The organism is Flavobacterium crocinum (assembly GCF_003122385.1).
GTDB lineage: Bacteria > Bacteroidota > Bacteroidia > Flavobacteriales > Flavobacteriaceae > Flavobacterium > Flavobacterium crocinum.
On record NZ_CP029255.1, the window covers coordinates 5,190,429 to 5,248,099 of the forward strand.

Below are 57,671 nucleotides of genomic sequence, written 5' to 3' on the forward strand. Positions count from 1 at the left end.
AAAAAATTGCGACTTTGCCTTTAATTGTTTAAAGTTGTACAATATTTCACTCTTGTTAACAAAAACCAAAAATCCAACCGAAATAAGCCAATTGAAAGAAATTCGAAAAGTTAAGTTTAACATAAAGCTGCAAAATCACTTTTGGTTTTGGGGCGTGTATTTTACATTAAATTTTTTACGATGGGGAGCTTACTTTAATGATTATCCCTACGCATTCAAATCGAACTTAATTGAGTTCTCTTTGGTTATTCCTTTGGTATATCTGAATTTATTTGTTTTAGTTCCTAAATATGTACTAAAGCAGAAGTATATTATGTATACTTTTTTATTACTGTTGAGTTTATTTGCGATTTATTTACTTAAAACAGCACTTACCTATTACATTATCTCCGAAAATATCTGGCCGGAAGCGAATCGAGAATACCATCCGTTCGAAATCAATCACATTGTTGCTGTTTGTATTGGAGAACTCTATGTTTTGGCAATGGCATCGTCAGTATATCTTACTTTAACTTGGCTCAAAGAACGAGAAAGAAACAGATCGCTGAGAGAAAATCAGTTTAAAATCAAATTAAAATATCTCGAAAACCAAATTCAGCCACATTTTTTCTTTAATACCTTAAACAACTTATACGCATTATCCTTAGAATCTTCTAAAAAAGTTCCGGATGTAATTATTAAACTTTCCAACTTAATGGAATATGTACTCTATGATGTAAAAGGTACTAAGTTTGTTCCTTTAATAAAAGAGATTGACTACATTCAGAATTATATCGAAATTGAAAAACTTCGTTTCGAAAATGTAGAAGTAACTATGAATCTGGAATCGGATATTGAAGATGTTGTTGTTCCACCGCTGATTTTTATTTCATTAGTTGAAAATGCGTTTAAACATGGCGGTTTAAATAATAAAAACTTAAAAATCAAAATCAATTGCAAGGTTATCGATAATAAAATTCTTGATTTTGAAATCTTAAATAATTTTGTAATTTCACAAAATCAGAAAGCCAAACGTGGAATTGGGTTAGTAAATACAAAAAAGAGACTAAAACTTATTTACCGAAACAACTTCTCTCTGAAACAAAAAACCAAACTTAATTTCTACATAACCAGATTACAAATACCAACTCATAATGAAGATTAAATGCGTGTTAATTGATGACGAGCCTTTAGCGATCAAAGTCCTGCAAAATTATTTTACCAATTTTACAGATTTTGAAGTTATTGCAACATTCAACAACTCCCTGGAGGCGCTGGACTTCATTAACAGCACACAGGTTGATGCTGTATTTCTGGATATCAATATGCCAATGATGACCGGTTTTGAACTCATTAGTTTAATTGAAAGCAAAACCAAAGTAATTATCACAACCGCTTTTAGAGAATTTGCGGCCGAAAGTTATGATCTCGATGTATTGGATTATTTAGTAAAACCAATTCCGCTGCCAAGATTTATAAAGTGCATCAATAAAATCACAACCGAATACAATCTCAAAAACAATATTAAAGTAGAAAACGCAAAAGGCGACTCGCATATTTTTATCAAAGTCGATAAAAAAATGATGAAAATTAATATTGAGGAAATTTTGTTTGTAGAAGGAATGAAAGAATATATCAAAGTTGTCACGCCCGACAAAACTTATATTACCCACAAATCTCTCACCTCTTTATCCGAAGAATTACCTGCAGATCGCTTTCTTAGGATACATAAATCTTATGTCATAGCGTTAAATAAGGTGAAATCTATCGAAGGAAACCGTGTTCAGATCCAATCTTACAACATTCCAATAGGCAGAAACTACAGTAAAGATGTTAAAAATAAAATTTTAGAATAATTCATTTCTTAAATTCATTTTATAAGTAGGTTAAAATTAACACTTTGTTGAAAAAAGAGTGTCGTTGGTATAAATTTAACATTATTTATGCCCTTTTATTTTTTTTTGATAATCCTAACAAATATATTTACGGTCTTCAAAAAACAATAAAATAAAAAATTAACCTTATTCTTATGAGTTCAGAAAATGTGCAAACCAAATGGGGGCAGTTTATCTCTTTGATAATTGTCTTCTTCTTTTGGGGTTTTGTTGGATCTGCCAATGACATCCTGATTCCAGTATTCAAAAAAGTATTTACGTTATCGCAAGTACAATCACAATTAGTAGCGTGGGCATTTTATGCAGCATACTTTGTTGGATCAATTATATTCTTTTTAGTTTCTTTAAAGCTTGACGTACTCCAAAAGTTCGGCTACAAAAGAACACTTTCTGCTGGATTACTCCTTTCAGCAGTTGGCTCATTTTTATTCATTCCAGCGGCAACAATGGAAAGTTTCCCTTTCTTTTTAACTGCCTTATTTACTGTTGGTTTAGGATTTTCTATCCAGCAAATAGTAGCAAATCCGTTAGCAATTAAGATGGGAAGCCCAAACACTGGAGCACACCGTTTAACACTTGCTGGGGGTATCAACTCTTTCGGAACCACAATTGGAGCTATCCTATTAGGAATTGCTTTGTTTGGAATGGGTGATAATAAAAAAACAGCTCTTTCATTAGAAGATATTAAATTACCTTTTATTATTCTTGGCCTTGCTTTTATTGCTGTGGCAATTTTTATGAATTTCTCTAAAATTGAAGATCCTGAAAAAGAGGAAGAAGCCATTATTAAAGAACCTCATAGTAAATTTAACATTCTTGATTACCCGCAATTATACCTTGGAATGTTAGGTATTTTTATTTACGTAGGAACAGAAGTAACGATCATCAGTAATTTACCTGCTCTATTACACACTAGCGAGTTTGGAAATGTACTAGAAGATGCAATCGCTCCATTTATAGCGCTATATTGGGGAAGTTTAATGATTGGTCGTTGGAATGGTGGTGTAAACGTATTTAACACTTCAAACTTAGTAAACACGGCACTTAAATTTATCGTTCCTGCTGTAGCATTTGGAGTAATCATCGGAGCTAACATTTTTGCAGCACATGACGTTTCTTCATTCTATATCTACCCAATCTGGATTTTACTGTTTATTGCAGTAAGTTTTGTTGGAGGAAAAAATGCCGGAAAAACTTTAATGCTTTTCGGTATTTCAGGATTATTAATGATGGTATTAGGTTTAGTTTGGCCAAATCCGGAAATTGCTAAATTCTTCTTTATCTCAGGAGGTTTATTCTTATCTATTATGTGGCCTTCTATCTTCGATTTAGCGATCGCAGGATTAGGAAAAAATACCGGAAAAGCATCTTCTTTCTTAATTATGATGATTCTTGGAGGTGGTGTAATTCCATTAATTCAGGGAAGTATTTGTGACCTTGACATCACAAGTCCAGAAGGAATTTTCGGAATTTCATGGACACACTTCTCATACATTGTACCACTTCTTGGTTTTGCATACTTAGCATTCTACGGATTCTACTGTCCACAAATCCTAAAAAAACAAGGTATCAGCCACGTACAAAGCGAAGGCGGCGGACACTAAAAATTTTAAAACTCCAATATAAGAAAATCCAAATTCCAATTTTACAAAACGGAATTTGGATTTTTTTATCCTACAAAATAAAATCTCAGTATCTCAGAACCTTTACTTTGCATTAATAACATTTTCGAGATTCTTTTTAAAAACAGCCTTATTTTGTGCCGAAATAGAATAAACCACATCTTTATCTGCATGAACAATTACTTTGTCTATATCAGCCTTTAAAAGCGCTTGTGGATCTTTTATTCTTAAAGTACAGGCACCATCAAAAAAGCCATCGTCTTCTATTGTTTTCTTAGCTTCAATCTGCGTTCCATCACTTAGCACCGCAGAAATAGTCATATCACTATTCAATGTTTTCGAATAAAAACCATCCATAACCAAAAGTAATCTGTAGCTATTCTTCATTTCAGGACCTTTAAACTCATGTCTGGTAATATTATATCGCAGCCCTTTTGCCAGACTTTGAAATTTAACCGAACAATCCAGTTCATAAGTTGCTACATCGCCCGCGTCATTAACCGAAGTAATTACTTTCGCCTGGGCATTTACAGAAAAACTGCTAATAATAAAACACAAAACAATCAATATTACTTTCATATTCAACTATTTAAGATTCATATAAAAGTAAAAAAAAATCGTCTTTTCTCGTTAGAAAAAAGACGATTTTAATTTTGTATCTATCTAAGGATTACTTGTTTCCCTTTTCGAAATCAGCTACGAACTGAGCTAAACCAATATCAGTCAATGGGTGTTTCAACAATCCGTAAATTGCAGAAAGCGGTCCTGTCATAACATCTGCACCAATTTTAGCACAGTTTACAATATGCATTGTGTGACGCACAGAAGCAGCTAAAATTTGAGTTTCATAACCATAGTTATCATAAACTTCTCTAATTTCCTGAATCAAGTTCAATCCGTCAGTAGAAACATCATCCAAACGACCTACGAAAGGAGAAACATAAGTAGCTCCTGCTTTAGCAGCCAAAATCGCTTGTCCTACAGAGAAAACAAGAGTTACGTTAGTTTTGATTCCTTTATCAGAAAAATATTTTGCCGCCATAACACCTTCCTTAGTCATTGGAAGTTTTACAACGATTTGGTCATGTAATTCAGCTAACTCTTCACCTTCTTTTACCATTCCTTCAAAGTCAAGCGCATTCACTTCAGCACTTACATCACCTTCTACAAGATTGCAGATATCAACATAATGCTTTAAAATGTTGTTTTTACCAGTGATTCCTTCTTTTGCCATCAAAGACGGGTTAGTTGTTACACCATCCAAAACACCTAAAGCTTGTGCTTCTTTAATTTGAGCTAAATTAGCTGTGTCAATAAAAAATTTCATAATTTATATTATTTAAATTGTGTTGATTTATTCTGGGCGTGACCCTATTTGAAAAAGGCGCACTAATCAGAACGTTTATAAGCGCCTTTTTCAAATAGGGTCGGGCTATCCGTACTACTTCGGTAGTTTACTTCTATCCCTCACGCAAACGCAGGTGCAAAATTACGAAATCAATACCAATAACAATTTCAAAAAACAGATCAATTTGCAAATTCTCTCAAAATTCACAAAATATTTACAAACCGTAAATTATTTGTTTCTGTTTAGTTCTTTCAATTCATCCCTGATTTCTTCCAAAACTCTTAGAGTATCTTCTTTATAACTTTCAGAATTATTGATCTTGTCACTTACAGATCCCAAAATCCTACGAATAACAAACCAAATAACAGCAAAAATTAAAACAGCAAAAATACTAGGTAAATATTCAGCAATCTTTTCCATAATTTTATAATTTATAATGATTCATTAACATCTTTTCGTAAACTTTATCCGGAAGCGCACGTTTTAAAACAATCGAAAACTTTTGCATAAAAGCTCCGACTTTATAATGTACGTTAGGCTTTTTAGTTTGAATAATTTTATAAACCGCTTCGGCCATTTCATTTGGATTACTTCCTGCATCAACATGATCGTTCATCGTAGCCAATATATCTCCGTAAACTTTTTCATAAGCCGAATCTTTAATCACAGGTGCATGATAACGTCCCGCGGCAATATTAGTAGCAAAATCGCCGGGAGCAACATTAGTAATTTCAACACCAAAAGACTTAACTTCCATTCTTAAAGCCTCAGTAATCAACTCCAAAGCTCCTTTTGATGCAGAATAAACGCTTCTGTAAGGAAGCCCCATATATCCGGCAATAGAAGTAATATTAATAATAAGTCCAGAATTTTGTTTGCGCATTTGTGGCAGCGCAGCTTTCATAACTTCAATGGGTCCAAAAAAATTAGTCTCAAAATTATTTCTTATTTCTTCCGTCGGAATTTCTTCTAAAGGTCCGGTAATCCCAACTCCCGCATTATTGATTACAATATCCAATCTGCCAGAAGTTTCAATAATTTTAGAAACCGCTGTCTGAATAGATGCTGCATTTCGAACATCCAAGGCAACCAAAGGAAAAACAGAATTCAATACTTTCTCCGGATTTCTACTCGTTCCGTACACTACGAAACCTTTTTGATGTAAAAATTCACCAATAGATTTTCCAATTCCGGATGATCCTCCGGTAATTAAAACGACTTTATTCATTTTTTTTAAAAGTTGTTAGTTATAGGTTAAGAGTTAAGAGTTATAAATTTTGTGTTGTAAATAAAGTAAACTTTACAACTTTTAACCTATAACTTCTAACTTCCAAACGTCCAAAAATAAAAAAATCCTCCTGAAAAGGAAGATTACAAATTAAATTATTCTAAAAAAAATGGCAAGCGACCTACATCGCACCGCTCAACCGCGTACCCTTGCTATGTTCCCATCCTGGGGGAGTCTGCAGGAGCTGGTCGTGTAGGACTTGCCGGTGCAAATATACAACCTTTTTATATTTTTGCAAGAGCTTTGTCACTATAAAAATATCGTTGTATATTGGCTTATTCAAATTTTAAACTATGAAAAAATATAACTTCCTAGCTGTCATTTTATTAGGAATCGCATTTGTTGGATGTGGAGATACAAAAAAAAGTGAAAATTCTTTATTTACTATCGATGATTCTGCATTTCCGGCACATTTTACACAAAAAGATCCTGTTACAATCGGAATTTTAAATCCAAAATCGAAAGAAATCGACAGTGTTGCCTACTTCATAAATGACCAAAGAGTTGGAGGTACAAAAGGCGCCGGAGAATTTAGATTTGAACTAATCGATCAAAAATTAGGTTATCAATACCTAAAAGCGACAGTATATTTTGGCGGAGATTCTTCTGATGCTACTAAAAGAATTGAAGTCGTTTCTGATGTTGAACCAAAACTTTTGAACTATAAGGTTGTAAATACTTTTGCACATGATTCTTTAGCTTTTACTGAAGGTTTGGAATTTCATGATGGAAGACTTTTTGAAAGTACAGGACAAAAAGAAGATTCATACTTTAGAGAAGTAGATTATAAAACCGGAAAAGTAATTAAACAAGTAGATCTTCCTAAAGAATATTTTGGAGAAGGAATCACTTTTTTCAATGGAAAACTATATCAGCTTTCATGGCAGGAAAAAACAGGTTTTATCTATGATGCTAAAACTTTTAAACTGGAAAAAACATTCAAATACGATAAAGATATTGAAGGTTGGGGAATGACACACGACGACAAATATATTTATCACTCTGATGGAACGGAGAAAATCTGGAAAATGGATCCTTCTAATCAAAAACTTATCGATTACGTAAACGTATATTCTGGTACTTCAAAAATTAAAGCATTAAACGAATTAGAATTAATCGATGGGAAATTCTATGCTAATGTTTGGCAAAAAGATGCTATTGCCGTTGTAGATCCAAAATCCGGCGCTGTTGAAGGAATCATCAATTTATCTGGTCTTCGTAAATTTGTAAAAAGTAAAAATGCCGAGGTATTAAACGGAATTGCATACAATCCTGCTACTAAAACTATTTTTGTTACCGGAAAATACTGGGATAAAATATTCGAAATAACAGTTTCAGAATAAATCTAAAAATAATTTAGAAATACAAATTTCACAGATTTCACGGATTAGTTCGTGATAATTTGTGACACGAGACCGTAGGGCGAACTGACGAAGTAAATTTGTGTTTTATAACAATAGCAATAATGATAACATTAATTACAAACATCCAAGAATTGCTTCAGGTTCGCGAGACTTCAATTACAAAAGTTTCAGGGTCAGAAATGGCAGTACTTCCAACAATAAAAAATGCTTTTTTAGTTTTAAAAGATAATCTTATTGAAGATTTTGGTTCAATGGAAAATCTTCCTGAGATAAACGCAGATAAAACAATTGATGCAACAGGAAAAGTAGTTCTTCCGTCCTGGTGTGACAGTCATACACATATTGTTTACGCAGGAAATCGAGAGCAGGAATTCGTAGACCGCATTAACGGATTATCTTATGAAGAAATAGCGAATCGTGGCGGAGGAATCTTAAATTCAGCAAAAAAATTAAATGAGACTTCAGAAGAAGAAATCTACGAGCAATCAAAAGTCCGTTTAGAAGAAGTCATGCATTTAGGGACCGGAGCGGTCGAGATAAAATCGGGTTATGGTTTAACCGTTGACGGCGAGCTAAAAATGCTTCGTGTGATTAAAAAACTGGCTGAAAATTATCCAATTGCCATAAAAGCAACTTTTCTTGGAGCACATGCTTTCCCAACTCATTACAAAGAAGATAAAGCAGGATATCTGGATGAAATCATAAACGAAATGCTACCAGAAATTGCCAAAAACAAACTTGCAGATTACGTGGATGTTTTCTGCGAAAGCGGTTATTTTTCAGTAGACGAAACCGAAAAAATAATGGAAGCCGGAATTGCATTTGGTTTAAAACCAAAAATCCACGTAAACCAGTTTAATTCTATTGGCGGAATACAAGCCGGAGTTAAATTTAACGCTCTTTCTGTCGATCATTTAGAAATTATGAATACCGAAGATATTGAAGCTTTAAAAAACACTGAAACGATGCCAGTAGCTTTACCTTCCTGCTCTTATTTTTTAAGCATTCCTTACACTCCGGCACGCGAAATGATCAAAGCCGGCTTGCCAGTTGCATTAGCAACAGATTTCAATCCTGGTTCTACTCCATCCGGAAATATGAATTTTGTTGTTGCAACAGCCTGTATCAAAATGAAAATGACTCCTGAAGAAGCAATCAACGCTGCCACAATAAACGGAGCTTACGCCATGGGGGTTTCAAATACACATGGAAGTATTACAAAAGGCAAAAAAGCCAATTTAATACTTACCAAACCTACCTCATCTTATTATCAGATTCCTTATGCTTTTGGAAGCAATTTAATTGAATCGGTTTTTATTGAAGGGAAAATTCTGAAATAAACTTTTGTTTTTTCACAAAATAGAAATCATACAAACATAGCCTGTGGTTTCAACCACAGGAAACGTATTGTTTAGGACATTGTTTTAAACAAACTCACATTCATCCATAAAAAAAGGTCTGTGAAAATCACAGACCTTTAATATCTAAGTGGTATTTACCTTTGGCAGAATTATCTTAAGCTGAAACTAGTTTTAGAAACTAACTCATCGTTATCAAAAACATTGATAAAGTAAGTTCCTTTAGCGAAATCTTTACCTGGAAGATCTTCAACAACATTTACACTTTTGTTTTCATACTTTACAGTAGTTTTAAAGCTGTATGTTAAAGAATTATCTCCAAAGCTTTCTGTTTTTTTCTCGCCCAATACATTGTTTTTAGCGTCGATAACTTGAACATAATATGTTTTGTCACCAGATTTTGCAATTTGGTTTTCAGCAATTGTAAAACTTACTTTTAAAACATCAGCACGACTTGCTTTGTCTGTTTCGATTTGTTTACCAGAGCTTTTCAATTTGTAAGCTGCAGTTTTAGTGTTCAAAATTGATAATTTAGAACCTCTTTCTACTGTTTTAGCTAACTCCTCATTTTGACCAACTAATACTTCGTTGTATTTTTTAGACTCTCCTAAAACTACAATTGTACTATCTCTCTGAGTAGTTAAAACACCATTTTGTTTTTTCAACTCATCATTTTCAGCAACAAGAGTTTTCATTTTGCTCTGCATTGCCTGAACCTGAGATCTGTATTTAGAAACATCACCTTTAGACTTATTTAAATCATCCATTAAAGCAACTACTTTATCTCTCTCCTGGATTAATTCGTCAGACATTGAAGTATTTTCAGCAATTGCAGCATCATAAGTAGCTTTTAATTCCTGTAAATCTTTCATTACAGATTCTTTCTCTGTCAAAGTTGTGGTAAGTTCCGTTTTAACTACCTCTGTATCAGAAGATAATTTAAAAATATACACTAAGCTACCAATCAGTAGGACTGCTAAAACTGCGATTATCGCTTTTAGACTTGAATTGTTGTTCTTTGGGTTTTCCATATTTAAAAAAATTTTCTTTAATAACAAATTTAAGAATTAATATAAGGTAATAACGTAAGTTTCTACAATTATATTATTTTTGGAAAATAAATTTTTTTAATGGAGAAATTAATCCCTTTCACTATAAATGATTTAGCAAAAGTCACAAATCATCGAAGCGGTGAATTAAAGTTTGGAGAAAAAATGATTGTCATCCCTCCGGGAGTTGACAAAGTTAATTTTCTAAAAGAAAGTGAAGCTAAATATGTACTTCTTGGAATTCCGGAAGATATTGGTGTTCGCGCCAATTATGGAAGACCCGGAGCAGCTTCTGCATGGCAATGCGCAATAAAAAGTATTGCCAACATTCAACATAACAGATTTTGCAAAGGAAGTAACATTATTATTTTAGGACAAATTAATGTTGCCGATGAAATGCGCGAAGTAGAAAATCTCGATTTTAATGACATTGACGATCGTTCTAAATTAAGTCAGCTGGTTGAAAAAATAGACAAAGAAGTATCTCATATCATTTTTACTATAATTAAAGCCGGAAAAACACCTATAATTATCGGTGGAGGCCATAATAATGCTTATGGAAATATTAAAGGTGCCGCTTTAGCGAAAGGAAAACCTGTAAACGCGGTTAATTTCGACGCGCATTCTGATTTTAGAATCTTAGAAGGACGTCATAGCGGTAACGGATTCTCTTATGCTTATGAAGAAGGTTTCCTGAAAAAATATTTCATCTTCGGGCTTCACGAAAATTATACTTCAAAAAGTGTTTTAGATATCATTAAAAAATTGGAGGACAGAGTTCGTTATAATACATACGACAGTGTTAATATTCGAAAAGAAAAAGATTTCAACAGAGAAATGATCACTGCTCTTGATTTTATTAAGAATGATGCTTTTGGAATTGAAATTGACTTAGATGCAATCCCAAATATAGCAAGCAGCGCTATGACTATTAGCGGATTTTCTGTTGAAGAACTAAGACAATTTGTTTCCTTTTTTGGCGAACATAAAAATGCTGCCTACCTTCATATCTGCGAAGGAGCTCCCGATTTAGACAATTCTCCAAATAATAATTTAATTGGAAAACTGATTGGATATTTGGTTACTGACTTCATTAAAGCAAACATCGAAAAAGATTAATTAAGAGTTTCTGTAAATTTCAAAAACAAAGTAGTTTTCCCAAATAAAAGCCAATTCGAACAAACGATTGGCCGAATAAAACTATCTTTGCACGGCATTTTAGTAACTAAAACTAAAATACTTAATACCTAAGATATGTTATTCGAAGATTTATCACTTTCAAAAAGTATACAAAGAGCTGTATTTGAAGAAGGCTATTTAAATCCGACACCTATTCAGGAAAAATCGATTCCTGTTGTTTTAGAAGGTCGTGATTTAATTGGCTGTGCACAGACAGGAACAGGAAAAACGGCTGCATTTGCCATCCCTATTATACATCAGTTACACAGAATTGTAGGTTCATCAAAAAAAGCAAAACAAATTCGTGCGCTTGTTGTGACTCCAACGCGTGAATTAGCGGTTCAAATTGGCCAAAGTTTTGATACTTACGCCAAATACACCAATTTGACACAACTGACTATTTTTGGAGGGGTTTCCCAAAACCCTCAGGTTGATGCTTTAAAAAACAGGATAGATATTCTGGTTGCAACTCCGGGGCGTTTACTTGACCTTCATAAACAAGGCTTCCTTGATTTAAATCATCTGCACACTTTAGTACTTGATGAAGCCGATCAAATGCTGGATATGGGTTTTATAAACGATGTCAAAAAAATTGTAAAGCTTACACCAAAAAACAGACAAACATTACTTTTTTCTGCAACAATGCCAATTGCAATTCGTGAACTGGCAGAAATGTTCCTTCAGGATCCTGAAAAAGTAGAAGTTTCGCCTGTTTCGTCAACAGCCGAAAAAGTAGAACAACGTGTTTATTTTGTAGATAAAACAGAAAAAAGAAACTTATTGTACAGTTTAATAAAAGAAGAAAATCTATCTAACGTACTTGTTTTTTCGAGAACAAAACATGGTGCTGACAATGTTGTAAAAGCGCTTCGTAAAAAAGATATTCCTGCAGAAGCTATCCACGGGGACAAATCTCAAAATGCCAGACAAAGGGTTTTAGACGCCTTTAAAAATAAAGAAGTTGGCGTTTTGGTTGCGACAGATATTGCAGCAAGAGGAATTGACATTGAACAGTTGCCTTATGTAATCAATTTTGATTTACCTAATATTCCTGAAACTTATGTTCACCGAATTGGTCGTACAGGTCGTGCCGGAAATGGCGGAATTGCTATTTCTTTCTGTGGTAAGGACGAATTACCATACTGGAAAGACATTCAGAAATTAATTAAAGTTGATGTAAAAACAATTTCAGACCATCCGTATCAATGGCATTCAGGAAGTCCGGAAGCCGGAGAAAAACCTAAAAACTCAAACAGAAGCGGTGGAGCTCATAAATCGAGAAAATCCAATTCTTCTAAGAAAAATAAAAAACGCTGGTACTAAACAGCGTTTTTTTCTTTTATAAGGTAATTGATTATCTTAAACAATTTAACCGGCTCAAAAGGCTTAATAATGATATCATTCATACCGGACGAAAGCGCTTCGTCTGTTATCTCATCTTTATCAAAAGCAGTTAAAGCAACAATTGGAGTTTCTATTCCGGCGAGACGAATTCTTTTTGTAGTTTCAAAACCGTTCATTAAAGGCATATTAATATCCATTAAAATCAAGTCAAAAACTTCATCTTCCAGTATTTTAAGAGCAGCGTAACCATCATCAACCACTTTACAGGTATAATTATTCTTTTCGATAATTTTCTTTGTTACAAGCTGATTGATTAGATTGTCTTCTACTACTAAAATTTTATACACTTCATAAGAAGTCAAATCAACTTCAATCTCATCAATAATGCTTTTTGTCTTGGCAAGATCATGTTCAAATGCAATTTCAAACGAAAAAGAAGTTCCTTTTCCAAGATCGCTATCCAGCGTAATTGTACTTCCAAACAATCCCAGCAATCTCTTGACAATACTAAGCCCAAGTCCGGTTCCCTGATAATCTTCTTCTTTTCTTCCAACCTGTACGAATTTATCGAAGATTTTACTTTGATCCACAATAGCTATTCCGATACCATTATCACGAATCAGGAAATCCAGGAAATTCATCTTCCCTTCTACTTTACTTAATTTGACAACTATTTCAACCTGACCATCTTTTGTAAATTTAAGTGCATTACTCACTAAATTCATCAAAATTTGAGACAGGCGAAGTTTGTCTCCAATTAAATATTCCGGAATATCAGGATCAATATCAATTGAAATCCTGTTGTTATTTTTTTGAGAAAGAAAAGACAATGAGTTTTTTATAACCGTTATTTCGTCGGAAATATTAAATGTCAAATTTTCGAGAACAATTTTATTTTCTTCAATTTTATTAATCTGAAGAATATCATTTACCAGAGATAACAGGTACCGGGCAGAAAATTTAAGTGAACTTAAATGCTGACTTCTGGAGAGCTCTTTATGCTCTTCCAGCAACATATTTGTTATTCCGACAACACCATAAAGAGGAGTACGTAATTCATGGCTTATAGTCGAAATAAACTGTGTTTTAAGTAAAGAGGCTTCCTCTGCTATTTCTTTTGCTTTTAAAAGCTCCAGATTGTGTCTTTTCTTAAAGCGTATATTTTTTATTAAAGTGATAATTAAAAACAGTAGAATTAAAGAAATAAGCACAAAAAGAATTACAATAATTTTTGATTTTTTAAGACTTTGAGACTGCTCGACTTTCTCGTTTTCTATTTTGTTTATTTGTCTTCTGTACTCATCCAGTTCAAGTCCCAGTCCGGCAATGGAAGCTTTTTTAAGTTTCTTTATACTATAAATCTCGTTTGAAATAGCATTATGATTAATCAATGCCTGATAAGCTTCTTTATGCTTATTAATTTTATTGAGAAACTTTGAATATTCTAAGTAAACACTAGATAAATCTGTCTTTTCCTGAGCTTTTTTTCCTAATTCAATAGCATTCAAAAAATAATTGTTCGCGGCATTATTTTCGTTTTTATGACTTAAATAGATCCCGTTAAGCATATCAACAATAACCTCAGTAGATCCGTCGCTATATTTATTTTTGGCACTATTTATATATTTTAGAAAGAGATAGCCCTGTTCATAATTTTCGATATCAAAATAAGCCCATGTAATATTGACATTTGTAAAATATACTTCTTTTAAATCATTAATTTTCAAAGCATACGCAACTGCTTTTTTATAATAACGAATTCCTTCTTCAAACTGTTTCTTTTCAAAGCAATACATATTGCCTAAATTATTATAGACATTACTTTTTAAAGAATCGTTATTGGTTTTATCAGCATAATACAGACTTTTTTTGTAGAAAAAAATGGCTTTATCAAAGTCTGTTAATTCATTATAATTAGCTGCAATTATATTGTAAGACCGGGACATCAGACAATAATCTTTATTTAAAGTAGCAGCGTTTAACGCAGTTCTGGAAATTTTAAGGGATTGCTCAAAATTCGACTCCCTAAAGTTCAGGAGTGCATTTTTTACGAGTTTATCGAGCTTAGGATCTTTATTACAATTAGATTGAGATAATACCGAATTGGCACAGCAATTCAGTGCAAAAAAAAGAAGTAAAAAAATCCGTATTGGGGGCATTAATCGGCTAATTTTCTCAAATATACACTTTAAAATAAAAAAAAGCTGCATTTCATAAAAAAATACAGCTTTTCTATTATTTTTTAGATTATCAAGAAGAAAATATCCTAATCTTAGTGTTAAAATCTTTATTCTTTACTTTCTTCCCATTGTCCTACTACTGAGGTTGCTAATGCATTTCCAAGTACATTGGTTGCACTTCTGAACATATCACAAAAGTGATCAATTGGAAGGATTAAAGCAATACCTTCAACCGGAATATCAAACATTCCACAAGTTGCCGCTACAACAACCAAACTGGCTCTTGGAACACCTGCAATACCTTTACTGGTAAGCATTAAAACTAAAAGCATAGCCATCTGAGTTCCTAAATCCAAATGCACATTGTAGAACTGAGCAATAAAGATACTGGCAAAAGTCATATACATCATACTTCCGTCAAGGTTAAACGAATATCCCAGAGGCAACATGAAGGAAACAATTTTATCTTTTACACCAAAACCTTCTAATTCTTCTGTCAGTTTAGGAAATACAGCCTCACTACTTGTTGTACCAAAGGCAATTGCCAATGGTCCTGTAATACGTTTTAATAACTCAGTCATTCTTCCTTTTAAGAAAATATAACCTACAGCAATCAGTATAGCCCATAAAGTACTGATACCGATTAAAAACGATCCGAAAAATTTAAAATATGTAATGATCAACTCTTCCGCATCTCTAATAGCAAATACGGCTGCAATTGCACCAAAAACTCCAATTGGAGCAAAGTTCATTACATAATTTACCATTTTTAATACAATATGCGAAAGCTTATCAAAAGCCCCAACAATTGGTTTCACAGTTGATCCTAAAGATGCAGCTGCTAAACCAAAGAAAATAGAGAAAACTACAATTTGTAATATCTCATTTGTAGCCATTGCTTCTATGATGCTTTTTGGCACTATATGTTCGACGAAGTTATCAAAAGAAAGATTTTGTGTTTTGCCGGTAACTTCAGAAGCTGCTGCCATATCAACATGCTCCAGTTTTAAACCAACACCTGGCTGCAAAACATTTACATAAAATAATCCGATTAAAAGAGAAATAAAAGAAGCGGTAAAAAACCATCCAATAGCTTTTCCTCCAATTCTTCCCACCGTTTTAATATCTCCCAATTTTGCAATTCCAACTACCAGAGTAGTAAAAACCAATGGGGAAATAATCATTTGCACCAAACGAATAAAGATGGTAGCCAGCATTTTTATTTTACTGCTAAATGCCTGCGCTGCTTCTGGCGAAATGCTGTTGTGCAGTATAATTCCTAAAACGGCTCCAAGAACCATAGCAATTATAATTTGCCCTGTTAATCCCGAAAGAAATGATTTTTTTTTAGTTTCTGTAACTTCTTGCATTAATGTATTTTTTGATTATTAAAATATAAGACCCTCACTGTCTTACCTTTTATTAATATGTTTTGTTGATTAAATAAAAATCAGCCAAAACAATTGCTGCCATTGCTTCTACAATAGGCACTGCGCGAGGCACTACACACGGATCATGACGTCCTTTTCCTGTCATGGGTGTAATATTTCCTTTATTATCTAATGAGTCCTGAGTTTGCATAATTGTTGCAACAGGTTTAAAAGCTACTCTAAAGTAGATATCCATCCCGTTACTGATTCCGCCCTGAATTCCTCCCGAAAGATTTGTTTTTGTAGATCCGTCAGGGTTATATAAATCGTTGTGTTCGCTTCCTTTCATTTCAGAACCGGAGAAACCGCTTCCGTATTCAAAACCTTTTACCGCATTGATAGAAAGCATTGCTTTTCCTAATTCAGCATGAAGTTTATCAAAAACCGGTTCACCTAAACCAACCGGAACATTCTGAATCACACAAGTTACAACACCTCCAACAGTATCGCCCTGTTTGCGAATATCACGAATATATTCTTCCATAATCGCAGCCGATTTTTCGTCCGGACAACGAACCGGATTGCTTTCAATTTTTGAAAAATCCAATTCTTGGTAAGGAGTTTCTAAATGAATTGGCCCAACAGAAGAAACATAAGCATTGAACTTAATCTCCGGAAGCATTTGTTTTGCAATTGCACCAGCTACTACCCTGCTTGCTGTCTCTCTTGCAGAACTTCTTCCACCACCGCGATAATCACGAAAACCATATTTCTGATCATAAACATAATCAGCGTGGCTCGGTCTGTAATTATCTTTTATATGTGAATAGTCATCTGACTTTTGATTGGTATTTGGAATAATAAAACCAATTGGGGTTCCTGTAGTTTTTCCTTCAAAGATTCCAGATAAAAACTGAACTGCATCCGGTTCTTTTCTTTGTGTTACAATTGCCGACTGGCCCGGTTTTCTTCTTGCCATGTCTAGTTCAATCGCTTCAAAATCAAGTTGTATTCCTGGAGGGCATCCGTCAATAATGCCGCCTAAAGCTTCACCATGAGATTCTCCAAATGTAGTCACTTTATATAGGGTGCCGTAGCTATTTCCTGCCATTGTATTTTGTTTTGAGCAAATGTAAGTTTTATGAATTAAATTAAAAAATTTAAAACTGGTATTATTAACTAAACATTAAATCGATTAAAAATCACAATTTGGTAAAATTATCCTCATTTTCATAACCTTTTGATAAAATAAATCTCTGCGGATTTTTCTTAATTTGTAAAACTTCAAATCAAGAAAAATTGAAAAAAAGAAATGTCGAACTGGTGATTCTTTCTGATGTTCATTTAGGAACTTACGGAAGTCATGCAAAAGAACTAAACAACTATCTTTCAAGCATTAAACCCAAAACTTTAGTCTTAAACGGAGATATAATCGATGCGTGGCAGTTTAGAAAATCTTACTTTCCTAAAGCACATTTAAGAGTCATTCAGCGCATTATTGGAATGGCTTCTAAAGGAACTAAGGTGTATTACATTACTGGAAACCATGATGAAATACTTCGTAAATTCAGTGACATGAATATGGGAAATTTTGCTTTGGTCGATAAATTAGTTTTAGAATTAGACGATAAAAAAGCGTGGATTTTTCACGGAGATGTGTTTGATGCTTCTGTACAACATTCAAAATGGATTGCAAAACTGGGTGGATTAGGTTATGATTATTTAATTCTTATGAACCGATTTGTAAATTGGTGTTTATCAAAACTGGGACGTGAACCGTATTCGTTTTCTAAAAAAATAAAAGCGAGTGTTAAAAAAGCGGTTAAATTTATTTCTGATTTCGAAACTACAGCAACAGATTTAGCAATCGAGAAAAACTACGATTATGTAATCTGCGGTCATATTCACGAACCAAAAATTATGACCAAAGAAAACAAACACGGATCTACATTATATTTGAATTCCGGTGACTGGGTAGAAAACTTAACCGCTCTTGAATACCATAAAAAACGTTGGAAACTATTCTCCTACAAAGCAAGTAATTTTGTTGAAGAAGAAAACCTTTTTGAAATGGAAGACATTCTGACTTCACAATTAATATCTTCGATAATATTAAAATAATTTTACTTTTATAGCCTTCAAAACAAGCAGATTGTAGTATTTATAAATCAAAAATGTAAATTATATAACAATTTTCAAAAATATTATACGTTCTCTGTATAACTGTAATAATACATTTGAAAAAAATAATTTAACCATTTTTATGAAAAAGATAATATTATCTGCCATTATGCTTTTTGGATTAGCATTTACGGCTCAATCACAAGAAATTTCAAAACACGCATTAGGATTGCGTTTAGGAGACAACAACGGATTTGGTGGTGAAGTCTCATACCAATTAGGATTAAATCAAAAAAACAGACTTGAATTCGATTTAGGCTGGAGAAACAGCAGAGATGTAGACGCTATCAAAGGAGTAGCTCTTTACCAATGGGTTTGGAACATCGAAGGAGGATTTAACTGGTACGCTGGTGTCGGTGGAGGTCTAGCTGCCTGGGATTACGATTATTATAACAATAATTACAGATATAAAGACAGCGGAACTTATGTATTTGCAGCAGGAGATGTTGGTATCGAATACAGATTTAAAGAAGTACCACTTACATTATCTTTAGATGCAAGACCTGAAATTGGTTCTGGATACTATGATGATGATAATTTTGGATTTGACGTTGGTTTAGGAGTTAAATTCAGATTCTAAACAAAAATAAAAAATAATTGTAAAAAGAAAATCCTGTCATTGCAAAGTGACAGGATTTCTTTTTTTTGAATATTAAGCTTTCTACTTAATGATAATTTCTTTCTTAGAATGAATTTTCACAACAGTATAAGGATATGAAATAACCTGCATTGTCATAGCGTCCTTAGCCGGACTATTTTCTTTTACGGTTATGATAATATTCTTATCTGTTTCTTCTACTTTTTCAACGTCGATAGAATAACCGCTGGTATTTTTTTCTCCCATATTCAAAATCACATAATTATAATCATGAACATTTGGATTCTTCATCTTGTCAGCCAAAAGCGGATCATTTTCAAGCATTTTAATTTCGTTTGGCTCAGTCAAAATTTCAAAAAACTTAATATTTCCGCCACCGTCGGACTGTTTAGTCAAAACCTCATATAATGCGTTTGAATTTTCAACTTTTTTCACCCCGCAAGAAACCAAAACAAAAATTGTCAAAATAGAAATTACCTTTTTCATTTATATCCTTTTAAGATTTAGTGTTTTCGTACTTATAATCATCAACCGCTTTTTGGTACAAAGCTTCGTACTTAGGCAGAATATTTTTAATATCAAACTTTCTGGCTACTTCCAGAGCATTTGCTTTAAACTGACTTAAAACTGCATCATCTTTTAATATTTTCAGAGCATTTTCCGCCATTTCTTCTACGTTTCCAACATTGCTTAAGTATCCTGAAAAACCGTCAAAATTAACTTCTGGCAATCCTCCTGAATTACTTGAAATTACCGGAACTCCGCATGCCATTGCTTCTAATGCAGCCAAACCAAAACTTTCCGTTTCAGAAGGCAATAAAAACAAGTCAGTCATACACAATATTTTATCAATTTCATGACTGTTCCCAAAGAAAATCACCTTGTCTAAAATCCCTAATTCCTGGCATAAAATCTCCGCTTTTTCTTTTTCAGGTCCGTCTCCCACCATCATTAACTTCGCAGGAATTTCTTTCTGAACATTATAGAAAATCTTAATAATATCCGGAATACGTTTTACTTTTCTAAAATTACTAATATGAGTTATAATACGCTCATTTTCATTTGCCATTACATAACGATGACAAGGTGCATTAGGATCTTTCTTAACCTTATCCAGCTCAATAAAGTTAGGAATCACTTTAATTTTGTTCTTGATTTTAAACAACTTCAAAGTATCATCTTTCAAACTCTGAGAAACTGAAGTCACATAATCTGATTTGTTGATACTAAAAGTTACTGCCGGTTTGTAAAAAGGATGATTTCCAACTAAAGTAATATCAGTTCCGTGAAGCGTTGTAATCATTGGCAAATTAATACCCTCGTTTTTCAGCATTTGTTTCGCCATATAACCTGCGTATGCGTGCGGAATTGCATAATGTACGTGCAATAGTTCAATTTTGTACAATTTAACCATATCGACCAATTTGCTCGATAACGCTAATTCATAAGGCTGATAATGAAACAATGGGTATTCCGGAACATTTACTTCGTGATAATGAACATTCGGATTCAAAAGCGCCAGTCTCACTGGCTGACTGTATGTAATAAAATGTATTTCGTGTCCTCTTCTGGCTAATTCGAGACCTAACTCCGTGGCTACTACACCACTACCTCCAAAAGTAGGATAACAAACAATTGCTATTTTCATGGATTAAATTTAATTCTACGAAAATACTCAAAAATCACATTTAAATAAGCTTTTAAATTGTTAGATTTTTGACAAAATTAGATTAATTTCAGTTCATAAATATTTTTAGGAGCAGTACAATATCGGTCAAAAGAACGAGTCGTCCCGCTGTCCGCTATATCTTTTATGGCGAACCCCGCCATAAAAGGATATCACTACCATCGGGGCTAAAAAATAACATTTTGTTTTTCAGTTCCCGTTTTCTACAACTGAGCTACAACAAACAAAACAATCTGAATCAGCAGTAACAACCAGAAAAACATCAAAGAAGGTTCTACCGATTCTGAAATAAAACCATTTATTTTCATAGAAACTATCTCTGACAATTTTAGATCTTCTTTACTAAAATCAACATCATCCAATCTTATTTTTTGAAACAGATAATTAATAATTCTCTTTTTAATTCTGGAAGTTTCTTTGTCATTTTTATTGGCTTCCAACAACTTCAATCTTAACATTGACTCATCAGACATTGAACTTACCCAGTGATTTGATCCCGCTAATTTATCTGTCAGAAGGATCACTTTAGAATCAATATAACCTGCAAATGTTTTGTTTTTCCATGCCAAGTAAATCATTTGTTGTATTGCCGCTTTATTAGCAATCACAAAATATAAAAAGGAAAAAACAGGTGCTCCCGCAAATAAAATAAATCCGCAAATATTATTAAAAAACAAGCCTGCTAAAAAAGCATACGCATTCCCGTGTCCACCTCCTGCAAACTCAGCATTTTGAAAAAGAATTATTAAAAAACAGCTTATTGTAAACACATTTCCACTAATCATTATAAACAACCATTTCAGACTTGACTTAGCCGAAATACCCGCCACTATCTTAATTTCTTCTTTCATAAAATTTAAATTATATTGTTTAGGTTTCAGAAAACAATAATACTGAATTAACAATTAAAATCCTACCGGAAATAAAAAAAGGCATGAAAACTAAATTTCATACCTTCTCTCGTTTATCGTAAAATAATCTTAAAAAAATCTGCTGTGCCAACTGTCAGCAGCAGTAACTTCCCAAGCATCATTAAATTCTTCAATGTTCGTAACCAGATTATTAAATACAATTGTATTTCCGGTTACCGCTTTGTCTTTCACCATTTTCTTGAAATCAATCAATGGTTTGTGGGCAATATGTTCTCCAAGTTTAAAAGTAACGTTCATTTTATCTAATAAATCGACGTCGTATTTTTTCTCTAAACTTTGGATAAATTCTACCGAACTATCAATAGAACATCCTGTAGCTGCCTGCACTTCCTGATTCACAGCTAATATTATAAATCTATTGTATTTTAATAAATACGAAGCTTCCAGACTTGTGCCGTGTGCAGCCCATTGTTCCACAAAAGCTTTCAGGTCATTTTCAATTTCAGAAAACTCTTCCTCAGAAAATTTTCTGTTCGATTGATAAATCCAGACTCTGGACTCACCTGGCAAATTTTCAAAAGGTATATACATTTTATTTTTTGTTTATTTTATTTGTTTTGTTTCAGGTTTCGAGTTAAAAAACTTAGCATCTTAGAAACTTAGAACCTTAGCATCTTTTTTACAAATCTTGCGCATTTGCTATTAACTCCGCAACATCCATCACTTTTACCTCGCCTTCTTTATGTGCATGCTTAATTCCATCTGTTAACATCGTATTACAGAATGGACAACCGGCCGCAATAATATCTGGTTGTACTTCAAGAGCATCTTCAGTACGCAATACATTTACTTCTTTGTTCCCTGGTTCAGCATCTTTAAACATTTGCGCTCCACCAGCCCCACAACATAAACCGTTTGCTTTAGAACGTTTCATTTCAACTAATTCAACATCCAGTTTTTCAATTAAATCTCTAGGCGCCTCATAAACTTTATTCGCTCTTCCTAAATAACATGGATCGTGAAAAGTAATTTTCTTTCCTTTAAACTGACCTCCTTCAACAGTTAACCTCCCATCATTAATTAGTGATTTCAAAAACTCTGTATGATGAATAACCTCGTAATTTCCTCCCAATTCAGGATATTCATTCTTTAGTGTATTAAAACAGTGTGGACAAGCTGTAACAATTTTCTTTGCCTCATAAGCATTCAGAACTTCAATATTCATCATCGCCTGCATCTGAAACAAAAATTCGTTACCGGCTCTTTTTGCAGGATCTCCTGTACAGCTTTCTTCTGTTCCCAGAACCGCAAAAGATACATTCGTACGATTTAAAATTCGTACAAACGCTTTGGTAATTTTTTTTGCTCTATCATCAAAACTTCCTGCGCAACCTACCCAAAACAAAACTTCTGGTTGTTTTCCTTCGGCAAGCATTTCTGCCATTGTTGGCACTACTAAACTTTCTGACATTTCTCTCTCTTTTGTTTAAAGTTTAAAGTTTCAAATTTTATTCTGAAATCTGAATTCTTAATTAATATCGTGAACCAAAAACTAGTTCTCGTTTTTCCAATTTAATCGGTCTTGTTGGCTATACTGCCAAGGTGCTCCATTATTTTCTATGTTCGTCATCATGGCATTTAATGACATTGGCGCAGCACTTTGCTCCATAACCAAGTAACGACGCATATCCATAATAATAGATAACGGACTAATATTTACTGGACATTCTTCCACACAAGCGTTACAAGATGTACAAGCCCATAATTCTTCTGGTGTGATATAATCGTTTAAAAGTGATTTATTATCTGGAACAAAAACTCCTTTATTGGCATCAATATTTTTACCAACTTCAGTTAAACGATCTCTTGTATCCATCATAATTTTACGAGGAGACAATTTTTTTCCTGTTTGATTTGCCGGACAAGAAGATGTACAACGGCCACACTCTGTACAAGTATAAGCATTTAATAATTGCACCCAGTTTAAATCCTGAACATCACTTGCGCCAAATTTAGAAGGAGTCGCATTTTCATCAACAGGCGCTGCAGCAAACGGATCAGCATTAGGATCCATCATCAACTTAACCTCTTTTGTAACCGAAGCTAAATTATCAAACTGACCTTCCGGTTTCAAGTTTGCAAAATAGGTATTTGGGAAAGCCAAAAGAATATGCAAATGTTTTGAAAAGTACAAATAGTTCATAAAAACCAAAATACCTGCAATATGCAACCACCAGAAAACTTCAAATAAAAGTCCAACCAATTCGTTTGATGTACCATTAAAAATAGGCGCAATAAATTGGCTTATTGGATAACTTCCTGCTTTATGAAAATGAGAATAACCACCCGGAACATTCTGCAAATGCAAATCAGCAGCATTCATCAATAAGAACAAAATCATTAAAACGGTCTCGAAATACAAAATATAATTTGCATCGCTTTTTGGAAATCCGTTTAAGTCAGAATTGATAAAACGTTTTAGACGAATAACATTTCTTCTGATCCAGAAAACAGTAACAGAAAAAATTACAAGTATCGCCAGTATCTCAAATGAAGCAATCAAAACATCATAAACCACACCTAAATAAGGCGCAAAAATTCTATGTGTTCCAAAAAGTCCATCAATAATAATTTCTAATAATTCAATATTAATAATTATAAAACCTACATATACAAAAATATGCAGTATTCCGGCAACAGGGCGTCTCACCATTTTTGACTGCCCAAGTGCAATCAAAGCCATGTTTTTCCAACGAGCTTTAGGATTATCTTTTCGATCTACATCAACTCCCAGATTAATGTTTCGAATAATCTTTTTCACGCTCGCTGCAAAAAAGCCGAAACCAACTATAAGAAGTATGGCAAATAAAATATTATCTAAATAACTCATTTATAATTATTTTTTATCAGTTGAGTTTGTTTCTTCTGTTGGTGCCACGTATGGTTTATTTTTCTTTCCGAAAAGAGAAACGTTTACGTAACGGGTTGGATAAAGACGTACGTCCTGTAATAAAAGTTCAAGCTCTTTTGAAGTTTTAGTCAAATTATTATACAATGCTTCATCATTTAATAATTTACCGGCTGTACCTTTTCCTGAATTTAAGTTAGCCATTAAAGCATCTACTTTAGCCAACATCTGGTTTAAATTACGAACTGTTTTTCCTAAATCAGCTTTGTTTAAAGAATCAGAAATTTTATTAAAGTTATTTGACACTTTATTAAAATTCGAAACCATTCCATTAATCTGCCCTTTATTAGTATCTAAAATATTGTTTAGACTTCCGGAAGCTTTATGAAACTGTGTCATGGTCTGACTTAATTCAGCAATTGTTTTCTTTAGATTTTCCTGTGTATTTTTATCTAAAGTATTATTCAATCCTGTAACCAGAACATCAATATTGACAAGCATTTTATCAAGTTTCTGCTGAATTGGCTCAATTTTACCTCCTAAAGATTCTGTTAATCCAAGCTCTACAGTCGATGCTAATTTTTGTCCATCTTCTGCCAATTCTTTATCAGCAAAATTTGGAACAATTTTAATCTGTTTTCCTGCAATTAAGCTTGGAGAATAAATTGTAGCCGTACTTGTTTTGGTAATTGGAAAATCTGTTTTTAATTGAAGTTCAACTAATAATTTCCCTGTTACTTCGTCAATTGTGATTTTATTTACTTTACCAATCGCTAGTCCGTTTAAGGTAACTGGTGCTGAAAGTGACAAATCTTCAACATTATCATATTCGGCATATAAAATGGTATAATTTGTAAAAAGATCTTTGCCTTTTAAAAAACTATATCCCCAAATAAATAATAAAATCGATACGATGACTAATATAGCCGTTTTAATTTCTCTTGTTAGTTTCAAAATTCTAAGTGTTTGTACAAAATTAATATAAATATTCGAACTTGGGCTTATTATTTAATTGCGTCCTGAATACTGATTTTTTCTCCGTCTTTGGTAGCTACTAAAAAAGCTGCGCCATATCCTTTACCTTTAGCCTCTTGCAAGAATTTTTGTGCTGTTTCGTAACTGGAAGTTTCTTCGTAGAAATATTTATAAATATTATTTTCATATACCATTGATACATTTTTCAGTCCCTTAAAATTTTTAGGTTCCAATGGTGTTTTTTTTATACTTGCAATAAGCTGTACTTTAAAAAATGTTCCTTTTGGTCCATTTTTCGCAACAGCAACCGGAGTAGTTGTTTTCGGTTTTGCAGGAGTAGTATCTCTTATGGGCCGACTCTCAGGAACTTCAGTTCCTGTCCCAAAGTATTCTCTTTTATAACTTAAAATAGCTTCGGCAATCGCTCTCGCTATATCGTCTTGTCCTTCTTCAGAATTTAAAATATTTCCTTCTGTCGGATTCGAAACAAAACCTGTCTCAACCAAAACTCTAGGCATATAAGCTTTATGAAGCACCATAAAAGGAGCTTGTTTAACACCTCCCTGGCGAAGTTTTTTTCCTAACTTTTCAAAATTATCTTCAATTTTAGTTGCAAGCGAAATACTATTATCCAAATATTCTTCCTGCATTAATGTCATTCCAATCATTGATTCCGGAGAATTTGGATCATATCCTTCATATTTACGTTTATAATCTTTTTCCAACGTAATTACGGAGTTCTCTTTTTTTGCAGCCTCAAGGTTAGAAGCAACTTTACTTAGACCCATTACATAAGTTTCAGTTCCGTCTGCAGCGGTATTTTTATTGGCATTACAGTGAATAGATACAAAAATATTCGAATTTGCTCTGTTTGCTATATTGGCTCTTTCAACCAAATCTATGAAAACATCTGTTTTACGGGTATAAATTACATTAACATTCGGATTAAGCTCTAAAATCTTCCCTACTTTCAAAACAATAGCTAAAGCAATATTTTTTTCGATCCTACCACTGTAAACTGCTCCAAAGTCATGATCTCCATGTCCGGCGTCAAGTGTAACCTTAAATACATTTGACTGACTATGAGCGCAAAAAGACAGAAATGTTAGAGATAAAGCAAATATTACCTTAAATTTGTTAATTCTATTCATAAATCTAAAAGTTAATTTTAATAAAATGCAGCTGTTATAATTTTTAGAATTGATTATTTTTGCCAAAAAATTATATGTAAGTTTGACATGTCAAAAAACACGCCATAATTTTACAAAAATAGCATTTAAACCTTTGCATACAAACTTATTTAATATCGTTTTAATATCATTTTTCCTAACTATAGGTTGTGGTAATTTATATTCGCAAGAAATAAAAAACAAAAAAAAGCCTTTACCTGCTGTAAAACAAACAGATAAAGAAACTCCCGCAATTACAGACACTATAAAACTGGATACGGTAAAACCCAAAAAGACTTTTTTGGACGGAAAAGTTCGATATAAGGCAAAAGATTACGCTAAAATTGATCAGAAGAAAAAACTGATTACTTTATACAATGAGGCCGAATTATACTATAAAGATGTTGAATTAAAATCGGGGATAATTGTACTTAACTACGAAAAAGATGAAGTTTATGCAGGAAGAATTAAAGATTCTACCGGTGTTTTAACTCAATATCCTAATTTCAAACAAGGTTCTAATGAAGTACAGCCTGATTCTATTCGCTTTAACTTCAAAACAAAAAAGGCTTTAATCTATAATTCCAGAACCAAACAGGGGGAATTAAACATAAAAGCAGCGGTTACTAAAAAAGAGAATGATTCTGTTTATTACTTAAAAAGCGCCCGTATTACAACAGCTACTGATATTGATCACCCTGAGTATTACTTTCAAACACGAAAAATAAAATTTGTTCCCGGAAAAAAGATTGTAACCGGTCTTACTAACCTTGTAATTGCAGATGTACCTACACCTCTGGCGCTACCTTACGGTTACTTTCCTTTGAGTCAGGAAAAAAGCGTTTCAGGAATCATAGTTCCAAGTTATAATGATTCGAATACAAGAGGTTTCTCCCTTCAGAACGGAGGTTATTATTTTGCTTTAAGCGACAATTACGACTTAACGGTTCTTGGAGATTATTACACTAACGGAAGTTACGCCATGCGTTTTGAATCGGCTTATGCTACAAGATACAAATACCGTGGGAATGTTAATATTCGTTTTGAAAACTTAATCAGTAGTGAACGTGGATATCCTGACTATTCTAAACAAGGAATTTACAATATTCAGTGGTCGCATTCTAAAGACACTAAATCGAATCCAAATTCCAGTTTTTCTGCATCGGTTAACATGGGTAGTAGTAAATACTTCAAACAATCTATCAACCAGGCCAATATCGGATCTAATCTGAACAATACTTTAAGTTCATCGATCAACTATAACAAAACTTTTAACACAATCCCGGGATCCCGTATTTCATTATCTGCAACCCATAGTCAGAATACACAGACCGAAGATATCATCATGACACTACCGTCTTTACAGGGAAGCATTGACCGTGTATATCCATTCGTTGGAAAAAATGGTGTAAAAAAAGGATTCATCAAAAACATCAACTTACAGTATAATGTAAGTGGTAAGAACTACTTTAAAACCAAAGATTCTTTATTTTTTAAACCGCAAATGTTTCAGGATGCGCAATTAGGAATGCAGCATACTATCCCGCTTAGTACAAACTTTAAGATTTTCAAATACTTTAGTGCGGGAGCTTCAACCACTTACCAGGAAACCTGGGTTAATAAAACGATAAGTAAAGCTTACGATTCTTCTACAGGAAAAGTAGAATCTACTACCACAAATGGTTTTGATTCGTTTAGAACCTATAACTTTAGCACCAACTTAGGTACAACTATTTACGGAACTTTCAATTTTGGTGATGACAAAAGAATTCAATCAATAAGACACGTTATGCGTCCAAGTATAACCTATGCTTATACTCCAAGTTTTGAGCGTTATTACGACACTTATGCCGTAGATGCATCCGGAACCATTACTACAGAATATACTCGTTTTGAGAACGGTCTTTTCGGGCAACCAGGAAAAGACAACTCTAACATTGTTGGTTTTGCTCTTAGCAATACTTTCGAAGCCAAAGTAAGAGACCGAGACAGCACAAAAACAGAGCCTAAAAAAATAATGCTGTTAAACAATTTAAACTTTAGCACAAGTTATAACTTCAATGCTGACGGAAAATCAACATTTGCATGGCAACCTATTCTAGTTAGTGGTGGAACACAGTTTTTTGACAATAAAATGAACATGAACTTTGGCGCCACATTAGACCCTTATGCTCTTGATAGCGGAAATAACAGAATCAACATGTTTAATATTGATAATGGCGGAAGTTTATTCAGATTAACCAGCGCAAACGTAACGGTTAACTATTCCTTTTCAAACAAGGGGACCGGCAAAGAAAAAAACACCCAAAGCCAGCGGAATGGAGGTCGAAATGATGATTTATTCGGAACCAATACTGACTTAAACGACAGCAGAAACAGTCAGTTTGCCAATGAACCGGAGAAAGAAGATGTTATTACAGAGTTTTTTAATTCTAAAATCCCATGGGATATGACATTAGCTTATTCCCTTACTTATTCCAACACAACACGACAAAATCAAATATCGGGTAACTCGCTTATGATTTCTATTAATACCGATATTACTCCTAAATGGAAAGGCGGTGTTTCTACCGGTTATGATTTTGTGCAAAAAGGAGTTACTTTTACTCAATTCCGTTTTGAAAGAGACTTGTTGAGCTGGAGAATGGCATTTAACTGGCAACCTTTAGGGACAAACTCAAACTGGAATTTCTTTATTGGAATTAAATCCGGTATGCTTAGCGATATCAAATGGAACAAACGAAGCGTTTCAAACCGATAAACTACTTTCGAACCAAAATCCTTTCATTATGAAAAAAATAATTTTTACCGAGAAAGCTCCGGCTCCAATCGGGCCTTACAATCAAGCCGTATTATCAGGAAACACACTTTATGCTTCCGGACAAATTGCAATCAATCCTGAGTCAGGAGAATTGATTACAGAGAACATCAACGATGAAACAAATCAGGTTATGAAAAATATTGCTGCTATTCTTGAAGCAGCAGGAATGACTTTTGAAAACGTTGTAAAATCAACTATTTTCATCATGGACATGAATAATTTTGGAGCAATTAATACCGTTTACGGATCTTATTTTAACGAAAAAACCGCTCCAGCTCGTGAAACGGTTCAAGTGGCTTGTTTGCCAAAAAATGTAAATGTTGAGATTTCTATAATTGCTGTGCAATAGCATCTAATAATAATTGTGCCGTTGCTTCATTGGTTGCCAGCGGCACATTATGCACATCGCAAACACGAATCAGCATATTAATATCTGCCTCATGCGGATGGCTTGATAAAGGATCTTTAAAAAAGAAAACCATTTGCGTAATTCCTTCCGCTACTCTGCCGGCAATCTGCGCATCACCACCAAGAGGCCCAGAAAGCATTCTTTGAGTTTTAAAACCCGCTGCTTCCGCTTTTCCTCCCGTAGTTCCTGTACCAATCAATCTTATCTTTTCATTGTGCAAAATCGCTTCATTTTTGATTAAAAAATCAATTAAATCTGCTTTTTTCCCATCATGAGCGATAATGGCAATTTCCATAAAACCAGAACTATTGATTAGCGACATGGTAAGCAATTAATCCATCAATAGGTCTTCTTAAAACATTACCTAATTGAAGTTCATATTTATCAAAAGTCTCTTGTAATTCATCTTTCAAATAGAAAGCAATAGAACCTACAAAATGTACCGGAACTTCTTTACAGTTATCGAATTGTTTAATGTAATTCTTAACGAAAGATTTCATTCCTTTAAAAATAATTTTTCTGCAGAACTCAGTGTCTTTGTGCTTAATCAAAAACTTAGCGTAAGTTGCTAAATAAGCATTTGGATTTGGTTCTTTATATAATTTGTTTTTAATAAAATCCGGATCAACGTCATACTCTTTTTCAAGTTCAACAGCCAATTCTTTAGGCATTTTATTAAAATAGTATTTTCTGATTAATTCTTTTCCAAAAACGTTTCCACTACAGTCATCCATAACGATATATCCTAATGACTGCACTTTTTGGTGCAATACTTTTCCATCAAAGTAACTGCAGTTAGATCCTGTTCCTAAAATAGAAACAATTGCCTCCTGTCCTTTTGGAGTTGTAGCATAAACAGCAGCATAAGTATCTTCCTGAACGTCAACAATAGCATTAGAGAAATACTCCTGAAAGACTTGCTTCAAATATTCTTTCATTCTGTCTGTTCCACATCCTGCTCCGTAAAAGAATAAGTGTGTAGCATTTTTTTTGTTTTGTAAAATATCAAAACGGTCGTTCAATCTTGAAACGATTTCCGGTCCGTCCAGAATTTCAGGATTCAATCCTAAAGTTTGTGTCGTGAACAATACTTTTCCATTATCATCAATTGCAATCCAATCGGCTTTAGTAGATCCACTGTCAACTATTAATTTCATTTCGTTTAGTTTTTGGGATTAGGTTTCTCTATTTTTAATTTAAAAGTGTACTTTTTACATTAATTATAGAGGTAACAAAATAAGAAAATCCCGTTACTTACATAACGGGATTTTGCAAAAATATATATTATTATTTTAAACCTGCAATATGTACAGATAAATCAATTAATTTGCTTGAGTATCCGTACTCATTATCGTACCAAGATACTAATTTGAAGAAAGTAGAGTTCAATCCAATTCCTGCAGTAGCATCAACGATTGAAGTTCTTTTATCAGAAATAAAGTCTTGAGAAACAACTGCATCTTCAGTATATCCTAAGATACCTTTTAATTCGTTTTCAGAAGCTTTTTTCAAAACAGCCATAATTTCCTCGTAAGAAGTTTCTTTAGCTAATTTCACAGTTAAATCTACTGTAGAAACGTCAGCTGTAGGAACACGGAAAGCCATACCTGTTAATTTTCCATTTAAGTCCGGAATAACTTTTCCAACCGCTTTAGCAGCACCTGTTGAAGAAGGAATGATATTGATTGCAGCAGCACGTCCACCTCTCCAGTCTTTTCTTGAAGGTCCGTCAGCAGTCATTTGAGTTGAAGTCGTAGCGTGAACTGTAGTCATTAAACCTTCAACAATTCCGAAGTTATCATTGATTACTTTAGCTAAAGGAGCTAAACAGTTTGTAGTACAAGAAGCGTTAGAAACAACTAAATCAGAAGCTTTTGCAGTTTCGTGGTTTACTCCCATTACAAACATTGGAGCATCAGCAGAAGGAGCAGAAATGATTACTTTTTTAGCTCCACCTTTTAAGTGCTCGCTTGCAGTTTCGATAGTTGTGAAGATACCAGTACATTCAGCAACAACATCTACATCAACTTCATTCCATTTTAAGTCAGCAGGATTTCTTTCTGCAGTGATACGGATATTTCTTCCGTTTACATATAATTTTCCTTCTTTAACTTCAACAGTTCCGTCGAAACGACCGTGAACTGAATCATATTTTAATAAATAAGCTAAGTGATCTACATCTAATAAGTCATTGATTGCAACAACTTCTACGTTATCTCTGTTGAAAGACTCTCTAAAAACGATTCTTCCGATACGTCCAAATCCGTTTATTCCTAATTTTACTTTTGACATTTTACTAAATTTTTGCTTTTTGTTTTTATTACACTATTTCAAAGTCTAATTTCCTCACAATAAACTTCTCTCTATTTTTAAACTTTTTATATGAATTATGTAGACATAATGTCTGACACTCTTAATAACTCTCTATCAATTTCTGATTTTCCTTTAATAGCTTGTTCAAGTGGCGTTAAAATCACTTTATCTTCTTTAAGACCAACCATATAATTAGATTTTCCTTCTAATAATGATTCTACAGCTTTTACACCTAAACGGCTTGCTAAAACACGGTCAAAACAAGATGGTGAACCACCACGCTGCATATGTCCTAAAACAGATACTCTAACATCGTACTCCGGTAAATTAGCTTCAACATAATCTTTTAATTCGAATACGTTTTTACCAATTTTATCTCCTTCTGCAATAACCACGATACTAGATGATTTTCCTGATGCTTTACTCTTTTGTAGTGAATCTAAAAGACGATCTAAACCAAGATCTTCTTCAGGAATAAGAATTTCTTCAGCACCTGCACCGATTCCGGCATTAAGTGCAATGTGACCTGCATCTCTACCCATAACCTCTACAAAGAACAAACGGTTATGTGAACTTGCAGTATCTCTAATTTTATCAATACAGTCAACAACAGTATTTAAAGCAGTATCATAACCAAGTGTAAAACTTGTACCATAGATATCATTATCGATTGTACCGGGAATTCCTATTACAGGAAAATTGTATTCTGAGTTGAAGATTAAACCTCCAGTAAAACTTCCGTCTCCACCAATTACAACCAAAGCATCAATTCCAGCTTTCAAAAGGTTTTCGTGGGCTTTTTTTCTACCTTCCGGTGTTCTAAAGTCAACAGAACGAGCCGATTTTAAAATCGTTCCTCCTTTATTTACAATATTATTTACGCTTCGAGGGCCCATTTCTTTAAAATCACCTTCGATCATTCCTTGATACCCTCTATAAATCCCTACGCATTCTATATTATGATAAGCACATGTTCGAACAACTGATCGTATTGCAGCATTCATTCCTGGTGAGTCTCCTCCTGAGGTAAGAACACCTACTTTTTTTATTGTTTTTGACATTATTTAAGTATTAAAGTTGTAAAATTAGCAAACATTCACCAGTTTTCTCGTTATGTTTATTATAAATTAATAAAATATGTTAAATTCAAACGTTTTCGTTAATAAGTTTTTTGATGGTAAAAATTTCATTTAAAATAATAAAAGGCCAGTTTTTTAATTAAATCATCAAAATTAACAATACCCAAATGAAGTGTTATAAAAATCGGATTTTCGTCCCAAAACAAAAATTCTTTTTTAGAGCCCCTAATTTAGCACAAAAAAAACCATTATGAGAATAATGGTTTTATAAATGTATATTTTTAACAAAGTGTTAATAATCATTGTCATCGGGAATTACACCCTGATTATTGTGAGGTTCCTGATGTTTCTTCTTTTCCTCTTCTTTTTTCTTCTTCTCTTCCTCTTTTTCCGCTTTCTTTTTATTCTTCTCGGCTTCTTTTTTACTTGTAAAATTCACAAAGTCAGGATTTAAGTACGAATCCTGAACATCATTAGATGAATTTTTTACCGCTTTTTCAATTTTATGATTTTTAAACAACTTGTTTACCAGCTCACTAAAGGTATCAAAATCTACTTCGTACGAAATACCGACTCCCTGAGTATAACCAATTCCCTGTCCTATATAATTAATATCATTTTCTTTATTAAACAATCTAAGATTCATTGTACCATCCTCATTGACACGATACAAAATTTCGATATCTCCCACAATTGCAGATTCATTTACACCTCCAACCGGAACACCAAGCTTACCATTGATTGTAATTCTTTCGTTAACCTGAGAAGAAATATTCGCCACAAACTGACCATCAACTTCCTGCCCCATTCTTCTGTCTGCCGCAATGTAATTCAAATCGATATTTACTTTATCATTATCCGATTTTATAATACCCCCCAACAAACTTGAAGCGGTTTCTGTCAGCGTTCCTGAAAAATCTCCCTGACTAAATCCATCTGTACTCATAAACGAACCTGTAGACAATAAATACAAAGCCTGGGTTTGACGAATATCTTTATCGTCTAACTTATATTGTATCTCCGATTTAAGAACATTACTTACAGAAGGAAACTGAATATCAAAATTAGGCTCCGGACTTGCTAAATCCCCTCTTAGTCCAATAACAACTTCAACAGGAACTTTTTTATTGAATGAAGAAGTATTATCTAAAAGCACAGCAGGATTGGCCTGAGTTTTATAAACTGCTTCCAGATTTAACTGGGCACGCATCGGGTTCCCTTCCCAAATAATAGAACCTCCTTTTTTAACCGAGAACTTTTTATCGATAAGTCCGCCGTATTTAAAATTATACGTTCCTTCGTACGCCTGGAAATCTCCCCACATATTAAATTTACCCAGTGTATTAATTTTAAACAAAAGCGATCCATACCCCTTCCCTTTCATCCCGTGGCCAGAATTACGATCCAGGATAACCTCCACTTCAGCATCTGGAGTAATATCAAAATCAAACTCCAACTCTAGTCCGTTGTAATTTTTTGTTTTTTCGACTATACCATTTGCGAGATTGTATTTTTCTTTTGGTGTCACAAAATGAATCCAACTACTCTCTCCTACGCTCTGTGCATTATTTATCGGAATCTTGACTTCGGTACCTTTTTCAGATTTTGCATCCACTTTAATAAATAAACTTTCGACAGGTCCTCTTATACTTGCCGATCCATTGATAAATGCCGTACCAAAATAGGCCGCATCATCACTGTCTTTAGTATCAAGAGCCAGTAATCTTTTGGAGGTAATATTCAAATCCAGTTTCCAATCGCCAAAATTCTTATGCTCGATACTTCCGTTCAGCAACCCTTTGGTTCCATATTTAGTATCTGTAAGCTGATTATTTCTAAACAGGAATTTTTCGTTCGTTAAATCAATTACAGTACGATCACTCAATTCATAATCGGTATTTAAATACGGAATTGTCATTCCCGCTTTTTCAACATACAAACGTCCGTTGATTTCCGGTTTTTTCAGATTTCCAACAACAGCAGCGTTTCCTGAAACCGAACCACGCACATTTGACAACACATCTCCTCCGATAGTTCCTAAAGTAGCCAGATTAAATCCTTCGAGCTTTAAACTCATATCGACGATAGTCTCCTTGTTTTCTATAGCGAAATTTCCGCTTGCTCTAAACGATTCTGTAAAGCCATTTTGTATAGACGAATTGACCGTAAATTTCCTAAAACTTTCATCTCCCGAAATATCAAAATTAAGCGTACCTAATTCTGTCTTATTCATTACCAAATGATCAATTTTGATGGAAGCCGTTGGCTGATAAACATTTTTATTCTGCTTATAATTAACACTTCCATTTAAATTACCATCAAAAACGAATTTCGAATTGACAGGCGTAATTTTATTAATATCAACATCTTCAAAATTCAGCACCAGATCTTTATAATCTTTTCCTTTAATTACTCCGTTTAAATCAATCTTCTGATTTTCGTGCGATAAAATAATATTATCAATCGTAAAGTTTTTAAAATACTGATCAAAAACAATCTGGTTATCATTTGCTGCTTCTTCGTTTAAATACCAGATATAGTCTTTAAACTTCATTTCAGATTTCTTGATTCCGACTATATTGTTTTTGTTTTTATCAATCGTATGATACAAATCCAGATTGAAATAATCCTCGCCTTCATTTCCTCCTTTAAACTCTGAACGGACAAACAGTGTATCTTTTGCCGTAACATTAATTAAATTAAAGTCACGAATCTTATAATAAGGTGTTTTTATACTATCCAATTCGACATACGCATTATAAAGAGCATTCTTATTATCAATATTAATTCGGATATTATCGAACGTATTTTTAGCAGCTGTAATTTTTTGTGATCTAAAGCGGAATTTAAACTCTTGTAAATCAGAATCAATTTTTCCCCGAACAACCGTAGAAGAATCGATATTAATTTCAGGATAAAGCATTTCCACTACTTTATCATAAACACGGAAATTAAATCGCAAAAACTGCCCTTTTCTAACTTTATAAGGTTTATAATTGGTATATAAACTACCAACAGAATTCATTACCAGTTTATCCAACTGATCAAATCTGAATTTACCAACTATTTGTCCGTCAACAACATCATTAGAGCTAATGGTGATCGTTCTTAATCGATCTGCATCAAAATTTGAACTTACAGTTACATCATCAAAAATATAGCTTGATTTTGGATTTTGATACTCAGCATCTTTTAAGTAGATATCCCCCTGTAGGTTTTCGATAGAATTCCCTGTAACCTGAACAACCACATCACCTTTGAAACGAGAAATTGAGTCCGAAACAAATTTCAGTTTCCTTAAATCTGAATTTTCTACATTAATATGAAAGTCATAGCGATTCTCTTTTTTGCTTAAATCCAGCAAACCATCAAAACTTAAGTTCAGGTTAGGATCGTTGATTGCAATTTGTCCTTTGTAATATGGCAGTTTGAAATTTCCGTTTACTACAATATTATTATAAGTATAACTATTATAATTAAGTTTCGAAATATCGCCTTTGATAATCGTATTCAAATACTTCTCGGTAAAACCAACACCGTCAACATCCAGATTTAGAGTTGTTCTTCCTAAATCTTTTCGGTTTAAAACAGCCCCAATATTAAAATCAGTCAAAATGATATTTCCGGAATAAGAAGCTTTATCAATAAAATCCATATTATTCATATGAAGATCGACCTGACCGTTTCCTAAATCGGTTCCGATTTTAAAATCGGTTTCCAAATCTGTAGTCGAAACTTTTGCTTTTCCGACAATATTGAATTTTCCAATTCTCTTCATTTCAACAGGAAGTTTTTTTCCTAAAACTTCCGGAAGCAGAATTACCAAATCGTTGTAACTGGAAAGTAGTTTATCAAACTTTCCATCCATCGAAAACTTTTGAGTTTTACTTCCTAAAAGATTTCTAAAATTGATTGTTCCGTTGATTTTGGATCCATTTGTATCACTTAATCTTAATCTGGTAAGTGTCATGTTATTCAACGGACCATCTAACTTTGTTTTTAGTTTAAAATGCTGATTTCTGCCCAAACCGTCATAAAAATGACGAATATCATTAGTTGCAATAGAAGAAGAATCTATCGTCACATTAAACTTCACTTTATCTGTAAAATCAAGAAAGTCTGATGGTTTGTAGTTTAAAATTGCTAAACCATAAATAGAAGATCTTTTGGTTTTAATGGCCAGATTCTCAACTTTAATCTGCTTTTTTGTATAACTGAATTTTCCGGCGAAATTAGACACATACAAACCACGATGATCCATAAAAGAAAATCGATGAATTGTTGTATTTACATCCGGTCCATATAATTTAAAATCACTTATATAGGCATTGAGTTTAGTGAAATCAAGGAATTTTGGTGTTGTTTTGTTTTCATCTACAACAGAAAACCTTCCTTTTTCGATATAACCATTCTTAGCTGTTAGAAGAAAATGTTTAGTTGATTTTTTCTTTGGCGCTGCATTATCTTCTTCAAAAGCCTGAATGAATTTATTCATGTTATTCTCATCCTCCCCTTTGTATGTTTTTAGGTTAAAAATTAAACCTGTAAGACGTAAATCACCAAAAATTAAATCTCCATCGAGTAATCTGCTGAAACTTGCAATATCTGTAGTAATGATATCTGAATAAATTAAAGTCTTTTTATGATGGTCACGAATCAGTACTTTCTTTAATTTCACTCCGCCAAAAATATTAATAGCGGTTCTTTCAACAGTGATATCCACTTTAAAATCCTCGTTTAAAGTTTTTGTAACGTAGTTTGCAATTTCAGTCTGAACTACAGGAAGTGACAATATGATAGCAAGTGCCAGCAAAAGTAAAATCAACCCAATAAGGGTTCTGGATATTATTTTCTTTACTTTTTTGATAGCTTCTTTAATTTTAGTTTTCTTTTAAATTTATTTTGAACAGACAAAGAGCGGCTGTTTTTGATAAAAATTCTTTAATTTTGGGGCACTGCTTAAATCAAAGAAATTTAAATCCCTTTGGTTTGTCAAATATAATTCAAAATTTGTGCCTTTATATGCAAAATCCAGAGGTTTTTATTCTAGCCATCGAAAGTTCATGCGATGATACTGCTGCCGCGGTTTTACATAACGACAAAGTATTGTCAAATGTTGTAGCCAATCAATTAATTCATAATCAATACGGAGGTGTTGTTCCGGAATTGGCTTCGCGAGCGCATCAGCAGAATATTGTACCCGTGATAGATGCTGCACTTCGTAAAGCAAATGTACAAAAAGAACAGTTAAGCGCAATCGCCTTTACACAAGGTCCGGGCTTGATGGGATCATTATTGGTGGGAACCTCTTTTAGTAAATCTTTATCATTGGCATTAAACATTCCGTTAATAGCTGTAAATCATATGCATGCTCATATTTTAGCCCATTTTATTGACGAAGAAGGCTATGATAAACCTGAATTTCCTTTTTTAGCTTTAACGATTAGTGGCGGACATACTCAGGTGGTTAAAGTGAACAGCTTTTTCGACATGGAAATCATTGGTGAAACTACAGATGATGCTGTAGGTGAAGCTTTTGACAAAAGTGCTAAAATCCTTGGACTTCCTTATCCGGGAGGCCCTTTGATTGATAAATATGCCAAAGAAGGAAATCCAAAAGCATTTGCATTTACAAAACCAAAAGTGCCTGGATTGGATTTTAGTTTCTCCGGACTTAAAACGGCTATTCTTTATTTCATTCAAAAAAATAAACAGGCAAATCCAAATTTCATTGAGGAAAATCTGAATGATATCTGTGCTTCGATTCAGCACACCATTATCGAAATTTTAATGGATAAAATAAAATTGGCCGTAAAAGAAACCGGAATTACGCAAATTGCCATTGGCGGTGGTGTTTCTGCTAATTCTGGAATCAGAAATACATTAAAAGAAACAGAAAGCAAATACGGCTGGAAAACTTTTATTCCCAAATTTGAATATACGACAGATAATGCCGCAATGATTGGGATTGTAGGTTACCAGAAATACTTATCAAACCGTTTTGAAACTTCTGATGTAGTTTCTAAAGCAAGAATTCAATTTTAAAAATGCAGTTATTTTTCAATCCGAATATAGACGAAACCACCGAAAGTTTTTCTTTTGACAAAGAAGAAAGCCGTCATATTATAAAAGTACTTCGTAAAAAAGATTCTGATATTCTTCATGTTACCAATGGTTCAGGATTATTATTTGAAACTCAGATTACATTGGCTTCAGATAACAAATGTACTGTTGAAGTACTTTCAATAACCAATGCAGAAAAGCCTAAATTTCATCTTCATCTGGCTGTTGCGCCTACAAAAATGAATGATCGTTTTGAATGGTTTCTGGAAAAAGCTACTGAAATTGGAATTCAGGAAATAACACCTATTTTTTGTGATCGCTCTGAGCGTAAAGTAATCAATCGGGATCGTTTTGAGAAAATCATTCTTTCGGCAATGAAACAATGCAATGAAACTTTTCTTCCAAAATTAAATGAAGCGATTTCGTTCAAAGAATTCATCAAACAGAAAAATGAAGGTTTACAATTGATTGCACATTGCGAAGAAACCGATAAAAAATCATTGAAAGAAGTCCTTAAACCAAATGAAGATGTCACTATTTTAATTGGTCCTGAAGGTGATTTTTCTGAAAAAGAAATTGCATTCGCATTAGAAAATAATTATAAACCGGTCACTTTAGGGAATACACGTTTAAGAACCGAAACTGCTGCAGTTGTGGCTTGTCATAGTGTTGTTTTTTTTAATGAATAATTAACCGTTAAGTTTGTCATCCTGAGGAACGAAGGATCTCACACTTAGCTCGACAACGATTGGCGATATTCTTTATGGAATTTCTAGTGTGATCCCTCGTTCCTCGGGATGACAAAAGGCATTACAGATTACCAGATCATTTAAATCATTATGAAAAAAATATTTTACATATTATTACTTTTTTCAATCTCTTCTTTTTCACAAGAAATCGCTTTACTAAAATACAGCGGAGGTGGTGACTGGTACGCTAATCCGACTTCTTTGCCCAATCTGATCAGTTTTTGCAATGCTAATATTAGTACCCGCATCAAAAACAAGCCTTCAACGGTTGAACCAAGCAATCCAGATTTGTTCTCTTATCCTTTTGTACACATGACAGGACACGGAAATGTCGTTTTTAGTGATTCTGACGTAACCAATCTTAGAAATTATCTGACTGCTGGTGGCTTTCTTCATATTGATGATAATTACGGAATGGATCAGTTTATTCGAAAAGAAATCAAAAAGATATTCCCGAATAACAGTTTAGTTGAAATTCCGGCCAATCATCCTATTTTTCAAAAACCTTTTCCTTTTCCAAACGGATTACCAAAAATTCATGAACATGACGGAACCCGTCCGCAGGCATTCGGAATTTTTATCGATAATAAGTTAGTTCTTCTTTATACATACGAATGTGATTTAGGCGATGGCTGGGAAGATGCCGAAGTACATAACGATCCCGCAAATGTTAGAGATAAAGCACTAAAAATGGGTGCCAACATTATCAATTATATTTTTACCAATTAAATTTTAAAAAGTGCAGCTGACTCACCAAGAAAATCAATTTGAAAGAAAAACTTTTCCGATTACTCTTGTTTGTGATCATATATACTTTCAGCAGAATATTGGTTCTTTATTCCGAATTTCTGAAGCTTTTGGAGTAGAAAATATTATCTTTTTCGGAAAAGATATTCCACTGACACCTCGTAAAATAAATAAAACTTCACGAAGCACGCATCTTCATGTAGCACATTCTGTTATTGAAGATTTTACTTCACTTCAATCTTTTCTACTGGATAATGATTTTGAAATTATCTCTCTGGAAATCGCTTCTAATAGCAAACCTTTAAAAGAAGTTACTATTCCGAAAAATAAAAAAATAGCGCTTTTAATAGGAAGCGAAATCAACGGAATATCTGAAGAACTTCTAAAACTTTCTCATCAAATCGTGCATATCAATATGTTTGGCAAAAATAGCAGTATGAATGTTGTGCAGGCAGCAAGCATCGCGCTTTATGAACTTACTTCTAAATAAAAAATTGTATTTCGCTTTTAAGCACTCATTTGATTTTCAAGAATTTGAATGTAATTTATCGTTAAACGGATAAATTATTACGACGAAATACATCAAAAAAAACAAAAATAAAGTAAAATCTTATTAATATTTTTGCTTGCGTTTTTGTAAGAACCAGCATTTGTAAGGTATCGGAAAAATTCGCACAAAATATCTGTTATAAAATTTTTCTGTAATTTAATTTTGTTATAAAATTGCGCTAATGTTTAACTAATCAACATTTTTATAACAAAAACCCAAATTATTATGAAAAAAGTTATTATTACCACATTTGCAGCTTTAATGCTTTTTGCCTGTCAAAACGAACAATCTGAATCAAGCAACGCAGATGCAGTTGTGGCTTCCAGAAGAGGATGCGCAACTCAGGAAGTTTTGGAAGCGCAACTAAAAGCTAATCCTATGTTAGCCATCAAAATGCATGAAATTGAAACTTTTACAGCAAAACATGCTGGTTCAAGTTTTACAGGCCGTTTAGTAAATGGCAAAATTGAAATCCCTGTTGTAGTTAATGTGCTTTACAGAACAGCTGCACAAAATATCTCAGACGCACAAATTCAATCGCAAATTGATGTATTAAACAAAGATTTTAATGCATTAAATTCTGATTATAATAATGTACCAGCATTATTTTCTGGTGTAAAAGCGAATGTTGGTATTACATTTAAACTTGATCAAATCATTAGAAAATCGACTACCAAAACTTCTTGGGGAACTAATGATGCGATGAAAAAAACAGCTCAGGGCGGGATTGCTCCAACTTCTCCAACTACAAAACTAAATATGTGGTCTTGTAATATTGGTGGCGGAATTTTAGGCTATGCGCAATTTCCCGGTGGAGCTTCAGCTACAGACGGAGTTGTGATTGATTCTCGTTATTTTGGTTTATCCGGAACAGCAAATGCTCCGTTTAACTTAGGAAGAACTGCCACACACGAAGTTGGGCACTGGATGAATTTACGCCATATCTGGGGAGATGCAACTTGTGGAAGCGATTTTGTAGCGGATACTCCAACGCATAACGAAGAAAACTACGGAGTTCCTGCATATCCACATTACAGCACTTGTTCCGGTACTCCTGTAGAAATGACAATGAACTATATGGATTATGTTGATGATGCAGCAATGTATATGTTCTCAACAGGGCAAAAAAACAGAATTGCTGCAATATTTACAAGTGGAGGCGCAAGAGCTTCATTTGCACAATAATTACAGACAAAATACTAATGAAAGCGAGATCTTACAGGTCTCGCTTTTTTTATTTAAACTCAAATTTTAAAATGCTTTTTCCTATATTTATAGTCTAAATTTTAAACATGATCACATCAAAAACTATTTCAAACGGAATTTTAAGAGCATTAGCTACTATCTTAATAATTGGCATCGTTTTATATTTTTTATATGAAATTCAGACTGTAATTGTTTACTTATGTATTTCATTACTATTATGTTTAATTGCAAATCCGTTAGTTTTATTTTTAAAGAACAAACTAAAATTCAGCAATTCGATGGCTGCTTCGACAACAATCGTCCTTTTTATTTTCCTTATTGTTGGTTTTATACTATTATTTGTTCCACTGATTATTTCTCAGGCTAATAATTTATCTCTTTTAGATACAGCACATCTTCAGACTCAGTTTATGGAAACTGAAAAACATTTGGAAGAATATTTTAATATCCAGCATATCGATTTGAATAAAGTCATAAAAGATTCTAAACTCACTTCTGTATTAGATTTCAGTTATTTTACCGGTTTTATCAATTCGATAATCAATTTTATGGCTGATATGGGAATGGGATTAGTTTCTGTATTTTTTATTACTTTCTTTTTTATAAAGGATCAGGCTATTTTTAAAGATCAGGCCAGACGAATATTACCGGATTCAAATGAGGATAAAATTTTAAATTCCATCACAAAAATAAATCACCTTTTAACACGCTACTTTATTGGTTTATTACTGCAGTTAATTGTGGTATTTATTCTTTATCTGATTGTTTTGCTGATCTTTGGAAATAAAAATGCCTTTGTAATTGCTTTTTTATGTGCCATTTTAAATATAATCCCATACTTAGGACCAATTATTGGAACTACTCTGGCTGGAATTTTGACCATGATTAGTATGATTGGACAAGATTTTCAATCAGAAATCCTTCCAAAAACTATCTATGTAATTATAGGTTTTTTAATTGTTCAGGCAATTGACAATAATGTAAGTCAGCCAATAATTTCATCAAAAAGTGTAAATTCGCACCCGTTAGAAATATTCTTGATTATCTTAATCAGTGGTATCACGTTTGGCATTGTCGGTATGATCATAGCCGTTCCTGCTTTTACTATGGTTAAAGTAATTTTAAAGGAATTTTTTCCAAACAATAAAATTGTCTCCGTATTAACCGAAAGAATTTAGCTTTGAACACTTCCATTTTGCATCCAGATATTCAGGAATTTATCATTCAAAATACTGGTGCAGATCTCACAAAATTAGCGCTGCAGAAAAATCCTTTTCCCGAAATGGACTGGATTTCAATTTTGAATCAGATCGAAGCGCGAACCAAAGCAAAAGACAAACTTCCGACATGGTTTTCAGCTTCTGATATTATTTATCCGAGTAAAATTTCTGTCGAACAAACTTCTTCAGAAAAAACAGCTTTCTATAAAGCCAGTTTAGTTTCCGGCAAAACATTAATTGATCTTACGGGAGGTTTTGGTGTAGATGATTATTATTTTTCAAAGAAATTTGATTCCATAACGCATTGTGAAATTAATGAGGAATTGTCTGAAATCGTAAAACACAACTTCAAACAATTACAAATTCAAAATTGTACTTTCCATTCTGGAGATTCTATTCATTTATTAGAAAAGTCTAATCAGAAATACGATTGGATTTACATCGATCCGTCACGAAGAAATGATGCAAAAGGCAAAGTTTTTATGCTAAAAGACTGTTTGCCAAATGTTCCGGAATTACTAGATTTTTATTTCGAAAAAGCCGATTCTATTTTAATCAAAACGGCTCCTTTATTAGATATTTCTGCAGGATTATCAGAACTTAAAAATGTCAAAAACATTCATGTTATTGCTCTTGAAAATGAAGTTAAAGAATTGCTTTTTGAGATTCATAAAAATTATTCAGGTGAAATATTCATAAAAACTGCCAATATTTTAAAAGAGAAAACAGAAACCTTTGATTTTGTTTTAGGCGAAATCTCTTTTCCTCTTTATGACTTACCAAAGCAATACTTATATGAGCCTAATTCGGCAATTATGAAATCAGGAGGTTTTGATGAAATTAGTACTAATTTTCAAATCAATAAACTACACAAACATTCGCACTTATATACTTCAGAAAATTTAATTGATTTTCCGGGGCGACGATTTCAGATTCAGAAAGTCATTTCATATAACAAAAATGAAATGAAAAATGAGCTTGTAAATCAACAGGCTAATATTACAACCCGCAATTTTCCGGAGACAGTAGAAAACATTAGAAAAAAGTGGAAAATAAAAAATGGAGGGAATTTGTATTGTTTTTTTACAACTGATGTAAAAGATAACAAAATAGTTTTAATTTGCAGCAAAATAATCTAAACAATGAAACAACTATTTACACTAACTCTTTTTTTATTAACGATTACCGCATTTGCACAAAAACCATGTGAATACAGTGTAAATGTAAACGACTCAATTGGGTCTTATAAAGTAACAAACGAATACTTAATGAGTGAAAAATATTTTGGAGGAAACTTCAATTATATTTTCTTTTCTCTGGCTCAGACAGACGGATTACCAACACTTAATCTGCAGTCTATTCAAAAAAGTAAAGATTTCATCAAGGCAAACTGTTTCGACAAAGGTTCTAAAATCTTTTTGCAATTAGAAAATGGAAAAATCGTTACGTTAATGCATATTGACCAGGAAAACTGCGGTACTCTGGTACGTGACGACAAAGGTTATGACAATCGCATCAATACGGGAATTTTTATGTTTATGAAAGATAACTATGAAGAGCTTAAAAAATCTCCAATTTCACTTATGCGAATTAAATATCTTACGAATATAGAAGACTATATCATAAAAAGAGAATTAACATCTGAGCTGACCGGAAAAGTCACCAATCCGAATACTTATTTCATGGAAAACATCAGATGCGTTGAATAATTATTCACATTTCCATTTCTGATTGGCTACTTTGTCTTTTAAACCGGCTTTTAAATTATAATGCCACCATTCAGAATCAAATGAATTAAAGCCGTTTTGTATCATTACTTTTTTCAAATAAGCTCTTTTTGAAAGTATTTCTTTTGAAAGCTGTTTGAAATTATGACTGGCCTGAATTCCGAAAAAATCAAAAGAAGTTCCCATATCTACTTCTTTTCCAGTTATATCAACCAAAGAAATATCTACGGCTCCTCCTCTATTGTGGATGGAGCCTTTTTTTGGATCTGCCACATATTCCGGATTCGATACAATCTCCCACATTTTTTTCTGAATATCCAAAGGTCTGTAACAGTCGTACAATTTGATTCTATATCCTTTTTTCAAAAAATCATTATTAGCCGCAATTAGGGCTTTAACGGTTTTTAAACGCAACATACATTCCGCACAATCGTACACTTTTGCTTTCAAGAAATTATCTTCTGTCGCATATTTCATGTCGTAAATAAAATCGTTGCTGTAATCTCTCAGATTTACAAATGTTGTGTCTGAAACTTGCGAATTTGGTTCACTTACATATGCTTCGTTTTGAGCTTGTAATGATGGAATACAGAATAAAAAAACGATTATTAATTTTGAAAAACAATTCATTTCGAGGTGATTTTTAAAAAATTGAAGTTAAGTAAAAAAACTCAAAACCTACTTCATTATTATCTCATCTTACAGTATAAAATCAAATTTTTGCAGCATTGCAAACGTCATAATTTCCTTTTAAAAGAAATATAATTTTAATATCTTTATAGAAATCAGCCTCTTATGACTTTATAAATTCTAATATTAATCTTAAAATCAATTATTATGAATTGCAGAACCAAGTACATTTCTATCATCTTACTGAGCAGTTTAGTATTTATTTCCTGCAAAAAGGAAATTATAAAAAGTGTTCCCACAACAGATTCTACTTCTATTAAAACAGAAGCTTTAAAGACAGATAGTTCTGTTATAAATCCAATAGATTCTTTATATACATTGGTAGATAAAAGTGTCATTGGCACTCAGTTTTTAACCAAAAGTAGTCTGGCTCCAAGATTGAAAAAATTAATGGGAACCGATTATGATCAAATGGTAAAATACTGGAACACCGAAACGCCTTTTGAAAAACAGGAAAATATACTTCATGCCTGGGGATGCAAACAGCATGATTGCAGTACTTATTCCTATGATCTTTATATTGATGTCAAAAACAACAAAATTAATGTCTATAAGTTTGCTGAATCAAAACTTACCGTCTTTAAAGAAGAAAATTTTGATATTGAAATCAAGGATAATTTCTTAAAAGATTTGAATATCAAAAAGGAGAATGTAAAAATTAAGAGTTAAGTGAATGGGTTATGAGTTAGACGTTAGGGGTTAGACGTTAGGGGTTAGACGCAAAAACTCATAACCCATAACTCATAACCCATTCACTTAACCCTTAACCCTTAACCCTTAACGTCTAACTCATAACCCATAACCCATAACCCATAACCCTTAACCCCAAAAAACGTTTATAAAACCGTTTTTTATATTTCTCCTGTCATTAAAATGTTTTCTTTTGTTCCTTTATTCTTCAGCATTCTAAAATGCGAACGTACTGCATGATAAAAAGGATAAGAGGTATACGGAAGATTGTATTCTTCTGCATAACGTCTTATAATAGGTGTGATGTAAGGATAATAAGTATGCCCAACGCCAGGAAAAAGATGATGCGCTACGTGATGTGTAAAACCTCCGTAAAGAAAATTAGCTAATTTACTTTCGGTACTGAAATCTTTTGTAACCACCATTTGATGCACAGCCCAAGTATCTGAAAGATTTCCTTCTTCATCAGTACCTGGAAAATGAGCATCTTCGTCTACGTGAGTAGAAACTAAAGCAACAACTCCAAGGGCACTACCACACATATGCATCAATAGCCAGGCAAAAAATACGATATACCACGGCTGATTTAAAAGCATCATTGGGATGAAAAGGATATAAATCAGATTGATAATCTTGGCGGCAAATAAGCGATAGACTTCCTGCTTTGGTATTTTCTCAACTACTTTTTTGACATAGTTGTTTTTGGTACCAAAAAAATCTTTAAAATCCCTGATATAAATCCAGTTTAAACTATAAAGCGGATAAATAAACCACATGTAAATATGTTGGTATTTGTGGTAATTAAATAACGGACTGTTAGGGAAAATTCGAATTATATCACTCTGTTTGATATCAATATCCCAATCAGGAACATTTGGATAAGCATGATGCAGACTAATATGACGGCGCATCCAGAGCCAATGATTACTTCCAAATAATTCTAAGACATACAAAAACCATTCATTATGCTTGGGCTTTTTGAAAAGAGCTCCATGTGCGGCATCATGAAAAGCATTAATAAACAAAACAATCATTGTAATTCCAGACAGAATATAAAAAAGAAAAAGTAAAGAAGTCTGGTTTCCAAAAATTAAAATACAACTGTAGAAAACAAAGAAAACAGCTAAAAGTCCCAAAGACTTAAAAACATTTAATCGGTACAAAGATGAATTATTTAAGACCGTTTCATTCACTTCTAAACGCATCTTTTTAAAAAAATCATCAGTTCCGGGTTTAACATAAACCGGTCGTTTTAATTTTTCCATATGGTTATTGGCTAGAAATTGTTCTATCAAATTTAATAAAAAAAGCTTAACCAATTACATTACAACCATTTAAACAAATACTTTAATACATAAAAAAAACCACTCTTTGAGAGTGGTTTAAATCTTTTGGTTCAATTTTGAAAGTGTTAGATATTTTTGGAAAACTATTTAGCTTACTCCTCAAATTTTTTCTCTGCCAGCCGCAGTCTAATATTATGAATACGATCTTCAATTTCTTCTAAGTCATTCAGCATATTCTGCTTTTCATAAACTGCTCCTGTTTCATTAACCATATTTTGCCCCTCATCCGGAGCAAAAAGATCATTTAAATCTACGTCGGGAAAGTTTTTACTTAAACTAAGAATAAATTCAGAGCCAATATTAGCCGTGCCATGTAAATATCTCCCAATCATTGCCGGGCTAAATCCTAAAATTTCCCCCACCTCTTTTTGCTTTAATCCTTTAGCCTTAAAGAATTTGCTTAATTTCTCGTTATACATCATTATTTAAATCAAAAAAAATATAGTGAAAATATATTTTTTAACATTAAAAAGAATAAATAATATAATATTATTCTTACATTTACTTTTTTAAACAAACACTCATTAATAATTAGCAAATATATGTCAAAATTAATCAAAAATAGCAATATTAAAGAAGATAATTCTCACAATGAAAAAGCTTATGAATTTATTAACAAGCATTTACCTGTAACGTATGTTGAGCTTACTATTTCATGTATTGTCAAAAAAGGGCAACCGGCTCCTAGTAAAGCCCTGATTAGAAACGTAAGAAACAAAACTATTGTACGAAATGACATTTTATTAGCGTTAGTAGAAGTAGCTTATGAGAATAAAGAAGCTATTGAAAGAATTAAACTGCTGACTTCGTAAAGTAAAGAGTTGTTAGAAATTCCGAAATCAAAATAAAGAATATGACAGACCAAAATAAAAACCGTAAGAACAGACAAAATCAGACAAAATCTATTAACAGCACCAGTTTCTCTAAAATTCCGCACTTGTATGGAATGACACTTGAGGAGTATAAAGAAGGGGTTGCGATTCATTCCAGATGCTTTGACCAGATTAAAATGATAAAAACAACAATTTATTAGCAGGCAAAAATCCCATCAAATACACATCATAATTTTATTTATTTTGATTAAACTAACAGGAAAAACAAGCTTTAATCATTATTTCAAAATTAGAAGTTTTCTCACAGAAGACTTTAAACCCCTCAAAACTTTCTCTTTTTTGTAATTTGCCTTTGTTTAAGTTTCATTTTAAAACTTATTTTTTAAAAGGTAAATTATGTTCAAGCTCAGAAAACAATTAATTTCTGTTGTAACGGTATTTTTTCTTTCTGTTATAGCATACGGCAATCCTGTCATTTATGTAAACCAAATTGGTTTTGATCCCAAAAGTCCTAAAATTGCTATAATAGGGACTGAAATTCCACTTCAGAATACCACCTTTACACTTATTGATTCCGAAACCGGAAAAACAGTTTTTACTTCGAAAGTTGGGAAAGCCGAAAGTGTCGACGACTGGAAAACAGGTAAACTCTTTTATCAAGCTGATTTTTCATCTTTTCAAAAAACAGGAAAATATAAAATCGCAATAAAAAATGAAGATCACATTATTACTTCTCCCCTTTTTGCTATTGAAGAAAACATTCTGGCAAAACAAACCATTTCTTCTATTATACATTATTACAATAAACAAAGAGCCAATACACCTGAAGAATTAGAAGCAGATAAAAACATCTTACTTTTTGGAAGCAACAAAAGAGTTGACGTTCGCGGCGGATGGTGCGATGCATCCGGTGATGTGAGTAAATATTTTTCGCATCTGGCTTATGCCAATTTTGTATCACCACAGCAAACTCCTTTAGTAACCTGGTCTCTCATTAATACATCTGAAGCTATTCCGAAGCAACTTACAGAATGGAAAATAAAAGATGCCTTGGATAATGAGGCTATTTGGGGGGCAGATTATTTAATGCGTTGTCTTTCTGATGAAGATTATTTCTATATGATCGTTTTTAGCTATTTTGACAAAAATCCAGCAGCCAGAAGAATTGTGGGTTTAAAGGCCAATAGTGTAACTACAGACGAATATCAGTCTGCTTTTCGCGAAGGCGCGGGAATGGCAATTGCTTCACTTGCCAGAATCTCGCAATGGAACAAAAATGGAGATTTTACATCCAAACAATATTTAGACGGAGCCAAACGTGCTTATGCTCATCTGTTATTAAACAATACCAAATATGACGACGATGGTAAAGAAAATATTATAGATGATTACTGTGCTTTAATGGCATCTACTGAATTATGGATTACTACAAATGACAATTTCTATAAAGAGGAAGCCCAAAAATGGGCTCATAAACTGGAAGCCCGAATGACAGATCAAGGCTGGTTTAGAAGTAATGATAAGAATCGTCCTTTCTGGCATGCGGCAGATGCAGGTTTACCTGTGGTTGCTTTAACCCGCTATTTAAAAAAAGAAAGGGATGCTATTGAAAAAACGAAAGCGATCAATGTAATAAAAAAAGCACTGGATTATAACCTGACTGTAACTCAAAACGTGAGCAACCCATTTGGTTATGCCAGACAGTCTTTTTTATTTAATAACACTATAAAAGACGGCTTTTTTATTCCGCACGAAAATGAAACCGGCTGGTGGTGGCAGGGAGAAAATGCCCGACTGGCTTCTCTTGCAGCTGCTGCTACTCTGGGCGGAAAAATTTCAGCCTATCACAATAAAAAATCACTTGATTTATATGCATCTCAACAATTATCCTGGATATTAGGTTGTAATCCTTACTCGATATGTTTTATGTATGAATTTGGAGAAAAGAATGTTCCGTATATGCATTCGAATTACGGACATGGCTCTGAAAAAGGTGGAATTTCTAACGGAATTACCGGTAAAGACGGCAACGGAGACGGATCGGGAATCGATTTTAAAATGGAAGACAATGGCAATGAATGGCGTTGGACCGAACAATGGATTCCACATTCTGCCTGGTTTTTACAGGCTATTACTGCATTAGTTCAAGAATAAAAAGAAATGAGAAAATCAATATTTATAGTCAGTTTCCTGCTAGTTTGCTTTTTCTTTCATGGAAATTGTATGGCACAGAAACCTAAAAAAGGAAAGTTTAAAGTTTTGGTTTTATACGAAAACGGCGGACATCATTTGGAATTTACAAAAGCGGCAAAACCCTGGCTGAATAAACTGGCTCTTGACAATAATTTTACCATTGATTATATTGAGAATACTAAAAAGATTAATGAAACTTTTTTAAAACAATATAAAGTCTTTTTACAACTGGATTATCCTCCTTATACCTGGAGCGAAGAATCTATGAAAGCTTTTGAAAACTATATGAAAAGTGGGAAAGGTGGCTGGATTGGTTTACATCATGCTACCTTATTGGGTGAATTTGATAATTATCCAATTTGGCAATGGTTTTCGGATTTTATGGGTGGAATACGTTTTGAAAATTATATTCCTGATTTTGCTTCGGGAAAAGTTAAAATAGAAGACACATCACATCCTCTAACAAAAGGTGTTCCAACTGAATTTTTAGTAGAAAAAGAAGAATGGTATACTTACAATAAAAGTCCCAGACAAAATGTTCATGTACTGGCTGCCGTAGATGAATCGACTTATGTTCCAGATTCTAAAATCAAAATGGGAGATCATCCTGTAATTTGGACCAATCCTCAATTTGCTTCGCGAAATGTCTACATCTTCATGGGACATTCTCCTGATTTGTTTCAAAACGAAGCTTACGCTACATTGCTTAAAAATGCTATTTTCTGGACTTCGGGAAAGAAATAATTTTAGAAAATACCCATATTTTCAGGTTTTATGGTAAATCCTAAACGGAGCATACTTTTATGTTCCTGATAATCTATCAAGCTTTCTGTATAACCTACAAACCATTGGAGTGTGATATAATAATTTTCATTTTTATAAGGTTTCCAATTCACTTGCGTTTGCAATGATCCATAATTAATTAGTCCGCTTCCTTTTCTAAAAAGAACATCGGCACTCCAGCGTCCGGGTTTTATTTGATAAGTTGCACTTGCTTCTCCATATCCAACATATTTAGTCAATCCGGGATTGTCTTCGTTATCTACAAAAGGAATCCAGCCTCGTATTCCAACTGTCCATCTTGGAGAAATTTGTGATTTTAACGAAAAGGCCAGCATGTTCCAGGTTCTGGAATAAATCGAATCTCTTCCGTTTGATTCATGTTCGAACGAAATTGTTGCATAAGTTAATCTTCCTCCTTTTAGATAAAATGGACGAACTATGGCTACACCAGGATTAAAATTAATCTCAGAAAATGGTTTGGAACTGGCATAAATATCCCAAAAAGCTTTTTGAGTGTACATTAAATAAGGAAAAAAACCTCCTACCCAAGGCTTTCCTGTAAGTCTTTGTTTGAAACTAATCTGATATTTTACATCGGCAGAATTTCTTGTAATAGGCTCATTTAATGGAACTCCCGTTAAAAAATAATTATCTCTGTGAACAGAAAAACTATGCTCTTTTAAAAGTGAATCTGCTGCTCGGAAGTTCTTTTTTTCTTCTACAATTTGTGAATTTGCTGTAATTGAAAATAAAATGATAAAAGGTAATAAATATTTAAAGTACATTTTTATAATTTAAGTTTAGACTTAATTTGTCAGCTTTTACACTAATGTACATATTTTAAATCAAAATGAAATATTCTAATTACCAATCTGTTTTTATATAATTTCTATATTTTCTTTTCAGTTTTCCTTTTCCAATATAAAAGATAAAGAATTCCCATAACAAGCAAAAGAATATCAATTTTAAAGATTTGAGGTATTCTCTCAATAATATCGCTGTAATAACTTCCGCCCAACAGAGCGCCACAACCTATTCCTATTTCCATAGAAATATACATGGTTGCAATGGCTTTTCCACGATGTTGTGGATCACTCAAATCTATTGTCCAGGCATTTATTGCCGGTGACAAAATTCCGGTTCCCATTCCGTAAACAGCTGCGCCAATTAAAAGTACATTCACGGTTGTCCCCTCGCTAATTACAAATAATGCAATAGAAGTGATAATCAATCCTGCGAGAATAACATTGGTTCTACCGTGCCTGTCCGAAACTTTTCCGGCTCCAAACCTCATCATAACCGATGCAACGGTAAAAGCTGTAAAAAATATTCCTTTATTTTCTGCTCCCAAATGTTCACTCCAGTCCGGAATCAAGGTTAATATTAATCCGAAAGCGGTGTATGAAAAGAAAGTTATAATTCCTGCCGGAAGTGCACCACGATCTATAATATCATTTTTTCCAATATAAAACATTGATCTGTGCAGTTTTTCTTTTACTTCCAGAGTCTCTTTCATATTTGCTACAATAATGATAGACAGGAAAGCCAAAAGTGAGGAACTATAAAACATAATATCAATTCCGTATGCATTTACGACCCAACCGCCTAAAGCAGGCCCTAAAGCTCCGCCAATACTAAAACATAAACCATGCATTCCTAAAGCTTCTCCCCAGCGTTCCTGCGGAATAATATCTGCGACATAAGCTGAAGTTGCTGTAGGCTTAAAACCGGTTGAAAAACCATGTACTAAACGTAAAAACAAAAAGCCCGAAACCGAACTTAAAACAGGATATAAAAATCCGCAGATTAAACATACTACAGAACCTACTGCCATTACCGGAACACGTCCCCATTTGTCTGTCAGTTTTCCGCTAAACGGACGAGATATTCCCGCCGTAAGGGTAAATAGTGAAATAATAAGTCCTTTATATTCTGCTCCTCCCAAACTTGTCAAATAACTTGGAAGCTCTGGTATAATCATATTAAAACTAGATGAAAATAAAAGAGAACTAAGACAAAGAAGAATAAACTGAAGCGTGTAAATAGATTTTTTTTGCTGTAACATTTGATTGCAGGACGTTTTTCTGAGAAATATTTATAGTATTATTTAAGCTGCAAATATAAGTGCTCTATTTAGATAAACTTTTACCTGATTTATTAAAATTCTCTACTCTTAATTTCCGATAGCGTCCGGGTTGTATTTCGCTTAAAAAAATGAGCAAGATGACTTTCGTCTGTAAATCCTAATTCGCGGGTAATTTGTTTAGCCGTAAAACCCGATTTTACACGATCTTCTATAATCTTTACTTTTAAGTTGATTAAATACTGTCTGTATGAAATTCCGAAACTATTCTTAAAAAAGGTACTAAAATATTTAGTCGAAATAGAAAACATTCCAGCCAAATGATTAATCTGCAGTTTTTCCGGAAAAAAGATATTTCTATGAATATAAATCAATAAATTATCATTTGATGCTTTATAATTATTACCAAGATTATTTTTAATCCAAAATTGGCGTATTAAACTAAAAATTGATAAAAGCTGAAACAGAACGAAGGCAGAAGCAGCAATGTCTTTTTCGTTTTTGTAACTCAAAATATGTTCTATCGTTCTAAAAAAGATTTTACTTTCTTTTTCCGGAAGTCTTATTTTATCGCCTGCAAGTGAAAGTGCAAATCCAAAAAGATCGCTTCGTCGTATTACTTCGCTGCCGTAATTTGCAAAATTATTTTCTAAAAGATAACGGTCTGTAAACTTAATAACAGCATAATTGGTTTGATCTTTAATCTCTAAATAATGGGAGTCTTTCGGCGTAACAAAAAATGCATCCCCTTTTTGATAATCTTCTTTTCGTCCATTAGCATAATGGTAACCACTCCCCTCAAATATATAGAGAAATTCATAATAATTTTGTTGATGTGCTGGCTGGTGAAAACTTGTAGCGTTATGTTCTTCGATAACCAGATTTTCAAATTGCCTAAGATTCTTCATGTAGTGAATATACAATTTATTACAATATATATACAATAAATTATACTACTCCATACCGCAAATTTGTACTATCATAAAATTAAGGAAATGGATAATTTTATAATGATTGCGGTTTGCATCACTACCGGGTTTCTTTTGAGAAAATATAATGTAGTACCAGCCGGTTCACACAAAGGAATTAATGTATGGCTTTTATATCTGGCATTACCGGCAGTTTCTCTTCGTTATATCCCTAAAATCGAATGGTCAGTGCAAATGCTTTTTCCTATGGCTTCGACTATCATAGTCTGGATAGGAAGCTGGTTCTTTATTAGATATTATGCTAATTACAGGCATTATGGCCAACGCACCAGAAGTTCTCTTGAACTTGCTAGTGGCTACAGCAATACTTCATTTTTAGGATTTCCACTCATAATAGCTTATTTTGGAGAACAATATCTGAGTATTGCTGTAATTTGTGATCAGGTATTATTTATACTTCTTTCAACAGCAGGTATCGTTGCCGCAATTAAGGGAGACCGATCTTCCGGAGGTAATGTAGAAATCAAAATGATTCTTAAAAAACTAATTACATTTCCACCTTTTATAGGCTGTATGTCGGCTTTGATACTTCCCAATTTTATTGATTTGGCTCCAGCCGAATCGTTTCTGTCTAAACTTACCGCAACAATAGCACCTTTAGCTCTTTTTACCGTTGGTTTACAACTTAATTTTAACGGATGGAAAAAACAGCTGCCACAAATTTCTATGTCTTCTTTTTATAAATTAATTATTGCTCCCATATTGGTTCTGGTAATTGCGCTCATAATTGGTATTAAAGGAAAAGTAGCTGCAATAAGTGTTTTTGAAGCTTCAATGCCAACCTTTATAACGGCGAGTGTGGTTGCTGAGCAATTCAATCTTAATTCAAAACTTATTAATTTAATTGTGGGAATTGGTATTTTAATTAGTTTCGTATCGACGGGAATATGGGTTTTAGTTATAAATCAAATTCTTTTTTAATACTTTAGAAAACAAAAAGCCTGTACAATAAATTACTGTACAGGCTTTTTGTTTTAATCTGTCTATAAAAACAGACAGTTAAAGCGAACGCAGAAGGACTCGAACCTTCGACCGTCCCGATTTAAAATCGGGGACTCTATCCAGCTGAGCTATGCATTCAGTTATTTTTTACATCATAAAATATAAAGCTCTTTGCAATACTTCTAACTGCTTCTTAGGCATTTTTGATTTTGAAAAACCTCTATTGGAAAATTGCGGAATAATATTCGATGAGTTCTTAAAACACAATTTCAAATCTTCAAAAATTTCTGTCTTTGTTTTTGAAGCATCTATTAAAATCAAGTCCTTTATTTCTTCGATTCGGGATAAGCTGTTATAAAGGTGCTTACTGAATAAACACACCATAAAATTGGTATTGATACCATCTAATTCAAAAAAATCCAATAGCTCAGAATATTCATAAACTACAAATACAGAATGATCAAATCCTTTAGACTTTTTTTCATTTTGAAGCAAAAAGGATTCTTCACAGAATTCAAATTCATTCTTGAACTTTCTCTTGAACATTTTTAAAAAAATACCTTTGTTATCGCGAACTAAAACTTTTTCTTTTTTAATCATCTTTTAATAATTAACACTTACCTTTTTTACAAATAAATTACATTGGTTCTCAGTTCCGTTATTGATCGTGTCGGAACTTTGTATTAGAAATAAAACAGCCTCTCTACTCTTTGAGATAAAGAGCATAAAGTCTTCTATTCTTTTGGTCTTCACTTTAATCCGATGAATGAATAAAATGATCCAAACAGGAACCAACCGCCTATATGTAAAGGAATCTTTCAAAAAAAAAATGAACTTTAATTATATGAAATATTGCAACCAATATTTTTTAGGTTAAACTTTGGGAACCAGTAAAAAGTAAATTATGTTAAGGATGACAGGGAGAAAATGTCCATTGTAATTTAGATTGTAGGTGTATCTAAATGGACGAAAAATAAAAGAGTATAGAAAACGTGTAAGAACAGAAACTTAAAATAAAGCAAAAAGTAATGAGCCCGACAAGACATCGAGCTCATTACCAAAGTTAAATATATAATGGTTTTAAACTTTTGAGTACGAATGATTTTTCACTAAAATACTTTAGCAAAAAGTAAAAAATAAATACATTACTTTAATTCATAAAAGTAACTGACTTAGTGGATTTTTGCAATCCATAAGCGTTTGCGTAAAATTAAAATCAGAAAATAATATTACACTCCAACATTCATATTTGATGTTTCTGCCGGGCTGTAGTTTTTCAGTTTTTTAATTTTATCGTTCAATTTCAAAACTCGATCTAATTGTTTTTGTTGGATAGTGTATTTAGTATAATATTTATACCACTCTTTTCCAATAAAAAAGGTTGTCACTGAAACTCCAGTAAGTAAACCTATAAGGTAATTAGTAATGTCCATGATTATTAGTTTATTAGTTTATTTTTAAGTTTAATCTTGAGTTTATTTTTTGAGTTTGTTTTTATTTTAAAAAGCATTTTTATCTCCTTTGAGGGTCACAATAACCGTTAAGAAGCATATTTTGACATCTTTTATAAGGCTCCAGCGCTGTACGTATTCTATATCAGTTGTAACGCGTCTTCTCATATCTGATACTTTTTTGGTTTCTCCTCTAAGGCCCGAAACCTGAGCCAGACCTGTAATTCCCGGCTTAACAAAATGACGCACCATAAAATTGTTAATGTGGTCATTATAGTCAGACGTATGTTTGATCATATGTGGGCGCGGTCCTACTACACTCATATTTCCGATCAATACATTAAAGAACTGAGGCATTTCGTCTAAACTGGTACGGCGGATAAATTTTCCTATTGGTGTTATTCTACTGTCTCCTTTTTGA

General features: G+C 33.1%; 55 protein-coding genes and 1 other RNA gene (1 of these 56 only partly in view). 25 read left to right on the plus strand and 31 right to left on the minus strand.

What is annotated here, in order from left to right; translation table 11 throughout:
• The first annotated feature begins 52 nt into the window (after nt 1-52).
• From HYN56_RS21975 to HYN56_RS21985, 3 genes are all read left to right on the plus strand, one after another.
• Nucleotides 53-1,144, plus strand: a complete 1,092-nt coding sequence (locus HYN56_RS21975) for a sensor histidine kinase (RefSeq protein WP_394336250.1) — start codon at nt 53-55, stop codon at nt 1,142-1,144.
• Nucleotides 1,134-1,835, plus strand: a complete 702-nt coding sequence (locus tag HYN56_RS21980; RefSeq protein ID WP_109194158.1) for a LytR/AlgR family response regulator transcription factor — start codon at nt 1,134-1,136, stop codon at nt 1,833-1,835. Before HYN56_RS21975 ends, HYN56_RS21980 begins: the two co-directional genes overlap by 11 nt.
• Before the next feature lie 173 nt (nt 1,836-2,008).
• On the plus strand, nt 2,009-3,478 hold the full coding sequence (locus HYN56_RS21985; RefSeq protein ID WP_109194159.1) for an MFS transporter: 1,470 nt from the start codon (nt 2,009-2,011) through the stop codon (nt 3,476-3,478).
• A 102-nt stretch (nt 3,479-3,580) separates the two neighbouring features.
• Here HYN56_RS21985 and HYN56_RS21990 read toward each other — a convergent pair whose 3' ends face one another.
• The 5 genes from HYN56_RS21990 to ffs form a co-directional block, all read right to left on the minus strand.
• On the minus strand, nt 3,581-4,075 hold the full coding sequence (locus HYN56_RS21990; RefSeq protein ID WP_109194160.1) for a hypothetical protein: 495 nt from the start codon (nt 4,073-4,075) through the stop codon (nt 3,581-3,583).
• Nucleotides 4,076-4,166: 91 nt separating this feature from the next.
• Nucleotides 4,167-4,823 (minus strand): fructose-6-phosphate aldolase, encoded by a 657-nt coding sequence (gene fsa / locus HYN56_RS21995; RefSeq protein WP_109194161.1) that lies wholly within the window; start codon nt 4,821-4,823, stop codon nt 4,167-4,169.
• A gap of 249 nt (nt 4,824-5,072) precedes the next feature.
• Nucleotides 5,073-5,264: a hypothetical protein gene (locus HYN56_RS22000; protein ID WP_109194162.1), complete on the minus strand. Its 192-nt coding sequence runs from the start codon at nt 5,262-5,264 to the stop codon at nt 5,073-5,075.
• Nucleotides 5,265-5,268: 4 nt separating this feature from the next.
• On the minus strand, nt 5,269-6,072 hold the full coding sequence (locus HYN56_RS22005) for an SDR family oxidoreductase (protein ID WP_109194163.1): 804 nt from the start codon (nt 6,070-6,072) through the stop codon (nt 5,269-5,271).
• A gap of 167 nt (nt 6,073-6,239) precedes the next feature.
• An RNA gene (gene ffs / locus HYN56_RS22010) (signal recognition particle sRNA small type) lies at nt 6,240-6,337 on the minus strand.
• A gap of 88 nt (nt 6,338-6,425) precedes the next feature.
• Here ffs and HYN56_RS22015 point away from each other — a divergent pair.
• Nucleotides 6,426-7,475 carry a glutaminyl-peptide cyclotransferase gene (locus tag HYN56_RS22015; protein ID WP_109194164.1) on the plus strand — a complete coding sequence of 350 codons (1,050 nt, stop codon included), beginning with the start codon at nt 6,426-6,428 and terminating at the stop codon, nt 7,473-7,475.
• Nucleotides 7,476-7,597: 122 nt separating this feature from the next.
• Nucleotides 7,598-8,836, plus strand: a complete 1,239-nt coding sequence (gene hutI, locus HYN56_RS22020; RefSeq protein WP_109194165.1) for an imidazolonepropionase — start codon at nt 7,598-7,600, stop codon at nt 8,834-8,836.
• Between the two features lie 170 nt (nt 8,837-9,006).
• Here the strand turns inward: hutI and HYN56_RS22025 are convergent, their stop codons facing one another.
• Nucleotides 9,007-9,885, minus strand: coding sequence for a hypothetical protein (locus HYN56_RS22025; protein WP_109194166.1), 879 nt, complete (start codon nt 9,883-9,885; stop codon nt 9,007-9,009).
• 99 nt (nt 9,886-9,984) lie between these two features.
• On the opposite strand from HYN56_RS22025, the gene HYN56_RS22030 reads away from it, so the two are divergent.
• Both HYN56_RS22030 and HYN56_RS22035 read left to right on the plus strand, forming a co-directional pair.
• Complete coding sequence (locus HYN56_RS22030; protein WP_109194167.1) at nt 9,985-11,022, plus strand: formimidoylglutamase; 1,038 nt, start codon at nt 9,985-9,987, stop codon at nt 11,020-11,022.
• Nucleotides 11,023-11,157: 135 nt separating this feature from the next.
• Nucleotides 11,158-12,405, plus strand: coding sequence for a DEAD/DEAH box helicase (locus HYN56_RS22035; protein WP_109194168.1), 1,248 nt, complete (start codon nt 11,158-11,160; stop codon nt 12,403-12,405).
• Here the strand turns inward: HYN56_RS22035 and HYN56_RS22040 are convergent.
• The 3 genes from HYN56_RS22040 to aroC all read right to left on the minus strand — a co-directional run bounded on the left by HYN56_RS22040 (nt 12,402) and on the right by aroC (nt 17,087).
• The gene (locus HYN56_RS22040; protein WP_240622614.1) at nt 12,402-14,372 is read right to left on the minus strand and encodes a response regulator; all 1,971 of its coding nucleotides are present in this window, start codon (nt 14,370-14,372) and stop codon (nt 12,402-12,404) included. The genes HYN56_RS22035 and HYN56_RS22040 overlap by 4 nt on opposite strands.
• 341 nt (nt 14,373-14,713) lie before the next feature.
• A complete protein-coding gene (locus tag HYN56_RS22045; protein ID WP_109194170.1) occupies nt 14,714-15,976 on the minus strand; it encodes a dicarboxylate/amino acid:cation symporter in 1,263 nt (420 codons plus the stop codon).
• A gap of 52 nt (nt 15,977-16,028) precedes the next feature.
• Nucleotides 16,029-17,087 (minus strand): chorismate synthase, encoded by a 1,059-nt coding sequence (gene aroC, locus HYN56_RS22050; RefSeq protein ID WP_109194171.1) that lies wholly within the window; start codon nt 17,085-17,087, stop codon nt 16,029-16,031.
• A 188-nt stretch (nt 17,088-17,275) separates the two neighbouring features.
• Here aroC and HYN56_RS22055 point away from each other — a divergent pair, with 188 nt between their 5' ends.
• Both HYN56_RS22055 and HYN56_RS22060 read left to right on the plus strand, forming a co-directional pair.
• On the plus strand, nt 17,276-18,097 hold the full coding sequence (locus HYN56_RS22055; protein WP_109194172.1) for a UDP-2,3-diacylglucosamine diphosphatase: 822 nt from the start codon (nt 17,276-17,278) through the stop codon (nt 18,095-18,097).
• 142 nt (nt 18,098-18,239) lie between these two features.
• Nucleotides 18,240-18,737, plus strand: a complete 498-nt coding sequence (locus HYN56_RS22060; protein WP_109194173.1) for a hypothetical protein — start codon at nt 18,240-18,242, stop codon at nt 18,735-18,737.
• A gap of 81 nt (nt 18,738-18,818) precedes the next feature.
• On the opposite strand, the gene HYN56_RS22065 is transcribed toward HYN56_RS22060, so the two are convergent.
• From HYN56_RS22065 to HYN56_RS22100, 8 genes are all read right to left on the minus strand, one after another.
• On the minus strand, nt 18,819-19,241 hold the full coding sequence (locus HYN56_RS22065; RefSeq protein ID WP_109194174.1) for a protease complex subunit PrcB family protein: 423 nt from the start codon (nt 19,239-19,241) through the stop codon (nt 18,819-18,821).
• Between the two features lie 10 nt (nt 19,242-19,251).
• Nucleotides 19,252-20,403, minus strand: coding sequence for an N-acetyl-alpha-D-glucosaminyl L-malate synthase BshA (gene bshA / locus HYN56_RS22070; RefSeq protein ID WP_109194175.1), 1,152 nt, complete (start codon nt 20,401-20,403; stop codon nt 19,252-19,254).
• Between the two features lie 242 nt (nt 20,404-20,645).
• Nucleotides 20,646-21,293 carry a hypothetical protein gene (locus HYN56_RS22075; protein WP_109194176.1) on the minus strand — a complete coding sequence of 216 codons (648 nt, stop codon included), beginning with the start codon at nt 21,291-21,293 and terminating at the stop codon, nt 20,646-20,648.
• Between the two features lie 129 nt (nt 21,294-21,422).
• Nucleotides 21,423-21,905, minus strand: a complete 483-nt coding sequence (locus HYN56_RS22080) for an ABC transporter ATPase (RefSeq protein WP_109194177.1) — start codon at nt 21,903-21,905, stop codon at nt 21,423-21,425.
• Between the two features lie 88 nt (nt 21,906-21,993).
• Nucleotides 21,994-22,785: a (Fe-S)-binding protein gene (locus HYN56_RS22085; protein ID WP_109194178.1), complete on the minus strand. Its 792-nt coding sequence runs from the start codon at nt 22,783-22,785 to the stop codon at nt 21,994-21,996.
• Between the two features lie 81 nt (nt 22,786-22,866).
• A complete protein-coding gene (locus tag HYN56_RS22090) occupies nt 22,867-24,204 on the minus strand; it encodes a (Fe-S)-binding protein (protein ID WP_109194179.1) in 1,338 nt (445 codons plus the stop codon).
• 6 nt (nt 24,205-24,210) lie between these two features.
• A complete protein-coding gene (locus HYN56_RS22095; protein ID WP_109194180.1) occupies nt 24,211-25,176 on the minus strand; it encodes an MlaD family protein in 966 nt (321 codons plus the stop codon).
• A gap of 50 nt (nt 25,177-25,226) precedes the next feature.
• The gene (locus HYN56_RS22100; protein WP_109194906.1) at nt 25,227-26,348 is read right to left on the minus strand and encodes an N-acetylmuramoyl-L-alanine amidase family protein; all 1,122 of its coding nucleotides are present in this window, start codon (nt 26,346-26,348) and stop codon (nt 25,227-25,229) included.
• Between the two features lie 82 nt (nt 26,349-26,430).
• On the opposite strand from HYN56_RS22100, the gene HYN56_RS22105 reads away from it, so the two are divergent.
• Both HYN56_RS22105 and HYN56_RS22110 read left to right on the plus strand, forming a co-directional pair.
• Entirely contained in the window at nt 26,431-29,127 is a 2,697-nt protein-coding gene (locus HYN56_RS22105) for a putative LPS assembly protein LptD (RefSeq protein WP_394336251.1), read from the plus strand.
• 28 nt (nt 29,128-29,155) lie between these two features.
• The gene (locus HYN56_RS22110; RefSeq protein ID WP_109194182.1) at nt 29,156-29,536 is read left to right on the plus strand and encodes a RidA family protein; all 381 of its coding nucleotides are present in this window, start codon (nt 29,156-29,158) and stop codon (nt 29,534-29,536) included.
• Here the strand turns inward: HYN56_RS22110 and HYN56_RS22115 are convergent.
• From HYN56_RS22115 to HYN56_RS22135, 5 genes are all read right to left on the minus strand, one after another.
• Nucleotides 29,517-29,891: a methylglyoxal synthase gene (locus HYN56_RS22115; protein WP_091493358.1), complete on the minus strand. Its 375-nt coding sequence runs from the start codon at nt 29,889-29,891 to the stop codon at nt 29,517-29,519. The two genes, HYN56_RS22110 and HYN56_RS22115, sit on opposite strands and share 20 nt — an antisense overlap.
• 10 nt (nt 29,892-29,901) lie before the next feature.
• Complete coding sequence (locus tag HYN56_RS22120; RefSeq protein WP_109194183.1) at nt 29,902-30,753, minus strand: N-acetylglucosamine kinase; 852 nt, start codon at nt 30,751-30,753, stop codon at nt 29,902-29,904.
• 130 nt (nt 30,754-30,883) lie between these two features.
• Nucleotides 30,884-31,888, minus strand: coding sequence for a type I glyceraldehyde-3-phosphate dehydrogenase (gene gap / locus HYN56_RS22125; RefSeq protein ID WP_109194184.1), 1,005 nt, complete (start codon nt 31,886-31,888; stop codon nt 30,884-30,886).
• Nucleotides 31,889-31,983: 95 nt separating this feature from the next.
• Nucleotides 31,984-32,970: a 6-phosphofructokinase gene (gene pfkA, locus HYN56_RS22130; protein ID WP_091492971.1), complete on the minus strand. Its 987-nt coding sequence runs from the start codon at nt 32,968-32,970 to the stop codon at nt 31,984-31,986.
• Between the two features lie 310 nt (nt 32,971-33,280).
• The gene (locus HYN56_RS22135) at nt 33,281-37,813 is read right to left on the minus strand and encodes a translocation/assembly module TamB domain-containing protein (protein WP_240622615.1); all 4,533 of its coding nucleotides are present in this window, start codon (nt 37,811-37,813) and stop codon (nt 33,281-33,283) included.
• A gap of 197 nt (nt 37,814-38,010) precedes the next feature.
• Here HYN56_RS22135 and tsaD point away from each other — a divergent pair, with 197 nt between their 5' ends.
• The 8 genes from tsaD (at nt 38,011) to HYN56_RS22175 (ending at nt 45,232) form a co-directional block, all read left to right on the plus strand.
• Nucleotides 38,011-39,033 carry a tRNA (adenosine(37)-N6)-threonylcarbamoyltransferase complex transferase subunit TsaD gene (tsaD, locus tag HYN56_RS22140; RefSeq protein ID WP_109194907.1) on the plus strand — a complete coding sequence of 341 codons (1,023 nt, stop codon included), beginning with the start codon at nt 38,011-38,013 and terminating at the stop codon, nt 39,031-39,033.
• Between the two features lie 2 nt (nt 39,034-39,035).
• Nucleotides 39,036-39,740 (plus strand): 16S rRNA (uracil(1498)-N(3))-methyltransferase, encoded by a 705-nt coding sequence (locus HYN56_RS22145; RefSeq protein WP_109194186.1) that lies wholly within the window; start codon nt 39,036-39,038, stop codon nt 39,738-39,740.
• Between the two features lie 150 nt (nt 39,741-39,890).
• Entirely contained in the window at nt 39,891-40,529 is a 639-nt protein-coding gene (locus HYN56_RS22150) for a DUF4159 domain-containing protein (protein ID WP_109194187.1), read from the plus strand.
• Nucleotides 40,530-40,539: 10 nt separating this feature from the next.
• Nucleotides 40,540-41,037, plus strand: a complete 498-nt coding sequence (locus tag HYN56_RS22155; RefSeq protein ID WP_109194188.1) for a TrmH family RNA methyltransferase — start codon at nt 40,540-40,542, stop codon at nt 41,035-41,037.
• 285 nt (nt 41,038-41,322) lie between these two features.
• On the plus strand, nt 41,323-42,282 hold the full coding sequence (locus HYN56_RS22160; protein WP_109194189.1) for a zinc metalloprotease: 960 nt from the start codon (nt 41,323-41,325) through the stop codon (nt 42,280-42,282).
• 107 nt (nt 42,283-42,389) lie between these two features.
• Nucleotides 42,390-43,481: an AI-2E family transporter gene (locus HYN56_RS22165; RefSeq protein ID WP_109194190.1), complete on the plus strand. Its 1,092-nt coding sequence runs from the start codon at nt 42,390-42,392 to the stop codon at nt 43,479-43,481.
• 2 nt (nt 43,482-43,483) lie between these two features.
• Nucleotides 43,484-44,662 carry a class I SAM-dependent methyltransferase gene (locus HYN56_RS22170; protein WP_109194191.1) on the plus strand — a complete coding sequence of 393 codons (1,179 nt, stop codon included), beginning with the start codon at nt 43,484-43,486 and terminating at the stop codon, nt 44,660-44,662.
• A gap of 3 nt (nt 44,663-44,665) precedes the next feature.
• A complete protein-coding gene (locus HYN56_RS22175) occupies nt 44,666-45,232 on the plus strand; it encodes a hypothetical protein (protein ID WP_109194192.1) in 567 nt (188 codons plus the stop codon).
• On the opposite strand, the gene HYN56_RS22180 is transcribed toward HYN56_RS22175, so the two are convergent.
• A complete protein-coding gene (locus HYN56_RS22180; protein ID WP_109194193.1) occupies nt 45,233-45,880 on the minus strand; it encodes a M15 family metallopeptidase in 648 nt (215 codons plus the stop codon). It lies immediately after the preceding gene.
• Between the two features lie 207 nt (nt 45,881-46,087).
• Here HYN56_RS22180 and HYN56_RS22185 point away from each other — a divergent pair, with 207 nt between their 5' ends.
• Nucleotides 46,088-46,609 (plus strand): hypothetical protein, encoded by a 522-nt coding sequence (locus HYN56_RS22185; RefSeq protein WP_109194194.1) that lies wholly within the window; start codon nt 46,088-46,090, stop codon nt 46,607-46,609.
• A 182-nt stretch (nt 46,610-46,791) separates the two neighbouring features.
• Here the strand turns inward: HYN56_RS22185 and HYN56_RS22190 are convergent, their stop codons facing one another.
• Together HYN56_RS22190 and HYN56_RS22195 are read right to left on the minus strand one after the other, a co-directional pair.
• Nucleotides 46,792-47,895 (minus strand): fatty acid desaturase family protein, encoded by a 1,104-nt coding sequence (locus HYN56_RS22190; protein ID WP_109194195.1) that lies wholly within the window; start codon nt 47,893-47,895, stop codon nt 46,792-46,794.
• 173 nt (nt 47,896-48,068) lie between these two features.
• The gene (locus tag HYN56_RS22195; RefSeq protein ID WP_109194196.1) at nt 48,069-48,398 is read right to left on the minus strand and encodes a helix-turn-helix domain-containing protein; all 330 of its coding nucleotides are present in this window, start codon (nt 48,396-48,398) and stop codon (nt 48,069-48,071) included.
• A 120-nt stretch (nt 48,399-48,518) separates the two neighbouring features.
• Here HYN56_RS22195 and HYN56_RS22200 point away from each other — a divergent pair, with 120 nt between their 5' ends.
• From HYN56_RS22200 to HYN56_RS22215, 4 genes are all read left to right on the plus strand, one after another.
• Nucleotides 48,519-48,788: a hypothetical protein gene (locus HYN56_RS22200; RefSeq protein WP_109194197.1), complete on the plus strand. Its 270-nt coding sequence runs from the start codon at nt 48,519-48,521 to the stop codon at nt 48,786-48,788.
• Between the two features lie 41 nt (nt 48,789-48,829).
• Nucleotides 48,830-49,009: a hypothetical protein gene (locus tag HYN56_RS22205; RefSeq protein WP_109194198.1), complete on the plus strand. Its 180-nt coding sequence runs from the start codon at nt 48,830-48,832 to the stop codon at nt 49,007-49,009.
• Between the two features lie 196 nt (nt 49,010-49,205).
• A complete protein-coding gene (locus tag HYN56_RS22210) occupies nt 49,206-50,963 on the plus strand; it encodes a glycoside hydrolase family 9 protein (protein ID WP_109194199.1) in 1,758 nt (585 codons plus the stop codon).
• A gap of 6 nt (nt 50,964-50,969) precedes the next feature.
• Nucleotides 50,970-51,746, plus strand: a complete 777-nt coding sequence (locus HYN56_RS22215; protein ID WP_109194200.1) for a ThuA domain-containing protein — start codon at nt 50,970-50,972, stop codon at nt 51,744-51,746.
• A gap of 2 nt (nt 51,747-51,748) precedes the next feature.
• On the opposite strand, the gene HYN56_RS22220 is transcribed toward HYN56_RS22215, so the two are convergent.
• From HYN56_RS22220 to HYN56_RS22230, 3 genes are all read right to left on the minus strand, one after another.
• Nucleotides 51,749-52,570, minus strand: coding sequence for a phospholipase A (locus tag HYN56_RS22220; RefSeq protein ID WP_109194201.1), 822 nt, complete (start codon nt 52,568-52,570; stop codon nt 51,749-51,751).
• Between the two features lie 104 nt (nt 52,571-52,674).
• A complete protein-coding gene (locus HYN56_RS22225; protein WP_109194202.1) occupies nt 52,675-53,850 on the minus strand; it encodes an MFS transporter in 1,176 nt (391 codons plus the stop codon).
• A gap of 92 nt (nt 53,851-53,942) precedes the next feature.
• The gene (locus HYN56_RS22230; RefSeq protein ID WP_109194203.1) at nt 53,943-54,776 is read right to left on the minus strand and encodes an AraC family transcriptional regulator; all 834 of its coding nucleotides are present in this window, start codon (nt 54,774-54,776) and stop codon (nt 53,943-53,945) included.
• 87 nt (nt 54,777-54,863) lie between these two features.
• Here HYN56_RS22230 and HYN56_RS22235 point away from each other — a divergent pair, with 87 nt between their 5' ends.
• A complete protein-coding gene (locus tag HYN56_RS22235; protein ID WP_109194204.1) occupies nt 54,864-55,778 on the plus strand; it encodes an AEC family transporter in 915 nt (304 codons plus the stop codon).
• Nucleotides 55,779-55,946: 168 nt separating this feature from the next.
• Here the strand turns inward: HYN56_RS22235 and HYN56_RS22240 are convergent, their stop codons facing one another.
• From HYN56_RS22240 to HYN56_RS22250, 3 genes are all read right to left on the minus strand, one after another.
• Nucleotides 55,947-56,399, minus strand: coding sequence for a hypothetical protein (locus HYN56_RS22240; protein ID WP_109194205.1), 453 nt, complete (start codon nt 56,397-56,399; stop codon nt 55,947-55,949).
• 629 nt (nt 56,400-57,028) lie between these two features.
• Nucleotides 57,029-57,232 (minus strand): hypothetical protein, encoded by a 204-nt coding sequence (locus tag HYN56_RS22245; protein ID WP_109194206.1) that lies wholly within the window; start codon nt 57,230-57,232, stop codon nt 57,029-57,031.
• Between the two features lie 66 nt (nt 57,233-57,298).
• A protein-coding gene (locus HYN56_RS22250) for an exopolysaccharide biosynthesis polyprenyl glycosylphosphotransferase (RefSeq protein WP_146194628.1) crosses the window boundary here: on the minus strand, nt 57,299-57,671 show its end. The gene runs 1,028 nt beyond the window's last position; only the last 373 of its 1,401 coding nucleotides appear in the window; the start codon falls outside the window, past its right edge; the stop codon is at nt 57,299-57,301.

Excerpts from the sequence above, each read along its gene's own strand:
- HYN56_RS21980 (WP_109194158.1), top strand. The coding sequence starts at position 1,134 with ATGAAGATTAAATGCGTGTTAATTGATGACGAGCCTTTAGCGATCAAA.
- HYN56_RS21985 (WP_109194159.1), top strand. The coding sequence starts at position 2,009 with ATGAGTTCAGAAAATGTGCAAACCAAATGGGGGCAGTTTATCTCTTTG.
- HYN56_RS21990 (WP_109194160.1), bottom strand. The coding sequence starts at position 4,075 with ATGAAAGTAATATTGATTGTTTTGTGTTTTATTATTAGCAGTTTTTCT.
- fsa (WP_109194161.1), bottom strand. The coding sequence starts at position 4,823 with ATGAAATTTTTTATTGACACAGCTAATTTAGCTCAAATTAAAGAAGCA.
- HYN56_RS22000 (WP_109194162.1), bottom strand. The coding sequence starts at position 5,264 with ATGGAAAAGATTGCTGAATATTTACCTAGTATTTTTGCTGTTTTAATT.
- HYN56_RS22005 (WP_109194163.1), bottom strand. The coding sequence starts at position 6,072 with ATGAATAAAGTCGTTTTAATTACCGGAGGATCATCCGGAATTGGAAAA.
- HYN56_RS22015 (WP_109194164.1), top strand. The coding sequence starts at position 6,426 with ATGAAAAAATATAACTTCCTAGCTGTCATTTTATTAGGAATCGCATTT.
- hutI (WP_109194165.1), top strand. The coding sequence starts at position 7,598 with ATGATAACATTAATTACAAACATCCAAGAATTGCTTCAGGTTCGCGAG.
- HYN56_RS22025 (WP_109194166.1), bottom strand. The coding sequence starts at position 9,885 with ATGGAAAACCCAAAGAACAACAATTCAAGTCTAAAAGCGATAATCGCA.
- HYN56_RS22030 (WP_109194167.1), top strand. The coding sequence starts at position 9,985 with ATGGAGAAATTAATCCCTTTCACTATAAATGATTTAGCAAAAGTCACA.
- HYN56_RS22035 (WP_109194168.1), top strand. The coding sequence starts at position 11,158 with ATGTTATTCGAAGATTTATCACTTTCAAAAAGTATACAAAGAGCTGTA.
- HYN56_RS22040 (WP_240622614.1), bottom strand. The coding sequence starts at position 14,372 with ATGTCCCGGTCTTACAATATAATTGCAGCTAATTATAATGAATTAACA.
- HYN56_RS22045 (WP_109194170.1), bottom strand. The coding sequence starts at position 15,976 with ATGCAAGAAGTTACAGAAACTAAAAAAAAATCATTTCTTTCGGGATTA.
- aroC (WP_109194171.1), bottom strand. The coding sequence starts at position 17,087 with ATGGCAGGAAATAGCTACGGCACCCTATATAAAGTGACTACATTTGGA.
- HYN56_RS22060 (WP_109194173.1), top strand. The coding sequence starts at position 18,240 with ATGAAAAAGATAATATTATCTGCCATTATGCTTTTTGGATTAGCATTT.
- HYN56_RS22065 (WP_109194174.1), bottom strand. The coding sequence starts at position 19,241 with ATGAAAAAGGTAATTTCTATTTTGACAATTTTTGTTTTGGTTTCTTGC.
- bshA (WP_109194175.1), bottom strand. The coding sequence starts at position 20,403 with ATGAAAATAGCAATTGTTTGTTATCCTACTTTTGGAGGTAGTGGTGTA.
- HYN56_RS22075 (WP_109194176.1), bottom strand. The coding sequence starts at position 21,293 with ATGAAAGAAGAAATTAAGATAGTGGCGGGTATTTCGGCTAAGTCAAGT.
- HYN56_RS22080 (WP_109194177.1), bottom strand. The coding sequence starts at position 21,905 with ATGTATATACCTTTTGAAAATTTGCCAGGTGAGTCCAGAGTCTGGATT.
- HYN56_RS22085 (WP_109194178.1), bottom strand. The coding sequence starts at position 22,785 with ATGTCAGAAAGTTTAGTAGTGCCAACAATGGCAGAAATGCTTGCCGAA.
- HYN56_RS22090 (WP_109194179.1), bottom strand. The coding sequence starts at position 24,204 with ATGAGTTATTTAGATAATATTTTATTTGCCATACTTCTTATAGTTGGT.
- HYN56_RS22100 (WP_109194906.1), bottom strand. The coding sequence starts at position 26,348 with ATGAATAGAATTAACAAATTTAAGGTAATATTTGCTTTATCTCTAACA.
- HYN56_RS22110 (WP_109194182.1), top strand. The coding sequence starts at position 29,156 with ATGAAAAAAATAATTTTTACCGAGAAAGCTCCGGCTCCAATCGGGCCT.
- HYN56_RS22115 (WP_091493358.1), bottom strand. The coding sequence starts at position 29,891 with ATGGAAATTGCCATTATCGCTCATGATGGGAAAAAAGCAGATTTAATT.
- HYN56_RS22120 (WP_109194183.1), bottom strand. The coding sequence starts at position 30,753 with ATGAAATTAATAGTTGACAGTGGATCTACTAAAGCCGATTGGATTGCA.
- gap (WP_109194184.1), bottom strand. The coding sequence starts at position 31,888 with ATGTCAAAAGTAAAATTAGGAATAAACGGATTTGGACGTATCGGAAGA.
- pfkA (WP_091492971.1), bottom strand. The coding sequence starts at position 32,970 with ATGTCAAAAACAATAAAAAAAGTAGGTGTTCTTACCTCAGGAGGAGAC.
- tsaD (WP_109194907.1), top strand. The coding sequence starts at position 38,011 with ATGCAAAATCCAGAGGTTTTTATTCTAGCCATCGAAAGTTCATGCGAT.
- HYN56_RS22145 (WP_109194186.1), top strand. The coding sequence starts at position 39,036 with ATGCAGTTATTTTTCAATCCGAATATAGACGAAACCACCGAAAGTTTT.
- HYN56_RS22150 (WP_109194187.1), top strand. The coding sequence starts at position 39,891 with ATGAAAAAAATATTTTACATATTATTACTTTTTTCAATCTCTTCTTTT.
- HYN56_RS22160 (WP_109194189.1), top strand. The coding sequence starts at position 41,323 with ATGAAAAAAGTTATTATTACCACATTTGCAGCTTTAATGCTTTTTGCC.
- HYN56_RS22165 (WP_109194190.1), top strand. The coding sequence starts at position 42,390 with ATGATCACATCAAAAACTATTTCAAACGGAATTTTAAGAGCATTAGCT.
- HYN56_RS22175 (WP_109194192.1), top strand. The coding sequence starts at position 44,666 with ATGAAACAACTATTTACACTAACTCTTTTTTTATTAACGATTACCGCA.
- HYN56_RS22180 (WP_109194193.1), bottom strand. The coding sequence starts at position 45,880 with ATGAATTGTTTTTCAAAATTAATAATCGTTTTTTTATTCTGTATTCCA.
- HYN56_RS22185 (WP_109194194.1), top strand. The coding sequence starts at position 46,088 with ATGAATTGCAGAACCAAGTACATTTCTATCATCTTACTGAGCAGTTTA.
- HYN56_RS22190 (WP_109194195.1), bottom strand. The coding sequence starts at position 47,895 with ATGGAAAAATTAAAACGACCGGTTTATGTTAAACCCGGAACTGATGAT.
- HYN56_RS22195 (WP_109194196.1), bottom strand. The coding sequence starts at position 48,398 with ATGATGTATAACGAGAAATTAAGCAAATTCTTTAAGGCTAAAGGATTA.
- HYN56_RS22200 (WP_109194197.1), top strand. The coding sequence starts at position 48,519 with ATGTCAAAATTAATCAAAAATAGCAATATTAAAGAAGATAATTCTCAC.
- HYN56_RS22205 (WP_109194198.1), top strand. The coding sequence starts at position 48,830 with ATGACAGACCAAAATAAAAACCGTAAGAACAGACAAAATCAGACAAAA.
- HYN56_RS22210 (WP_109194199.1), top strand. The coding sequence starts at position 49,206 with ATGTTCAAGCTCAGAAAACAATTAATTTCTGTTGTAACGGTATTTTTT.
- HYN56_RS22215 (WP_109194200.1), top strand. The coding sequence starts at position 50,970 with ATGAGAAAATCAATATTTATAGTCAGTTTCCTGCTAGTTTGCTTTTTC.
- HYN56_RS22220 (WP_109194201.1), bottom strand. The coding sequence starts at position 52,570 with ATGTACTTTAAATATTTATTACCTTTTATCATTTTATTTTCAATTACA.
- HYN56_RS22225 (WP_109194202.1), bottom strand. The coding sequence starts at position 53,850 with ATGTTACAGCAAAAAAAATCTATTTACACGCTTCAGTTTATTCTTCTT.
- HYN56_RS22230 (WP_109194203.1), bottom strand. The coding sequence starts at position 54,776 with ATGAAGAATCTTAGGCAATTTGAAAATCTGGTTATCGAAGAACATAAC.
- HYN56_RS22235 (WP_109194204.1), top strand. The coding sequence starts at position 54,864 with ATGGATAATTTTATAATGATTGCGGTTTGCATCACTACCGGGTTTCTT.
- HYN56_RS22240 (WP_109194205.1), bottom strand. The coding sequence starts at position 56,399 with ATGATTAAAAAAGAAAAAGTTTTAGTTCGCGATAACAAAGGTATTTTT.
- HYN56_RS22245 (WP_109194206.1), bottom strand. The coding sequence starts at position 57,232 with ATGGACATTACTAATTACCTTATAGGTTTACTTACTGGAGTTTCAGTG.